Source organism: Parapusillimonas granuli (assembly GCF_013416525.1).
Classification (GTDB): domain Bacteria; phylum Pseudomonadota; class Gammaproteobacteria; order Burkholderiales; family Burkholderiaceae_B; genus Parapusillimonas; species Parapusillimonas granuli.
This window is the reverse complement of sequence record NZ_JACCEM010000004.1, coordinates 111,570-167,149: the sequence shown is the minus strand read 5'-3', so window position 1 is coordinate 167,149 and position 55,580 is coordinate 111,570. Positions and strand designations below refer to the sequence as shown.

The following is a 55,580-nucleotide window of genomic DNA, read 5'->3' as shown; positions in this document are numbered from 1 at the left end:
AAATCCAGCCTGCTCGGCATCATCGCAGGCGCCATCGCGCCGGACGAGGGAGAAGCCTGGATAGACGGGCATTCACTGATCCGGACACCAAAACAGGCCAAGGCCCGCATGGCTTATGTGCCCGACGATTGCCTGCTGTTTCCCATGCTGACGGGGCGGGGCTTGCTGGAGCAAGCCGCCTTGGAGAAGAACGCGGAGCTCGGCGATGCCGCGTTCGGCCTGGCAGATGAGCTCGGGCTGGAGCCGCATCTGGACAAGCGCTTCGAGCAAATGTCGACGGGCACGCGCCGCAAGTTCTTCCTGGCGGCCGCCGCCATTGGCGCCCCCGCCGTCGTCATCGCAGACGGCCCCAGCAATGGGCTGGACGCGTCCGCCCGCGCCGTGCTGGCCGAACGATTCAAGGCCTGGTCCCGGGACCGCGTCGTGCTGTTTGCCAGCCACGACGCGGAATTGCTGCGGGCCTGCGGAGCCAGAGCGATCAGGGTGGCGGCGCTGCGCTAGAGCCAGTGCCGCCTGCCTTTTGGCATTGACGGGCCTCCGGCGAGGCGTCAGTCGGCCTGAATATTCGCCGCTTTCACGATATCGGCGTATTTGGCCAGGTCGCTCGCGATCTGGCGGCGAAACTCATCCGGCGCATTGCCCGAGGCGGTGATGCCCAGGCCCGCCAGGCGCTCCTTGGTCTCGGGCGTATGCACGATGGCATGGATTTCGTGTTGCAGCTTGTTCACGATATCGTCCGGCGTACCCGCGGGCGCCAGGATGCCGATCCAGGAATTGGACACGAACCCCGGCACGCCCGATTCCGCCACGGTGGGTACATCGGGCAGCGAGGCCAGCCGCGCCTCGGTGCTGACCGCGATGGCCTTGATCTGCCCCCGCTGCACATACGGATAGGCGCCCGCCACCGCCGTGTACAGCATCGGCAGCGTGCCGCCCACCACGTCGGCCATCGCCTGGCCGCCGCCCTTGTACGGTATGTGCACGAAGCGGGCGCCGGTTTGCCGGCTCAGCAGTTCGCCGGCCAGATGCGGCGTGCTGCCCACGCCGGCGCTGCCATACGACACGCCATTGGGCTCCTTCTTGGAATAGGCGATCAGTTCCTGCAGCGTGTTGGCCGGTAGGGCCGGATTGGCCACGATGATCAGCGCGGCATCGCCGATCTTGCTGACCGGCGCCAAGTCTTTCAAGGTGTCGAACGGTATGTTGCGATGCACGTGCGGGTTGACGACCAGTGTGCCGTCGAAGCCCACCACCAGCGTGTAGCCGTCCGGCTCGGCCTGCGCCGCCATATGCGTGCCGATGTTGCCCGAGGCGCCCGGCTTGTTGTCCACGATCACCTGCTTGCCCAGGCGCTGTCCGAGCTTGTCGGCTACCAGGCGCGCGCCGGTGTCGGTGACGCCGCCGGGCGCGAACGGCACGATCAAGCGGATGGGCCGGGATGGATATTGCTGCGCCGTCTCGCGGGCATCGGCGGCCGGCCCCGCCAGGGCCAGCACGGCGCATAGAGGGGCCAGTGCGGTGCGCAGCAGGCCCGAGTATCGGAAGGGGTTGTGCATGGGGTGTCTCCTTGGTGTTGTTGTACGGAATCTGGCGTGTGGCGGATGCCGCCGCTCAGGAAGATGCCGGCACGGCATCGTGGCCGGCGTAGCGGCGGCGCAGCCAAGCCATGCTGCGTCCGCCCAGTTCGCGGCCCAGCTGGGCCTGGGCGAATGTCACGGCCTTCAACAGGCCGGACAGGGATATGCCGGTGTGCAGGCCGCTGCCCTCGGCCATCAGCACCAGGTCTTCGGTAGCGGCGTTGCCGGCCGCGCCGGGCGCGAACGGGCAGCCGCCGATGCCGCCCACGCTGGCGTCCAGGCGCCGTATGCCGGCCTGAATGGCGGCCCAGGCATTGGCCACGGCCATGCCGCGGGTGTCGTGGAAATGCGCGGCCAGCGTGGCCACCGGCAGCTCGCCCGCCAGGGCATCGAACCGCGTCTTGACCGTGCCCGGCGAAGCCGAGCCGATGGTGTCGGCGATCACGATTTCGTCGGCCCCGGCGCGCGCCATGCGGATGGCCAGGCGCAGCACGGTATTCAGCGGCGTAGGCCCCTCGAACGGGCAATCGAACGCCACGGCCACGTAAGCGCGCGTGCGTAGCTGCAGCGCGCGCGCCGCCTGCAGCGTGTCCTCGCAGACCGCCGTGGCGCGCGCCAGATCCATGTTGATGTTCTTTTGGTTCATGGTTTCGGTGGCGGACAGCACCACGGCCACTTCGCGCACGCCGGCCGCATGCGCCCGTTCCAGCCCCTTCTGATTGGGCACCAGGGCCGAGGTCCGCAGCTCGGGCAGCCGGCGGCCGACTGCGGCCATCAATTCGGCCGCATCGGCCATCTGCGGCACCGCCTTGGGCGACACGAAGCTGCAGGCTTCGATGCTGGGCACGCCGGCGGCATGCAGCAGCCGGATCAGCTCCAGCTTGGCCTCGGTGGGAACGAAAGTGGGCTGATTCTGCAGGCCGTCGCGCGGGGCCACGTCGGTGATGATCAGAGTGTCCATGGAATGCCCCGCTCAGACGATGGCGCCGGCGCTGCGCAGCGCCGCCAGCCGTTCGTCGTCGTAGCCGGGCAGGGCGCCCAGCACGCTGTCGGTGTGTTCCCCCAGTTCCGGCGGGCTGCTGTATTGGCACTGCTTGGCCGCCGACAGCTTGATCGGGTTGCCCGGCATCTGCACGCTGCCGCCCGACTTCAATGGCACTTCCACGACCATGTCGCGCGCGCGTACTTGCGTGTCGTTCAGGGCCTGCCGGAAATTATTGACCGGGCCGCATGGAATGCGCGCCGCCGACAGTTTTTCCAGCCACTCGGCGGTGGGGCGCTTACGCAGTTCGGCGCTCACGATGGCGTCGATCTCGGCCTTGGCGGCGTAGCGGCCGGGCTGCAGGTCGTATTCGGGCTTGCGCAGGACGGGCAGGTCGATGCAATCGAGGAACCGCTTCCAGAAGGCGTCGCCGATGCAAGCCACGATGATGTGGCCGTCGGCGGTGGGGTAGCTATTGTAGGGGACGTGCACGAAATGGCTGTTGCCGATGCCCTCGGGCACGATGCCCGACATCAGGTGCATGGTGGCCATGTAGTTCAGCAGCGAGATTTGCGTGTCCAGCATCGATACGTCCACATGCTGGCCCTGGCCGGTGCGTTCGCGTTCGGCCAGCGCGGCCAGAACGCCCATGGCGCCGAACAGCCCGCCGCCCAGATCGCCGATGGGAATGCCGCTGCGGGTCGGCCCGGTTTCCGGCGTGCCCGTGATCGACATGCCGCCCCCCATCGCCTGTACGACCTGGTCGAATGCGGGCCGTTGCATATCGGGTCCGGTGCTGCCGAAGCCCGTTACCGAGCAGGTGATGATGCGTGGATTCACGGCGGACAGCGCTGCGTGGTCGATGCCCAGCCGCTGGGTCACCCCTACGCTGAAATTGTCGAACACCACGTCGGCGCAGCGCACGAGATCCTTGAATACGGCCAGGCCGGCCGGGCTTTTCAGGTCGATGCAGACGCTGTGCTTGTTGCGGTTCAAGGTCAGGTAGTAGGCGCCCATGCCGTCCCGGGAATAGTGGGGGTCGTGCTCCAGGAGGCGGCGGGTTCCCTCGCCGCCGCCCGGTGGTTCGACTTTGATGGTGCGTGCGCCCAGGTCGGCCAGCAGCATGGTGCCGTAGGGCCCGGAAAGCATGTGGGTCAGGTCCAGTACGGTAATGTGTTCGAGCGCCAAATCGGGTCTCCTGCAATGAAGCGCGTTGCGTGTTGCGGATATACAAGCAAGCTTTGTGCCAATTTTTTTGGACGCGTACCTCGCTGAATTTTCATGGTTTTATTTTCAGCTGGCCTTTTTATATGTCTCATGAGACATTATCGAGACATTTAAATGAAACAATGAGACGCAATGAGCTATCCTGATCCAGGCGCCGAACTCCCGCGCCTGTGTTTTTTGAGCTATCGCCAGATCCGGGAGTTCGCCGTGCCCGTCATCGCCGAGTACACCGGCCGCGCGCAGATCGAAGTGGTCGACGGCACCTTCGGCGGCGCCCTGGCCATCGCGCGGGATCGAGTGGAACGCGGGCTGGCGGACGCTTTCGTCAGCGCCGGCTCCAATGCGAGCATCCTGCGCGCCGGGCTGCAGGCGCCCGTCGCCACCATCCAATTGACCGGCTTCGACATCCTGCAGGCCTTGATCCGGGCCCGCAGCATCGCCGACCGCGTCGGTGTCGTGATGTACGGCCAACCCATCCCCGAACTCGACGCGGTCAAGGATCTGCTGAGCATCGAGATCGTGCAGCACGCCTACCAGACGCCGGACGACGCGCGGCAGCGATTCGAGCAATTGCGCCGCGAGGGCTTCCGGGTCATTGTGGGGTCGAGCCTGGTGGTGGAATTCGCCGAGCAGGCGGGCCTGCAAGGCCTGCTGGCCTACTCGCTGGCCAGTGTGCGGAAGGGATTCGAAGACGCCCTGGAACTCGCCCGCGTCGCGCGCCTGGAGGCGGGCCGTTACGAGCAATTGAACGGCGTGCTGCATAGCCTGCAGGACGCCGTGCTGGCCGTCGACCGGAACCATCGCATCATTGCGGTCAACCCGCCCATGCAAAAGCTGCTGGAACGGGACGCGGGGGCGCTTGTCGGCCGGCCGCTGGATCTTCTTCCGCCGGAATTGTCGCTGCGCGCCACGCTGGATGCGGGCCACCAGGAAAGCGCCGGCCTTCTGCGCCTGGGCGGAAGCGACTGGATCGCCAACCGCACGGCCATCCGCGAGCGCGGCGCCATCGTGGGGGCCGCCCTGACGTTGTACGAGGCCGGCCGCATCCATGAGGCCGACACCAGCCTGCGGGTGCAGCAGCGGCGCCGGCAGAACACCGCCAGGCACAGGTTCGGCGAACTCATCGGCCAAAGCCCGGGCTTCATCAGGGCGATGCAGACGGCACGCCGCTATGCGCATACCGACATGACCGTGCTGATCTCGGGCGAGAGCGGCGTGGGCAAGGAATTGTTCGCTCAAGCCATACACAATGAAAGCCGGCGCGCCGATCGGCCGTTCGTGGCGGTGAACTGCGCTTCATTTCCCGAAACGCTGCTGGAAAGCGAACTGTTCGGCTACGAGGAAGGCGCTTTTACGGGCTCGCGGCGCGGCGGCAAGCGCGGACTGTTCGAAGCGGCCCATACCGGCACGCTGTTCCTCGACGAGATCGGCGACATGCCCTTGGCGCTGCAGAGCCATTTGCTGCGCGTGCTGCAGGAGCGCGAAGTGACCCGCCTGGGCGCCACGGCGGCGATCCCGGTGGACGTGCGCGTCATTGCCGCCACTCATCAGCCCCTGAGGGACATGGTGGCGCAGCGCCGCTTCCGCCAGGACCTTTATTACCGCATCAATACCCTGCAGCTGGAAATTCCGGCGCTGCGCGAGCGGCCGGAAGACATCCCGTCCCTGCTGCGGATGCGGGTGGCGCGCGCCATGGAACAGCTCGGATCGCGGCTGGACGCCGCCGACCTGCTGGCGCCCTGGCTGCCGCGCATGCAGTCCTACGCATGGCCTGGCAATGTACGTGAACTGGAGAACATCAGCGAACGCATCGCGGTGTTCCTGATGCAGTACGCGCGGCCCGAGGACGTGGACTACGGCGCGCTGCGGCACGATTGCCCGGAGCTGTTCGAGGGCGGTGCCGAACCGGGCCCGGGCGATGCCCGGACACCGCGCGAACGCGCACTGGAAGCCTTGCGGATCAGCGGCGGCAATCGCCGGGAAGCCGCGCGCCGACTGGGCGTCAGCCGCTCGACCTTGTGGCGCTGGGCCAACTCGCCGGAGCCGCCTTCATTTTGACTGCTGGCCACGGCAAGGTCTGCTCGTCGTTGAACCAGGCGCACATGGCGGCTCGGTCTTCGAGTCATACCGAAGCGGGCCTCAGCGATCGGAGCGGGTCCACTCCATATCCCGGAACCAGGTCCGCAAGTGCTCCACGAGCAAGCGTACTTTATAGGGGAGGTAGCGCTTGCTCTGGACGACGGCGTAGATATCCAGCCCCTCGCACCGATAGTCCGGCAGCACCACGCGCAGCACGCCTGCGCGTATGAAGTCCTCGACCATGTACGAGGGGTGCATGGAAATGCCGTGGTTGCGCCGCGCCAGGTGCAATAAAGATTCGCCCAGGTTCGAATTGAGCGATCCCGAGACGTGAACGGTATGCGGAACGCCCAGGCCGTCCGTGAGCCGCCAGCAGCCGGTGGGCGCCTTGAGGCTGTGTATCAGGCAGTTGTGCATTTTCAGGTCGTCGGGCGCCTCCGGCCAGCCGTGTTTGTCGAGATACGCTTGCGTGGCGACCATCACCTGCGGCACCACCGCAATCTTGTAGGCGACCTGATTGGTGTCTTTCAGGCGCGGCGCGATCCGTACCGACAAGTCCAGGTTTTCCGCGATCAGGTCGCTGCGGCCATCGTCGATCAGCAGGGAAATCTGGACGTCCGGATAGGTTTCGATGAACGCTTGAATGGCCGGCGCCAGATGGACGCCGCCGAAGGAAGGAGGCGAGCCCACGCGGATACGGCCGGTCGGGCGTTGCACCGGGCTGCATACCAGGTCCTTCAGGTCATTGACGGCGTTCGACAATGTGTCGGCATTGCGCAGCAGAATCTCGCCGCTTTCCGTCAGGCTGACGCGCTTGGTATTGCGATGCAAAAGCTGCGTCTCGAAGGTCTGTTCCAGCCAGCTGATCTTCTTGGTGACGGCGGAACGGCTGATACCTAGCCGTTCCGCCGCCTTGGAAAAACTCAACCCTTTGGCGACTTCTACAAAGACCTCGATGCACTCGATTGTGTTCATGGCGGAGCCGCTGACGTTTCCAAAATAGAAAAAATGAATTCTCCGCCCTATGGTATTACAGCGCGTGACGCGTTGCTAGAATGAATTTCCTTTAATACAGATCAACTTCATGGCGGCCTCTTTTGATTATTGCCTGTTCGGCGCGCACGTCAGGTTCGGCGCAGGATGCGCCTTCGATCTGCCTGGCGAAATACGCGCCCTGGGGTGCCGCCGGCCAGCGATCCTGATGCAGCAGCGCATGGCCGAGACCCGCGGCTGGTCCTTGTTGCGGGACCGCTTGAGGGAATTCGAAACCTTGGTGTTCAGCGCCATTCCCGCGCATGGCAGCGTGGAGCTGATCGAATCCATCGCGGCCCAGGCAAGCGCATTCGGGTGCGACAGCATTGTGGCCATTGGCGGCGGCAGCGTATCCGATTCCGCCAAGGCATTGGCCATGCTGCTCTCGGAAGGGGGCAGGCTTGCCGACCACGCGACCCGGTTCACGCCGCCGTCGACGCTGGAAATCCCGCTGCGCACCCGGCCGAAGCCGCCGATCATTGCACTGCCCGCTACGGCATCCGGCGCGGAGCTCACCCCGTCCTTCGGCATACGTGAAGACGGCCACAAGCTTTTGTTCTGGAACAGGAATCTTTCCAGCAGGACCGTACTCATCGATCCGGCATTGAGCCGTGATGTTCCGCTCGGCCTGCTGCGCGAGACGGGCATGAATGGATTGGCGCACTGCCTGGAGGGCCTGTATTCGCGCAATAGGTCGATAGTGGCCGACGGCATCGCCCTGCAGTCCCTGCGGCTGTTCGCCGAGGGGTTTGCCGACGGCTCGCTGGACGAGGACGGCCAGCGGGAGCGCATCGTGCTGGCCGGCCACTTGTCGGGCATGGTGCTGTCCATGGCGCGAAGCTGCCTGCATCATGCCATATGCCACGTGATCGGCGCGCGCCATGGCGTCAGGCATGGCGCCGCCAACACCGTCATCCTGCCGTTCGCGCTCCGATTCAATGAACAGGCGGCCGGCGCGCTGCTGGCGCCGGCGCTGGCGGTGCTGAACCAGGTTTCGGGCACCCGGCACGAGAGCGTGGCCGACTGGGTGAAGGCTGCGGCCCTGCGGCTCGGCCTGCCCGCATCGCTTTCCGAACTCGGAATCACCGAAGCCGACTTGCCTGCGATTGCCGAACAGACCATGGGTGAACGGGGCCTTGCCCTGAACCCGCGCGCTGTGAAGGGCTCGCAGGACGTCCTGTCCATTCTGAGGCAGGCGCTGTAACGATCCCAATGGAGAACCGCATGAGAATCGAACCGAATGGCGCGGGGCTGGGCGCCACCATCCACGATATCGACTTGTCGCAAGCACTGAGCGATCCGGACTACAAAGCCATCGAGCAGGCGCTGGGGCGCCACGGGGTGGTGAGCTTTCCGGGTCAACGGCTGACATCGGCGCAGCTGCGCGACTATTCCGCGCACTTTGGCAAGCTGGAGATCAATGTCGCCAACATCTTCCACGACGCCGACTTCCCCGAGGTCATGATTCTTTCCAACATAAAGGAAAACGGCCAGCCGATCGGGCTGAGCGATGCCGGTCAGGACTGGCACACCGACATGTCCTATAGCAAGACCATTGCCTTCAGCAACGTGCTCTATGGCATCAAGATTCCGTATCGCAATGGCGAACCGCTGGGCAACACCGAATTCTGCGACATGCATGCCGCCTACGACGACCTTCCGGAAGACCTGAAGCAAGAGCTGGACGGCATGACGATTACGCACGACTTCAACAAGTTCTGGGAAATGATGCGCCGCGAGAAAGGCAGCACGCGTCCGCCGCTGACCGAAAAGCAGCGCCAGCAGAAGCCTCCGGTGTCGCACCCTGTTTTTCTCGTCCACCCCATTACCGGGAAGAAGGTGCTGTATGCCAATCCCGGATATTCCATGCGCATCAACGAGTTGCCGGAAGAGCGCAGCGAGGCGGTGCTGAAATTCTTGTTCGAACACCAGGTGCAGGACAAATACCGCTACCGCCACCGCTGGAAGGAAGGCGACGTGCTGATGTGGGACAACATGGGCACGATACACAACGCGGTCGCGGATTACACGCCCGAAGAGCACCGGCTGATCAAACGCTGCCAGGTGATGGCGGACAAATATTTTCCCGAGCTGTATTGAAGAAGCAGCCGAAGAAGCAGTCGCGCGAAGCAGTAGCGTGTAACGGTCGCGCGAAACCGCCGCGCCATCCGGTGGTGCGTTCCGCCGGATGGCATAACAACTAGGAAGGAGACATTCCATGAAACTATTCAAAGCCCTCGCCATTGCCGCCGCAGCGGCAGCCTGTTTTTCAGCCGGAACGGTTCAGGCGGCGTCGGATTATCCGAACCATCCCATACGCATGGTGATCGGCTACTCCGCCGGCGGCCCGACCGATGTCATCGCCCGGGTCGTGGCCAAGCACATGAGCGACAACCTGGGCCAGTCGGTGGTCGTGGAAAACAAGCCCGGCGCCAGCGCCCACATTGCCGCCCATGACGTCATGAACGCGGAGCCCGACGGCTACAAGGTCCTGGTGACGTCGCTGACGCTGACCGTAAACCCGCTGCTCCATCCCGACCGCTACAAGTACGATGCGGTCAAGGCCTTCGAGCCCGTCAGCAACTTCGCCAACCTGCCGCTGGTCGTCGTGACCAACTACGATTCGCCCTACAAGGACCTGCAGGCCCTGATCGCCGACGCCAAAGCGAACCCGGGACAACTCACTTTCGGATCGTCGGGTTTTGGCGGTTCGGCGCACCTGGCGGCTGAAATGCTGTCCGCCAAGGCCGGCCTCAAAATGACCCACATTCCCTACAAGGGCAACGGGCCCGCCTTGCAGGAAATGATCGCTGGCCGCATTTCATTCATGTTCTACCCCAGCATCGGCATCGCCAATTACCTCGCCGACAAGAAGCTTCGTGTGCTGGCCGTCGGCACCAAGGAGCCGAGCCCCGACTTTCCGGGGGTGCCCACCCTGGAAAGCATGGGCTTGACCGGCTTCGAGGAAGGCGCGCCCTGGGTGGGCATGGTGGCGCCCGCCGGCACGCCCAAAGAGATCGTGGCGAAGCTGAATGCGTCCGTGAAGAAAGCGCTGTCCCTGCCGGAGGTGCGCCAGCAATTGAAAAGCCTGGGCGCGCAAGTCATAGGCGATTCGCCCGAGGAATTCCGCAAGTTCCTCATCGCCGACAAGGAGCGCTGGACGACCGTCATCACGCAAGGCAACATCAAGCCCGAATAACGCTGGAAGCGACGATACATGCGGCCAACCCTGGAAGAATGTTATTCGATCGAGCGCCTGCGCGCGGCGGCGCGTTCCCGGCTGCCGCGCGCCGTGTTCGACTTCTATGATGGCGGCGCTGAGGACGAAATCACGCTGAGCGCCAATTGCGAGGCCTTCCGCCGCGTGCGGCTGCTGCCGCGCGTGCTGAACGATGTGTCCCGTGTGGATCTCTCGACCGAGCTGTTTCAGCGCGGCATGGGCCTGCCGATCGCCATCGCGCCCACGGGCGCGGTGGGCTTCGGCCGGCGGGGGGGCGATATTGCGCTCGCCCGCGCCGCCGCCCTGCGCGGCATCCCCTATACCCTGTCGACATCGGCGACCGCGTCGATCGAAGAGATCGCCGACCAGGCCCCGGGACGGCTCTGGTTCCAGGCCTACATCCTGCAGGACAAGGACCGTTTGCACGATCTCATCGACCGGGCGCGGGCGGCCGGCTACGAGGGCCTGGTCATCACCGTGGACTTGCCGGTCGGCGGCAAGCGGGAACGAGACCTTGCGCACGGGCTCGGTTTTCCCATGAAACTGACTCGCCGGAATATCGGCCAGTTCGTGCGCAAACCCTTCTGGTCCCTGGATATGCTGCTGCGCAAGCCGCCCATCATGCCCAGCCTGCAAGGGCTCAAGGCCCTGCAGGCCGACCGGGCCGGAATGACCGGCGTCGCGGGCAAGAATTACGATCCCTCTTTCGATCTGGACGCCCTGCGCGCGCTGCGCGACCGCTGGCCCGGTAAGCTGATCGTCAAGGGGGTCGTGAATCCGCTCGATGTCGATCCCATACTCGCTGTCGGGGCCGATGCGCTGGTGGTGTCCAACCATGGCGGGCGCCAGCTCGACAGCGGCCTGGCCACCTTGGACGCCTTGCCGGGCATACTTCATGCGGTCGATGGGCGGGTGCCGGTGCTGCTCGATGGCGGCATCCGCCGCGGCGGCGATATATTCAAGGCGCTGGCCCTGGGGGCTTCCGCCGTTCTGACGGGCAGGGCGACCTTGTTCGGCGTGCTGGCCGGTGGATACGAAGGCGCGAATCGGGCCCTGGCGATATTGAGCGACGAACTGCAGCGCAGCATGCAGCTGTGCGGCGTCTCGACGGTGGCCGGCATAGACGCGTCGGTGCTGGTACAGGCACAAGGGCCGGTGCCGGCTGACCAGCGGATCGGGTAATGATCTACCCGCCCTCACGGCGGCATTTGAAGGAAACCAGAAATGAGATGGATACGCTACACCCTTAACGGCGAGACCGGCTACGGCATGCTCGACGACAATGACCGCGTCACCGCGGTGCGCGGCGACCCTTTCGGCGGGTACGACACCACCGCGACCCGGCTGGACCTGGCCGACGTGAAGCTGGAAGTGCCGGTCGTGCCGCCCACTTTCTATTGTGTGGGGCTCAACTACGTCAAGCATATCGGCACCGAGGGCTTGGCCATTCCCAAGAAGCCGGATGTCGGCTACCGTGCCAACAATGCCTTGATCGCGCATGGGGAAGACGTGATCATGCCCGCCGATGCGAATCGCGTGCACTACGAAGGGGAGCTCGTCGTGGTGATCGGCAAAAAGGCCAAGCATGTCGATATCGGCGAAGCCGCCCAGTGCATTCTCGGCTATACCATCGGCAACGACGTCAGCGAGCGCAATTGGCAGGCATCGGACCGCACGTTCTGGCGTTCAAAGAACACGGACACCTTCAAACCCATGGGGCCCTGGATCGCCGCCGGCATCGACCTGCCGGCCATGGAGACGGCCGTGAGCGTGAACGGCCGGGAAACGACACGCTTCCGGACGGGCGAAATGCTGTTTGGCATTGAGGAGTTCATCAGCGCCATGAGCCGCTATATCACGCTTTACCCGGGCGACATCCTTTGGATGGGAACCGATGGCAGCTCGCCCGACCTGCGTCACGGCGACCGCGTCGACGTGACGCTGACCGGCCTGGGCACATTGAGCAACCGCTTCGTCAAAGCCGGCGAACCGCGCGGCTGAAATCAGCGCTTCGCTTGCGGATTGACCGCCCGTTCGTACTGGACCGGCCAGTGCGACGACGCGCCTTCGAGCTCCGCTTGCGCTCGCAGGGGCCAGTAGGGGTCGACGAGCAGCTGCCGCGCAAGCAGCACCATGTCGGCCTGCCCTTGGGCCAGGATGTCCTCTGCCTGCCTCGCTTGCGTGATAAGCCCGACGGCGGCCGTCGGGATGCCCGCCTGCGCCCGTATGGCTGCCGCGAACGGCACTTGAAAGCCGGGCGTCTGCGGGCCTCGTGAATCCGGCACGATGGACCCGCTAGAGCAATCTATCAGGTCTACGCCCAGGGGGCGCAGGATTTTCGCCAATTGAATGGACTGGCCGAGATCCCAGCCCCCGTCGACCCAATCCGTGACCGACAGCCGTACGAAAAGCGGCAAGTGCTCCGGCCACTCCGAGCGCACCGCCCGGACGATTTCCACGGCGAATCGAATCCGGTTCTCGAAACCGCCCCCATAGTGATCCTCACGCTGGTTGGTCAAGGGCGACAGGAACTCATGCGCCAGGTATCCGTGTCCCATGTGCAGCTCAAGGACCTGAAAACCCGCGGCTTGCGCAAGCCGCGCCGAGGCGCGGAAAGAATCGATCACCCGCTCGATGTCGGACGGCGGCATTTCACGCGGCAAGGGATAAGCAGGCTGGAACCGCAGCGCGCTGGGCGCCATGGTTTCCCAGCCGCCATCCGCCACGGACACCTCGGCGCGGCCGACCCATGGAACCTGGGTGGAACCCTTACGCCCCGCATGCGCGAGCTGGATTCCGGCGACCGCTCCCTGGGCCTGCACGAAGTCGGCAATGGGACGCAGGGCTTCGGCCTGGCGTTGATTCCACAAACCCAGATCGGCGGGACTGATGCGGCCTTCCGGACTGACCGCGGCCGCCTCGAACAGAACCAGACCCGCTCCGCCTACGGCGCGGCTGCCCAAGTGCACCATATGCCAGGCGTTGGGCAAGCCATCCACGCTCGAGTATTGGCACATCGGGGCGACGCCGATGCGGTTGCGGAAGGTGACATGGCGGCAGTCGAACGGCGAAAAGAGATTCGAGGTCATGAGGCAAACAGGAAGGAACTTGCGCATGGACGGGAACGGCCGGTGGTACGGCCCGGAAAACCGTCGCTGAGAGTATAGGGTGCGCATCCCCGCGTTTCCAGGCCGCAGTATTTCCCGGCGAGAAATTCTTAATTCTCCGCGGCACCCTCGTCACCTTGATCTGGATCGAGAATAATGACGTCTCGTGAGTTTCTTGAAAAGCTCATGAAAGATGCGAAATACGGAAAAAGAGAGGGGTGGAGATGACAAACATGCTTGGCCGCCGAGGCCTCATCGTTGGCACACTTTTCGCTGCAAGCCTGTTGGCGCAGCCCGCTGCTCAGGCGCAATCCGCCGCCGACTCTTATCCGTCGAAACCGATAAGAATCATCGTTCCGTTCGCGGCCGGCGGGTCCGTGGACGCGATCGCCCGTGTCCTGGCGGAACGGATGCAGGCCCACTGGGGCCAGCCGGTATTGGTCGAATCCAGGCCGGGCGCGTCCACGCAGATCGGCACCGCGGTCCTGGCGTCGTCGCCTCCCGACGGCTATACGGTGATGATTGCGGTCAGCAACCACACGACCAATCCCATCCTTCGAAAGGAATTGCCGTATGACACCCTCAAGGACTTCCAGCCGATAGGGTTGATTGCGCGCACGCCCATCGTCGCTTATGCCAACCCCAAGTTTCCGCCCAACGATCTGAAGGAACTGAAGGAGTTTTCGAAGACCCATCCCGAGCCGATCAATTTCGGCTCCGCCGGCGCAGGCTCCATGACCCACTTGACCGCCGAGCTGTTCAAGCTGGATTCCAAGATCGACATGCAGCATATCGTCTATAAAGGCGGCACCCCCGCTCTGATGGACGTCATTGCCGGGCACATCCCCATGACTTTCGCCACCGTGGGGCAGGCCTTGCAGAACTACAGGGCCGGGCAGGTCAAGCCGCTGGGAATTTCTTCGGAGCGGCGCTATGCCTCCGTTCCCGACATACCCACTTTCAAAGAGCAGGGCTTCGATGTCGTCACGACAGAATGGTTCGGCATGTTGGCGCCGGCCGGAACGCCTCGCCCCATCGTCGATAAATTGAATGGCGAGATCCGCCGCATCATCGCGCTGCCGGGACTGGGCGACAGGCTCACCGCCATCGAGCTCGTCAGTTCCACGCCCGAAGAACTGGGCGATTTCATCAAATCCGAAATGGACAAGCTGTCGCCGGTAGTCCGGCAGATCGGCCTGGCCGGGAGCCAATAGCATGCACATCATCGACGAGCGAGGCGGTGTGGCGCCGGCGGTTGCGGACTCGGGCGAGGCCGTCGATCCGTACGAAGGGAAGCGCGTGAACGACGGCGGCCTTCCCCAGACCGAGGCGCAAAGCGCCGCACTGTCCGACGCCGCAAAGACCTGGCGGGAACGGCACTACGACGCCGAAGTGCAGGAAAAAGGAGAGCGGCGCGCCTTCCTTACCGACACCGGCATCGAGGTCCGCCCCCTCTATACGCCTCTGGATGTGCAAGAGGGCGGCCGCTCTTACCTCGAGGACATCGGCTTTCCCGGCCAGTATCCATTCACCCGCGGCGACCGGGCCGGCATGTTCCGGACGGAATCCTTCGTGGTGTCGGCCTACTCGGGGTTCGGCGAGGCGCAGGACTGCAACCAGCGCTTCCGGACGCTGGTCGACTGGGGGGCGGAGCAGCTGCTGGTGGCGCTGGATCTCCCGACCCAGTGCGGCTACGATTCGGACCACGAAATGTCCACCGGCGAGGTCGGCCAGGTGGGCGTGGCCATCGACACCATGGCGGATATGGAAGCCCTGTTCGACGGCCTCGACATCACGCGGATCAAGCGCATCGGCACGCTCGGCAATTCGATCGGCCCCATCGTGCTCGCCATGTTCGCGGTGCTCGGCGAACGCCGCGGCCTGGACTGGAGCCAATACACCGTCAATCTGCAAAACGATCCGCTCAAGGAATACATCGCGCGGGGAACGCAGATTCTTCCGGCGGAAGCCGCCGCGCGGCTGGCGACGGACTGTGTCGCGTGGTGCGCGGACCATGCCCCTCATTGGTCGCCGATGACGGTATGCGTCAATCACATCAATGCGGGCGGAGCGGGCTCCAGCAGGGCGGCCGCCATCGCCCTGTCGAACGCCATGCACTACATCGGCCTGCTGCTGGAAAAAGGCTACGGCATCGACCAGGTCGCGCCCTTGCTCCACATGTTTCCCGATGAGCGGCACGATTTCTTCGTATCGGTCGCCAACCTGCGGGCGCTGCGCCGCACTTGGGCGCGCTTGATGAAGGAACGCTACGGCGCCACCCGTCCGGACGCCATGGCGCTGCGCATGACCGTCTACGGCCACGGCCAGGAAACCTTGCAGGAGCCGCTCAACAACATCGTGCGCATCGGCTTCGGCACGCTTGCGTATGTATTGGGCGGCGCGTCGTATATCTATATCGCCTCCTACGATGAAGCGGTTTCCACGCCCACCGAGGAATCGGTCAAGGTGGCCCTGCGCACTCAGCAGATCCTCGCCCATGAACATGGCTTCACCGACACCATCGATCCGCTGGGCGGCTCTTATTTCGTGGAAACGCTCACCAATCAGGTCGAAGAACAGATACGGGGCGCGCTGCGGGAAATCGAAGACGCGGGCGGCGCCCAGGCGGTCATCAGCACCGGCCTGGGCAGGCGGTGGATGACCGAAGGAGCGGTCCGCCGCCAGCGGGCGCTGGATAGCGGCAGCCGTCCATGGATCACGGTCAACAAATGGCCGCAACGGCCCAATGTGCCGAATACCGCGTTCCGCATCGACGCCCGGACCGTGCAGAAACAGATGCAGCGCGTCGCCCGGGTCAAGGCCGCGCGGGACCCGGCGCGAGTCGAGGCGGCGCTCGCCGCAATCGACGAAGCTTGCCGGACCGGCGCGAACATGGTGCCTCCCACGATCGAAGCGGTCAAGGCGCTTGCCACGGTGGGTGAAATCTGCGAACGATGGAAGAGCCACTTCGGTGTGTTCCAGCCATCCACCGATTTTTAAGGATAGCCGCATGGCCGCATCGGAAAGAAAAGTCCGCGTATTGGTCGCCAAGGTAGGGCTGGACGGCCACGACGTCGGCGCTCGCGTCATCGCGCGCGGCCTGCTGGACGCCGGAATGGAAGTGATATACACCGGCTTGCGCCGCACGCCGGAGCAGGTGGTGCGGGCGGCGCTGGAAGAAGACGTCGACGTGATCGGCATCAGCATTCTTTCGGGCGCCCACTTGACCCTGCTGCCCAGGCTGAGGCAATTGCTGAGCGAGGCGGGCGCGCAGGACATCGGCCTGATCGCCGGGGGCGTCATCCCCCAAGAAGACATCGGCCCGTTGAAGGAAGCGGGCGTGAACGAGATCTTCCTGTCGGGAACGCCGGTGCCGGAGGTCGTTCATTACATCAAGGAGCGCTATGGTGACCGGACATGAATGATTCAGCTTCTTTGAGCGCAATCATCGGCAAGGCCGCCCGCCATTTTTCCGGACGGGAATGCCTTACGTATGGCCAGCGGCGCTGGACCTTCGCCGAATTCAATGCGCAGGCCTGCGCCATTGCAGCCGGCCTGGCCGCCCGCCTGGAGCGCGGCAGCCGCGTCTGCCTGTTCATGTCGAATCGGCCGGAATACGTGCTGCTGCAATTCGCGCTCGAACAGGCCGGCCTGGTGCGGGTGCCGCTGAACATGCGCTTCACGGCCAGGGAAGTGGGAACCGTCCTCGAAGATTGCGGCGCGTCCGCCGTCTTCTTCGACAGCGCGACGTCCGATCGCGCGGCGGCACTCGCCTCCGAAATGCCCGGGCTCTGGTGGTGCCAGGTCGACGGCTGCGACGCGACGGGCGGGCCCGCGTGGCCCGCCGTGGCCCGTACCGAGGGGCGGGTTGCCGATCTCTCCCGGCCCGACGACCTGTGCACGATCAACTACACGTCCGGCACCTCGGGAAAGCCCAAGGGAGTGATGCTGACGCGCCGCAACTGGTCGGCGGTATATCGCAACATGCTGATCGACCGGGATATGCGCCACGACGATGTGGTGGCGCATATCGGGCCCCTGACGCACGCGAGCGGCACGTATTTCGTTCCCTGGTATCTGCGCGGCGCGCGCAACGTGATCATCGAAGGCGGTTCGGTCGAAGGCCTGCTGGAAACGATCCAGCGCGAACGGGTCACGGTCTTCACCTGCGTGCCGACCGTGCTGACGCGCATCGTCAATCATCCGGACATCGACCGCTACGATCTGACGAGCTTGCGCGCCATCGGCTACGGCGCCGAGCCGATTTCCCACAACACGCTCAGCAAGGCGCTCGATCGTTTCGGGCCTATCCTCACCCAGAATTACGGCCTGACGGAAGCCATGATGACCGTCGCGACCCTGGGGCCGGCGGATCACTTCCTGCCGGACCAGGAAGGAAAGAGAGGAACGCAGCGCGTCGGCTGCATCGGCAAGCCCTACACCTTCGTCGAAGTGGTGCTGCGGAACGAGGATGGCGTACCGGTGCCGGTTGGCGAGGTCGGCGAGATCACCATCCGTTCGGAACACGTCATGCAGGGCTATTGGAACCGTCCCGACGAAACGGCCAGGGCGTTGCGCGACGGCTGGCTGTGGTCGGGGGATCTGGCTTACTGCGACGGCCAGGGTTTCATCACGATCTCCGGCCGCAGCAAGGACATGCTGATCAGCGGCGGCTTCAACATCTACCCCGCCGAGGTGGAGGCCGTGCTGACCAGCCACCCCCGCGTCCTCGAAGCCGCCGTCCTCGGCATTCCCGATCCGGACTGGGGGGAAGCGGCGGTCGCCTTCATCGCCCCGGTCGCCAACGAGACGCTCACCGCCGGGCAGTTGGCCGACTACTGCAAATCCTTGCTGGGCTTCAAAACGCCCCGCCATTTCCACTTTGTCGACGCCATTCCGAAGAACGCGAATGGCAAGATCGACAGGCCCAAGCTGAAAGCGGAAGCCTTGAACCTGGGGAAGACCGCGCATGTCTGACGCCGATGTCGTTGTCGTTTCAGTGGCAAGAACGCCGTTCGGCCGCTTCGAGGGGGCGCTGCGGGACCTGGACGGCCCCGCCCTCGGGGCGCTGGCCATCGATGCCGGCATCGCCCGGTCGGGAATCGCCGCGAGTGCCGTCGACGCTCTGTATGGCGGCGTCGGCATGATCGCATCCGCCATGCTGACCCCGGTGCGCCAGGCCGTGCTCAGCTCTTCGCTGCCGGAGACGACGCCGTCGGCGACCATCGACCGTGCGTGCTGCTCGGGCATGACGGCGATCGGCATGGGGTTCAGGGATATCCGGCTGGGCGAGGCGTCGGTGGTGGTGTGCGGCGGATTCGAATCCCTCAGCCGCACTCCGCTGCTGTGGCCGCGGCAGCGCGCTCGGCGCCTGGGGGACGTCTGCGTCGAAGACCCGCTGTTGATTCGCGGGCGGGTGGTGGAGCAGCCGATCGCCGTTTATACCGGTGAAGAATCGATCCGGCGCGGCGTGGGCCGCGCGGCGCAGGATGCGTGGGCGCTGGAAAGCCAGCAACGCTATGCGCGTGCGCAAGCCGATGGCTATTTCGACTTCGAGCGGTTCGCGGTCGAAGTGCCGGGTCCCAAGGGGACGTCCAGATGGGTGACGGCCGACGAGTCGCCGCGCCCGGACACCTCGCTCGAAGACTTGGCGAAGCTCAAGCCGGTTTATGGGGGCAAGACGGTAACGGCGGGCAATGCGCCGGGCCTGAACGACGGCGCGGCCTTCCTGGTTCTTTGCCGGCGCGATTTCGCCCGCGCCAACGGGCTGGAAGCGCTGGCGCGTATCGTCGATTATGCGCAGGTGAGCGGCGCGCCCACCTCCGGCACGTCCACGCCGGCCACCGCAATCGCCCGCCTGGCCGACCGCGCCGGCATGGACGCCTGCGGGTGGGACATCATCGAAATCAACGAAGCCTATGCCGCGACACCGCTCGTCAGCACGCTCGCATTGGCCGGCGGCGACGCCGCGGTGGCCGGGCGGCTGCGCTCGCGCACCAACATGCACGGCGGCGCGGTCGCGCTCGGCCATCCGCTGGGCGCCAGCGGCGCGCGGATCGTGATGACCCTCATCAATGGGCTGCGCCGCCGCGGAGGAGGCCGCGGCGTAGCCGCAATCTGCGGCGGCTTCGGCCAGGGCGACGCCATGTCGATCACGGTGGAATGAATCCATGCTGGACGTCAAATTCAATATACGGCAGGTGGCGCGCACGCTCAGCCTGGTCGAGAACAGGCGCCCGGAGTCGCACGCCATCCTGCGCGCAGCCTACAAGGCGGGAAGGCACGTACCGGTTATCGGCGTCACCGGTCCGCCGGGCGCCGGCAAGTCCACGCTGCTCGACCGCCTGGCGCTGCATTGGGCGGAGCAGGGCGAGCAAGTGGCGGTGATCGCCATCGACCCTTCCAGCCCCTACACCGGAGGCGCCGTGCTCGGCGACCGTTTTCGCATGGACCGGGCCTCCGCGCATCCGCGCGTGTTCGTGCGCAGCTTGTCATCGCGCGGGCACGTCGGCGGGCTGAGCCGGGCGGTGCAGGATGTCGTCGTCGTGATGGCGGCGCAAGGCTTTGAACGCATCCTCGTCGAAACCGTCGGCAGCGGGCAGGCCGACGTCGAAGTGGCGACACTGGCCGATTGCGTCATCGTCGTGTCGGTTCCCGGCCTGGGGGACCAGATCCAGGCCGGCAAGGCCGGCATCCTGGAAATCGGCGACGTCTATGCCGTCAATAAATCCGATCTGCCCGGGGCCGGCACCTTTGCCGCTTTCCTCGAAGCGAACCTCGATCTGATCTATCCGGGCCGGCCCGGCGTCAATCAGGGCGGTCAGCGGGCGGGGCAGGAGCGGGCGTATGCGAACGCGGTTCTGCACCGGCGCCATGGCAACGCCGGCACGGACGAATCATTCTGGCGGCCCCCGGTGGTCAGCGTCTGCGCGCTCCAGGGCGACAGCACCGAGGCGCTATGCCGCGTGGTGGAAGGCTTCCTCAGCTGGCAGCGCGCCACCGGCCGCGACGGCAGCCGGCGCGCCGAACGCTTCCAGGATCACATTCGCCGGCTGGCATCCGGACGCCTGCTCGCGCAGCCGCTGCCCGCAGGCGCGGGCCCCTCGCTGCCGCAATTGGCGGACGCGGTCGCGCAAGGGGAAATGACGCCGTGGGAAGCCGCCGAAATTTTCCTCGACGCCCTGTCCGAGGCCTGGCTGCGGCGCGAAGGCACGGTTGCGGATCCCGTGGCGCGCTCCGCGGAGGATTGAGGCGCGGCGCTTGCGAGCCGTATCCGTCCCGTTATCGCTTCGACAGCGCGGTCGAGCCCTCGCTGTAGCGAAGCGCATCGACCACCAGCGAGAACGCGGGCGATGGTTGCCGGCGGCTGGGGTGGTACAGGAAGTACCCGGAGAAAGGCTCGCACCAGTCCTGCAGTACGCGCACGAGGCGGCCTTCCTCGATGTGCGGCGCGAACACCTCCTCGGGCAGGGTGGCAATGCCCGGCCCCGCGAGCGCAGCATCCACCATGTTCGGTGTCGTGTTGAAGACGAGTTGCCCGCGGTCCTGACTCAACGAGCCGCCGCGGTTTTGCGATTCAATGCGCGCAAGACGCTCGCCAGCTTCTTTACTGCGACTTCCATCTCCCCCGGCGTATGGGCGGCAAAGCCCATCAGGAATCCGGCCTTGTGCTGCTGCGAAGCATGCAGGGACGTCAACCCCAGCAGGTCGATGCCCGCTCTTCCCGCGGCTGCTACGGCTTCGGATTCCGGAATCCCCTGGACGAGGAGGCAAGGCATCTGCATGCCGCCGGCAGGCACCCAGGGCTCCAGAAATTCCGAAAGGTGCTTGCGAACAAGCGTCGCCAGCGCGTCCCGCCGCTCGGCATAGACGGTACGCATGGTCCGCACATGAGCCCCGAAATGCCCTCCCTCGATGAAGCGCGCCAGCGTCAGTTGGGGAATAGAGGCGCTATGCCCGTCCAGCAGCGTGCGTGCCACCGTCATGGGCTGTACAAGCTGGGACGGCAGAACCATATAGCCGATGCGCAGGCCGGGAAACAATGACTTGGTGAATGTGCCGATATAGATCGTGCGTTCATGCGGGTCCAGCCCTTGCACGCAAGCCGTGGGTTTTCCAGCGTAGTGGAACTCGCTGTCGTAATCGTCTTCGATGATCCAGGCCTGTTCCCGCTGCGCCCACTCGATGGCGGCCAGGCGCCGATCCAGCGCAAGCGTTGTGCCGGTCGGAAACTGGTGCGAGGGGGTCAGGAACACGGCTCTGGCGGCCTGCCCTGTGCGCAGGCGTTCAACCTGCATGCCATCGGCATCCAAAGGCACAGGGACGCATGTGAGGCCTGCCGCATCGAACGCCTTGCGTGCGCCATGATAGACGGGGTCCTCGATGAAGATGCGCTCGCCGGCATCGAGCAGCACATTGGCGCACAAGGTCAATGCCTGTTGAGAGCTGGTGAGGACCAGCACGCGGTCGGGCGTGGCGCGTGCGCCGCGTTCGAGATTGACGTAATCGGCAATGGCCCGGCGTAGCTGCTCCATGCCTTGAGGCGGGCTGTGCAGCAGCGCCTGAGTTCCGTACTCCTTGAACACCTGTCGTTGCAGCCGCTCCCAGGTATGCAGCGGGAAGTTGCGGGTTTCAGGCACACCGGGCGCAAAGGCGCGGGGCGCGAGGAAGTCGCGCACGCCGCCTCCCGTCAGCATCGCATTGCCACGCCGGCTCAGACGGAGTTCCGGCTTTCGCGCGGCAGATCGCCGCACCAGACCGCGCCCGGGCAGGCGCCGCACTTGTCCAGACACAAAGCTGCCGCTTCCGACACGCCGTTCGATGAATCCCTCTGCGTGCAACTGGCTATAGGCCGCCTCCACTGTGTCGCGGGAAACGCCCAGCGACCGGGCCAAGGTGCGCGAAGGCGGCAAGGGGCGGCCCACATCGAGCGCCCCGTCGAGTATCAGTTGCCGCACCGCGCGCTGGATGCGCACGTGCAGGGACAAAGCGCCATGGGCGGGGTCTCCCATCCAGGCTTTGATGGTTTCAAATTGAGCGTGCTTGAACAATTGGCCGGTATGTCTTATGAAAATTGGTGGGGTCAATCAATCCAATAAAGACGTATAAATCAGATACCAAACCTGGTCAATCCTTTTTCCGGGAGCTGCATAAGAGTCATGTCATCCGCTCATTCTCCTTCGTCGGTTCGTTGGAAAGACATCACCCATCCGACAGCTACCCAAACTCGACACGACCAGCATGGCCGCTACCCGCAGGCCGCCACGGTCGAAGACTTCCGCCACAACATCGCAGCCGTGCAGGCCCGCATCGCTGCCGCCTGCCGGCGCGTCGGGCGCGATCCGGCCGGCGTTCGGCTGCTGCCCGTGAGCAAGACCAAGCCCGAATCCAGCCTGCGCCTGGCCTATGCCGCCGGCTGTCGCCTGCTCGGTGAAAACAAAGTGCAGGAAGCGTATCGCAAGTGGGAGGCCATGCAGGATCTGAACGACCTGAAATGGTCCGTCATCGGCCATCTTCAGACCAACAAGGCCAAGCTGGTGGCGCGCTTCGCCAGCGAGTTCCAGGCGCTGGACAGCCTGCGCGTGGCCGAGGCGCTGGATCGCCGCCTTCAGGCCGAGGGCCGGTCGCTGGACGTGTTCGTGCAGGTCAACACGTCCGGAGAAGCGAGCAAGTACGGCCTGGTGCCCGAGGATGTCCAGGGCTTCATGGCACAACTGCCCGCATACTCCGCGCTGCGCGTGCGCGGGTTGATGACGCTGGCGCTGTTCTCGGCCGAAGCCGAGCGGGTACGCCAATGTTTCATCCTGCTGCGGAACCTGCGCGACAAGCTGCGGCAAAACGCGCCCGCCGGCATCGGACTGGATGAGCTTTCCATGGGCATGTCGGGGGACTTCGAGATTGCGATCGAGGAAGGCGCCACCGTGGTGCGCGTCGGCCAGGCCATCTTCGGTGCCAGGCCCTTGCCGGACAGCCACTACTGGCCCGCCGCCATCGATATCGATCCAGAGGAACCATCATGAGCACCGTCATCGCCATCCGCCATGCGCGTTTCAAGGACGTCGACATGCCCGTAATCACACCGAACCCCGACACACCCACATCCCCGACGATAGGACCTCCACCATGTACGACTCATCCCTGAGACTGGCCGAGTTCGACCCCGACCTCGCCGCCGCCTTGCGGCAAGAAGCGCGCCGCCAAGAAGACCATGCCGAATTGATTGCCTCCGAGAACTACGCCAGCCCGCTGGTCATGGCCATTCAGAACTCCGTGTTCACCAACAAATATGCCGAAGGCTACCCCGGCAAGCGCTATTACAGCGGCTGCGAGAACGTGGACATGGCGGAAAGCCTGGCCATCGAGCGCCTCAAGGCGCTGTTCGACTGCGATTACGTCAACGTCCAGCCGCATGCCGGTGCCCAGGCCAACGCCGCCGTATTCCTTGCACTGGCCCAGCCCGGGGACACCGTAATGGGCATGAACCTGGCCCAGGGGGGCCACCTGACGCACGGCAATCCGTCCAACTTCTCCGGCCGGCACTACAAGATCGTACCCTATGGCCTCGATCCCCAGACGGGGCGGATCGACTACGACGAGATGGAGCGCATCGCATTGGAAACGCGGCCGAAAATGCTCATCGGCGGCTTCTCCGCCTATTCCCGCCACAAGGATTGGGCACGCATGCGTGCCATCGCCGACAAGGCGGGAGCGATCTTCTGGGTGGATATGGCACATGTCGCGGGCCTGGTCGCCGCCGGCGAATACCCCGACCCGCTGCCGCACGCCCATGTGGTCACCAGCACCACCCACAAGACCCTAAGGGGACCGCGCGGCGGCATCATCCTTTCCAAGGGCCAGGACGAGGACTTCTACAAGAAACTCGATTCCGCGGTTTTCCCCGGTGTCCAGGGCGGACCGCTGATGCACATCATTGCCGCCAAGGCCATCGCTTTCAAGGAAGCGCTGCAGCCCGATTTCAAGACTTATCAGCGCCAGGTCGTGGCCAATGCCCGCGCCATGGCGGCCGTGCTCTTGCGGCGCGGCTACCGGATCGTATCCGGCGGCACCGACAACCACCTGATGCTGATCGACTTGTCCGGCAAGCCTTATACGGGCAAGGATGCTGATGCCGCCCTCAGCGAGGCGTACATCACCGCGAACAAGAACTCGGTCCCCAACGACCCGCGCTCGCCCTTCGTGACCTCGGGGCTGCGCATCGGAACTCCGGCCGTCACGACGCGCGGCTTTGGCGTGGCCGAGTGCGAGCGGCTCGCCGGATGGCTGTGCGACGTTCTGGATGCACTGGAGGCCGGCCGGCTGGAACCGGCGACGGCGCGGGTCCGGGCACAGGTTGTGGAACTATGCCGCGGGCATCCCGTCTATCAATAGTCTTATCGATTGCGGCGCTCGTCCCTGCTTGAGCCGCGTCTTTTCCAGCGCGTGCCGCCGCCGGGCACGGTTTTACGCGGCACGGCGCAATTTCACCGCCGGGAAATCCACCGGCACCGCGAAAGCGATGTTGACGTAGTTCGTGAACAGGTTCAGCGCGACGTGGGCGAGTATCTCGACGATCTCCTCGTCGCTGAAGCCGGCATCGCGCACCGCCTGCACGTCTGCATCGTCGACCCGGCCGCGCGCCTCGACCAGTTTCAAGGCGAATCGCAGCGCCGCGGCGGTCTTGGGGTCGGAGGACTCGCCGACCTGCGCCGCCGACAGTTCCTCGGGCGTGGCGCCCGCGTTGCAGCCCAGCACGGTGTGCGCGGCCAGGCAGTATTCGCAGGCATTGCGGTCGGCCACGGCCACGGCGATCTGTTCGCCGAGCTTGGCGCCAATGACACCGCCACCCAGGGCACCGAACGAGCCCCACATGCTCTTGAGGGCTGCCGTGGAGTTGGCGACGGCCTTGAACATGGCGGGCGTCGCGCCGAAAGCGCCATGGATTTGCTTCAGCAACGCCTGACGTTCGCCGGCGGCATGGGTGGTTTCGATGAGGGGAACTCGGGACATGATGGAACTCCTTGAAGTCGATGGGTACTGCGCGCTGGGGCTGCGCACAGTAGGAATAGTAGGTAGAATCCATGGACTTATGGGGATAATAAATCCATGAAAGTTGTCCAAGAGTCCAAAATTCAGCAAGAAGCCTCAGCGCCGCCGATAGACCGGCTGTCCGCGGTGCTGGATCGCTTCCGGGTCCAGGCTTCGCTGTTCCACACAGGGCTGATGTGTGGCAACCACACCTTCGAGGCAATGCCCGGCCGTGCCTTCATGCACGTGCTGCGCCGGGGCGAGATGGAAGTGCGTCATTTGCCCGGCGAGGCGGAAGTGTCCAGCCTGCGTCTGGCCGAACCCACGGTGCTTCTGTATCCGAGACCGCTGCACCACGTCTTCGTGAATCCCCCGCGCGAAGGGTCTGACTTCACCTGCGCAACGCTCGACTTCGATGGCGGCGAAAGAAACCCGATCGTGCAATCCCTGCCTTCGGTCATTCGTGTACCGCTGGATGCGGTCGACGGCCTGCGTCCGGCCCTGGATCTGCTGTTCGCGGAGGCCGACCACGTGCGCTGCGGTTCCCGCCTGCTCGCCAGCCGGCTGTTCGAGGTGGTGCTGATTCAACTGCTGCGCTGGATCCTTGATCATCCCGCGAAGGCCGGTGTAGCCAGTGGTTTGATCATGGGCTTGTCCGACCCGAGGCTGGCCAAGTCCCTCGTTGCGCTCCACCAGGCGCCGCATGAGGAGTGGCCGCTGGAACGGATGGCGGCGATCGCCGGCATGTCGCGCAGCGCTTTCGCCGCCACCTTCAAGACTGCGACCGGCACGACACCGGCATCCTATCTGACCGATTGGCGGCTGACGCTGGCGACGTCGATGATGCGAACGAGGCGGCCCGTGAAGATGATCGCCGCGGAACTCGGTTTTGCCGGCACGGCCTCCCTGTCCAAGGCATTCCGGCAGCGCATGGGGGTATCGCCGCGCGAATGGCTGGCGGAATCGGGCGCATGACTGCGTCGTGAACTTCGATGGAGACTGGCTGGGTTCGCGGGCGCAATGACGCGATAGTAGACTTCCTCTTCAGCTTTGCCGAAGGTAATGGCCGGGATCATCCTGCAGCACCGCCGGCGAGCGACTCCAGGTAGGTGATGACCGCATCACCGCGGGCTTGGGCTCGGCCACCACATCGAGGCCCATGTCAGGGTTCGTCTCCATGCCCTCGACGATGACCAGCGCGTAGCGGAACAGTTGTCCCAGCCAGGTACGCACCTTTGGGCTTAATTTTGACCTTAGAAACGCTGGCTGTAGGTGGAATTCTGTGGCTTTCGCTGGAATGAAAAAAGGGGCTTTCGCCTCTCATCCGCCTGTGGCCCTTAAGCACCAGACCGAGTCGGTATGGGCTGATTGATGCTTATGGGCTACAAAATACTCCAGGGTAGCGATTTCTGCCGATTGGGACAGGGGGAGGTCAGCCTGACGATGCCGGTGCGCGCCGAATCGTGGCGCTGGCCACGGGATCTACACCCCTTCTTTCGGCAGAACCTGCCCGAAGGCTATCTCCTGAGCGTCATCCGTGAAGAATTCGGGCCTTTGCTGGATGGCACGGATCTTTCTTTATTGGCGATCGTCGGCGGAATGGGGATTGGACGTGTCACCGCCACGCCGGAGAGCGGTGGACCGGTCGGTGACATGGGGCCGTTGCAGATCGAGACCTTGCTCAAAGCCGAAAACCACAGCGCATTTTGCCAGCCTGGTGCGTCGATATGCTCGCGCGTCGATCTCCGGCATGGTGCCCAAGTTCATTGCGCCGGAAGAGGAGGCAAATGCGCTCACCCAGGCCCTGGGCAAATCAACGCTGCGTACCAGTCGGCACATCATCAAAGGTCCGGACGACAGCACGCCTTATCTCGGGTTCAATGAGTTCTACACCATGCGGGTCCTGGAGCGCTGGGTGGACTAGTTTGTGGACTAACTATTTCGCAGCGTCAACGTCGGTTGTCCGCCTGCATCCAGTGGCTTTCGCTGGCATCCATGTATCGCGCCAAGCCGCATCGGTCGTCATCGCTGAGGCAGATGTCTTGCATGAGGTTGACCGATGATTCATCTTTGACACAAGCATAGGCGATGATCTTTGCCTTCGAGACGTACTGGAAGAACAGCCGGAACCGCCTTCCAATCTTGGCCCCTCGCCAGTGGTGCGATGGGCCTATCTTGGTCGCGTTGCTCAGCTTAGCGGGTTAAGATTAGATTTTGTCGTAAAATTCTACTATAGGGTGAATTTCAGAGAAAAATCTATCAACTCCAGTGGCAACTGATTAGATTTTGACGTATATTTCTTGCATGGGCGAACATTCGCGACATCAGATAATCAAGCGCCTGCAGGCGGAGCTTCCTCGGGGAGCACCGTTCGATCTCGCCGTGCTTGAAACCTTCGGTGTGTCACCCAAACTGGCTGCCCGCTACGCCGAGAGCGGCTGGCTGGTGCGCCTCGGACACGGCGTCTATGCCTATCCCAACGACAACTTTGACGCCAGTGGTGCGCTGCGGCTCCTGCAAAAGCGGGTCGCCGGGCTGCACGTTGGCGGCAAAAGCGCCCTGGCGTTGCAAGGGGTTCGGCACAACCTGGCCACCAGGGAAACCTTGGTGCTCTGGGGGGAGACCCGCTTTGCGTTGCCTGCCTGGTTCACCACACGGTTTCCATCGCGCTACGTCAATGCAAGGCTGTTCGACTGGCCCGACGATGACCTCGCCAGCAAGACCCTGCACACACCACCCGAACAGCCTGCTGGACTGCGGGTGGCAGTGCCCGAACGCGCAGTGCTGGAGCTGCTCTACGACACCGGCACGCGGGAAAGCCTCGAAGAATCCCGCAACCTGTTCGATGGTCTGCGCTCACCGCGCAAGGATGTGCTCGGACGGTTGCTGGCCTGCTGCACCAGCGTCAAGGCTGCGCGCCTATTCCTGACCTGGGCGCGGGAAACCGGTGTCCTCGACGTGGATGAGTTGCTGGCGCAATACCCGGTACGTTCCGGCAGTGCCAGCCGCTGGATGAGTCGGCTGAACGATGGCACTCTTTTAAGCCTGAACCCTCATGGATAAACATTACGCCGACACTGTTCGCCTGCTGCTGAGCATCGCGCCCGACGTGTTCGACAACGATATCTTCGCCATGAAGGGCGGCACGGCCATCAATCTGTTCCTGCGTGATATGCCTCGCCTATCGGTGGATATAGATGTGGTGTACCGCCCCTGGCAGACTCCATGTGATCAGGCATTACAGGCAATCAACCAGGAACTGGCCGCCATCGCGCAGCGCGTCGAGCGCCTTGGCGTACAGACACGGTTGATTCGCAGCAAAGACCTTGGCGACACCAAGCTGATCGCCGAGAACGAGGCCAGCCAGGTCAAGGTCGAGGTCAATATTGTGTTCCGTGGCACGGTGCAGCCCATCGAGCGCAGGCCGTTGAATGCCCGCACTGGCGATCTGTTCGGGGTTGAATTTGCGGTGCCGGTGCTCGCCCCGGACGAGCTCTATGCAGGCAAGCTGGTTGCCGCCCTGGATCGCCAGCATCCGCGGGACCTGTTCGACGTCTGGCAGTTGTTCCAGACCGGAGGTCTGACCGATGCCATGGTCGAGTGCTTCGTGGTCTATCTGGCAGGGCATAACCGGCCCACCCATGAGGTGCTGTTCGGCAACGACAAGGACATAGCGGCCGAATATGAGCGTGCGTTCGTTGGCATGACTGAAGTGGCAGCATAAGCCGGCGCCAGGCCTGATCATGCATACCGACCGCGGTAGCCAGTACGCAAGCCTGGCTCACCGCACACTGGTACGCGATTACGGTATGGTCGCCTCCATGAGCCGACGGGCCAATGCTTGGGATAACGGTGATGGAAAGCTTTTTTAAAACCTTGAAAGTGGAACGGATTTACCAAGTTCGCTATGCATCCCGTGCCCACGCCAGGCTCGATATCGTCAACTGGATTGAGGGCTTCTATAACCGAACACGCTTGCATTCAGCCATCGGCTATCGTACGCCGGTACACCTGGCACAGAGGCTCAAAGCAGCGTGAGTCGCTGTACGTGAAACCGAGGCAAGTTCACAGTGATAAATTTTCGAGGATTCGTTCAAAACCCGATTTATGTCGTTGAATCAGAAAGAAAACTTTTGGCTTGGCAGTTTCTCCGGCGATCTGATGCTGCTATTCCTGTTGTGTTAGCCAAGGCTCATTTTGGATCGTTCTTTAATAAGAAGCATTTGGTGTCGGCGGATACACCAATTAAGCTCATCAAAAAAAGAATTCAGCAAGACATGGAGCGTCGCGGCCTGATTTAGCACTATCTAAAACTTGGTGGAGAGCTGTGCTTTCTACCAAGTATCCAACTCGCATTTTTCCTTGTTGGCGAGAGATTAATTCGGCCAGCAGCTTTCTGGTCATTTGACGGGGCTACCAGACGCAAAAAGGCCCAAACCGAAGTTTGGGCCTTTTTAGAATCTGGAGCGGGAAACGAGTCTCGAACTCGCGACCTCAACCTTGGCAAGGTTGCGCTCTACCAACTGAGCTATTCCCGCATGAGTACTGCTTGGTGTCTTCTTGCAAGACGTTGTTCTTGCTGAAAGAAGCTTCGCATTTTAAACCATTTTTTCGTTGCTTGCAAATCGCTGGGGAGGTCCTGAAACATCACGCCGCGTTTGCTTTGCTGGAAAAACCGCTTGTTGAGCGAAGATCGGCATAATAACCAAAAACCAAAGCGGGTGTCAAATCACGGAATCGGCAAAGGCCGGCAAACAGCCCGCAAAGAGCGAACGGCCCGCGACGAATCCATCGGCGGCTCAAGGCGGCCATGTGGGGCTGCGCGGGCGCCGCGCCGCGCTGATACCGCGTTATGCTTACATCTTTTGCCGAGCTTGGCCGGCGTGCATAGGGTGGGGCGTTTCTTGCAGCTGATTTTCGACCAGGATCTTTCTGCGTTCAACACTTTGGGGCTGAGTTCCCGCGCGCGCCGCTATGTCCGGTATACAGACCGTGGCCGGCTGGATGAGGTCTCCGAGCTCGCTCGCGAGCATGGGCCGGTGTTCGTGCTGGGGGGCGGGAGCAATGTCGTTCTTGCTCCGCAGGTGGCGGGGCTGGTGGTGAAAGTCGCGACGTCGGGTGTCCGGCTGCTCGATCAGGGCGACGACCATGTGCTGGTCGAGGCCGAGGGCGGCGAGGTCTGGCACGATTTCGTGGCGCGCTGTGTGGCGGCGGGGTGGGATGGCTTGGAGAATCTGGCCCTGATTCCCGGCACGGTGGGCGCGGCGCCGGTGCAGAACATTGGCGCGTACGGGGTGGAGCTGGACCAGCGTTTCCATAGCCTGCTGGCCTGGGATATTGCCCGGCGCCGCATGGTGGAGATGGGGCCGCGGGACTGCGGGTTTGCTTATCGGCATAGTGTGTTCAAGGAAGCCGGGCCGGGCCGCTGGCTGATCGTGGCCGTGCGTTTTATTCTGCCGCGGCCCTGGGCGCCGGTCCTGGATTATCCGGATCTGCGGCGCCATGCGGAGCTCGTGCGGGGCGCCGGGCTGACGGCGCGGCGGGTGTTCGACGCGGTGTGCGAGATCCGGCGCAGCAAGCTGCCGGATCCGGCTGTGCTGGGCAATGCGGGCAGCTTTTTCAAGAATCCGATCGTGACGGCGCAGGCGCTGGAAACGCTGAGGCTCGGCCATCCGGACATCGTCGCCTACCGGCAGCCGGACGGTGTTTCGTACAAGCTGGCGGCGGGCTGGCTGATCGATAGGGCGGGATGGAAGGGGCGCCGGATGGGGCCGGTCGGTGTGCATGATCGGCAGGCGCTGGTGCTGGTCAACCATGGCGGAGCATCGGCGGACGATGTGTTGTCGCTCGCGGCGGCGATCCGGTCCGATGTGCTGGAGCGTTTCGGGGTGGCGTTGGAGCAGGAGCCCGTGAACGTGGCTTGAGCCGCATGCGGCGCGGCCCAAGACCCCAGGCCGGCCGATGACGGCGGCGCATGGGAACGGCCGCCGGCAAGGAATATCAATGGCAACGGCCGCCGTCTAATGGCAACGACTGCGGGCCGAACATGAAACGTTCAGGCGGCCAGGACGTCCTGCATGTCGAACAGGCCGAATTCCTTGCGTGACAGGTAGCGTGCGGCGCGCAGGCTGCCCTGCGCGTAGGTGGCGCGGCTGCTGGAGCGGTGGGTGATTTCTATGCGTTCGCCCGTACCGCAGAAATATACGGTGTGATCGCCGACGATGTCGCCGCCGCGCAGCACGGAGAACCCGATCTTGCCGGTTTCGCGGGCGCCTGTTTCGCCATGGCGGGCCCAGTCGGCGATATCGTCGAGCTTTTTGCCCCAGGCCGACGCCACGGCTTCGCCCATGGCGAGTGCGGTGCCGGAGGGGGCGTCGACCTTGTTGCGGTGGTGGGCTTCGAATACTTCGACGTCGTAGCCGCTGTTCAGCAGCCTTGCCGCCATGTCGAGCAGCTTGAGCGTGACGTTTACGCCCACGCTCATGTTGGGAGCGAAGACGATGGCGATTTTCTGGCTGGCCGCGTGGATGGCCTGTTTACCCTGGTCGCTGAAGCCGGTAGTGCCGATGACGCACTTGGTGCCGTGCTTCAGGCAGGCTTCCAGGTGGGTCAGCGTGCCTTCGGGACGGGTGAAGTCGATGAGGCAGTCCGCCTGGGCGAGGGAATCGAGGTCGCTGGTGATCAGGACGCCGGTCTCACGCCCCAGGAAGGCGCCGGCGTCTTGGCCGATGGCGGGCGAGCCGGGGCGGTCGAGGGCCACGGACAGTTGCAGGTCGGCGCTTTGAAGCACGGCTTCGATCAGCATGCGGCCCATACGGCCGTCGGCTCCGGCAATTGCAATACGCATGGTGTTCCTTTTTTAGCGCAAGGGTTCGGCGGCATCGCGGCCGGGGACGGGAGCGCCGGGCGGCACCGGCCGGGGCTCGGTGTTGAGGATGGACGGCCTGCGCTGGGGTTCGCCTTCAGCGCCGGTGTCGGGCTTGCCGGTGGCTTCGGCGCCCTGCGCCTGGGCCGTGGTGTCGAGCGTGCCGTCTTTTTTCATGCCGGTGTCGGCTTTCTGGAAGGGCTGGCGGTCGGGCTGCTGGTCGCCGTCCCAGCGGACCAGGCTGTCGCCTTCGAACCAGACCGTGAACTTGCGTTCCTGCTCGCGCCCGTATCCCGGCTTGTTATAGTAGGGGTAGTCCCAGCGGTCGCTGCGGAAGATGTCTTGCAGCGTGGGCGTGCCCAGAATGAAGCGCACCTGTTCGCGGCTCATGCCCGGCTGCAGCTGCGCAACCTGTTCGGCGGTGATCCAGTTGCCCTGCTGGACGTCAGGCCGGTACGGGAAGCCCCAATTGGTCGTGCCGCAGGCGGCAAGAGCGGCCGCCAGCACGCCGGCGGCGGCGCCGATGCGCAGCGCGGAAATAATGGGTTTTGCAGTCGTCAGCACAAAGCGCCCCTGTGATTCAATTTGGATAAAACCGTTATCATAAAGGAGGACGGCCAATAATCAGAATAAAACGCATCATAGCGCCAGCCAGGGTCGGGCGTTGCGCAGGAATTCCCACTCGTGCCCGAACATCATCATCTTTACCGAAGACATTTTAGCCATGAACGATCAGAACGAACTCAAAAATATGGGCCTTAAGGCGACGTTTCCGCGCCTGAAGATTCTTGATATTTTTCGCCGAGCCGACGAACGTCATCAAAGCGCTGAAGATGTCTATCGCACCCTCATCGCCGAAGACGTCGACATCGGCCTGGCAACCGTGTACAGGGTGCTGACCCAGTTCGAGCAGGCGGGCATACTGGTACGCAGCCAGTTCGACGGCGGCAAGGCCGTGTTCGAGCTCAATGACGGCGATCACCACGACCACCTCATTTGCACCAATTGCGGCAAGGTGGTGGAGTTTTCGGATTCCGACATCGAAAAGCGCCAGCACAAAATCGCCAAGGACCACGGTTTCGCGCTGGAAAGCCACACCATGCTGCTGTACGGCATCTGCCCGAAGTGCTCCCCGAAAGCGGCGCCCAAGTAATAGTAATAGCGATATGCTGGCCGGCCCACCGGGCCGGCCGGCGTTCCAGGGGGTCAGACCCAATGCGAGCCTGACCCCCTGGGATCTGCTAACGTTGACGGACCCTAGCCGTTCAGCATTTCCCGCGCATGCTTGCGGGTGGTGTCGGTGATTTTCATGCCCCCCAGCATGCGGGCAAGCTCGTTGACCCGGCCGGGTTCGTCCAGCGCCTCGATGCTCGACAGCGTGCTGGCGGCCGAGCTGGACTTCTTCACTTCGAAATGATGCGTGCCGCGTGCCGCGACCTGGGGCAGGTGCGTGACGCACAGCACTTGGTGGCGTTCGCCCAGCTCGCGCAGCAAGCGGCCCACGACTTCCGCCACCGCGCCGCCCACGCCGGTATCGACCTCGTCGAAGATCAGGGTGGGCACGCGCGCCGCGCGGCTGGCAATGACCGACAGCGCCAGTGAAATACGCGCCAACTCGCCGCCCGACGCCACTTTGCCCAAGGGCTTGGGAGTGGTTCCCGCATGGCCGGCGACCAGGAATTCCACGTTTTCGTTGCCGTGGGGGCCGGGCGGGCAAGGGGTCAGGCTGACATCGAAGCGGCCGCCTTTCATGGCCAGCGTCTGCATGGCTTCGCTGACCTGGCCGGCCAGCAGCTTGCTGGTCTTGCGGCGGGCCTTGCCCAGGGCGTCGGCCGCGGCCCGGTATTCGCTTGCGAGTTTTTCGGCTTTTTCCGCGAGCGCTTGCGTATCCGCGGCGGCTTCGCTGGCGTCCAGGCGTTCGCGCAGGCCGGCAAGCAGTTCGCCCAGTTCGCCCGGTTCCACCTTGAACTTGCGAGCGGTTTCAAAGATGGCGGACATCCGGCGCTCGGCCTGTTCGAGCTGTTCGGGATTCAGTTCGAGGCGGTCCAGGTAGCTGTTCAGGTCGGACACGGCCTCGGAGACGGAAATGCGCGCGGATTCTATGGCGTCGTAGATGGTCTGGAGCTGGCCGTCGTGCCGCAGCAGCTGCTGGATGTGCTGGGCCGCGGCGTTGAGGGTGTGGCGCGCGGACCCCTGGTCGTCGTCCAGCGCGGCCAGGGCATGGCCTGCGCCTTCGAGCAGGGCCTGGGCATGGGCCAGGCGGTTGTGGTCCTGGCTGATGCTTTCCCATTCGCCTTCCTGCAGGCCCAGGCGTTCGAGTTCGGCCAGCTGCCATTCCAGGCGCTCGCGTTCTTCTTTGAGGGCGGCGGCGTTGCGCCGGGCCTGGTCCAGGGATTTTTCGGCGGCCTGCCATGCTTGCCATGCCTGCTGCACCTGCCGGGCCAGCGCCTGGTGGTTGCCCTGGGCGTCGAGCATGTCGCGCTGGCAGGCGGTTTTCAGCAGGCTCTGGTGCATGTGCTGCCCGTGGATGTCGACCAGCTGTTCGCCCAGCTCGCGCAATTGCGCCAGATTGGCCGGCAGGCCGTTGATGAAGGCGCGGCTGCGGCCCTGGCTGTCGATGACGCGCCGCAGGATGAGCGCGTCGTCGGTGTCGAGCTCGCGCTCGCGCAGCCAGGCGCGCACGCCGTCGGGAGCCTCGAAGACGGCGGTGATGTCGCTGCGGCTGCTGCCTTCGCGCAGCACGGAGGCGTCGCCGCGCGCGCCCAGGGCGAGGGAAAGGGCGTCGATCAGTATGGATTTGCCCGCGCCGGTTTCACCCGAAAAGACCGTGAAACCGCTTTCGAAGTGGATTTCCGCCTGGTCGACGATGACGAAGTCGCGTAGGTGCAAAGTACGCAGCATGATTCACTCGGCCTCGTCGGAAGGTTGGGGCATTTGGTTCCAGTACAGCTTGCGGCGCAGGGTGGCGAAGAAGCTGTAGCCGGTGGGATGTATGAAGCGGACCGTGTGCTGGGCGCGCCGGACCTCGACGAGGTCGCCGGGCTGGCAGTCGGACCAGGTTTGCATGTCGAAGTGCACGCTGGCGCCGGATTCGACGCGGCCCAGGGCGGTGATGGTGAGGCTCAGAGTGCCGCAGTCGGGCAGGACGATGGGCCGGTTGGACAGCGTTTGCGGCGCGACCGGCACGAGCAGCATGGCGTTCAGCTTGGAATGCACGATGGGGCCGTTGGCGGAAAGCGAATACGCGGTGGACCCCGTGGGGGTGGCGACGATCAGGCCGTCGGCGCGCTGGCTGTACATGAAGGCGCCGTCGAATTCGACGCGCACGTCTATCATGCCGCCGCGCCCGGCGCGGTTCAGCACGACGTCGTTCAGCGCTATGCCGGAAAACATGGTCTGGCCGGCGCGCACGACCCGGCCTTCCAGCATGACGCGGTCTTCGGCTTCGTAGTTTCCGCGTATGACGCTTGCGAGCGCATCGTTCGCGCTGTGCAGCGGGATGTCGGTGATGAAGCCCAGCCGGCCGTGATTGATGCCGATGAGCGCCACGTCGCTGTGCGCCAGTTGCCGGGCGGCGCCCAGCATGGTGCCGTCGCCGCCCATGATGACCGCCAGGTCGGCCTGCCGGCCGATGTCGGTGTACGAGGCGACGGTGTGTTCGGTCAGGCCCGTGTTCTGGGCCGTGTCGGCTTCGATCAGCACCCTGCAGCCGGCCGCCTCTAGGGCTTTCGCCAGCTTGCGCAGCGGGGCGTCCAGGCCGGTGTCCTGGTATCTGCCTATGATTGCCACGGTTCTGAAGTGCATGAAGCGAATACCTTGTGAATTGACGAAACAGCGTTTGGTGAAATAATAGAGACTGGATGATTATATGGGCACCACGGCCTGCCGGCTGTAGGTGCAACAACCAGTATCGAGCCGATATTGCTCCAATAGCCTAGAATAAAGTCATGGACGACCGAGCCAATGCGCTGTTGAAAGCGCTCATAGAACGATACATCGCCGACGGCCAGCCGGTAGGGTCGCGCACCCTCTCGAAAATGTTCGATCTTTCGCCGGCCACCATACGCAACGTCATGGCCGATCTGGAAGATATGGGCATGATCCACAGTCCCCATACGTCCGCCGGGCGCGTGCCCACGCCCAAGGGCTACCGCATGTTCGTCGACCGGCTGCTGGCCGTGCAGCGCTTCGAGGTCCTGCCGCCCACGCAGATCCGCCAGATGCTGCCGGCGGCCGAGCCCACCCGCGCCGTGTCCGCCGCGGCCTCGCTGCTGTCCAACCTGTCGCAGTTCGCCGGCGTGGTGCTTGCGCCCAAGCGCGCCCAGGTGTTCCGCCAGATCGAATTCATCCGCCTTTCCGAAAAGCGGGTGCTGCTCATCATCGTCACGCCCGACGGCGACGTCCAGAACCGCATACTCTTCGTCAAGCGCGACTACACCGAACAGGAGCTCCACGAGGCCAGCAATTTCTTCAACCAGCATTTCGCGGGCATGTCCTTCGAAGAGGTCCGCGTGGCGCTGGCCGAAGAACTCTCCTCCTTGCAGGCCGACATCTCCCGCCTCATGCAGGCGGCGGTGGAGGCCGGCAGCGCAACGGCCGACATCGACGAGTCCGTGGTCATATCCGGCGAAAGCAAGCTGCTCGACGTCTTCGAGATCTCCTCCGACATGGAACGCCTGCGCCGCCTGTTCGCATTGTTTGAAAAGAAGACCGATTTGCTCCAGCTCCTGGACGTCTCCAGCCGCGCCCAGGGGGTCCAGATCTACATCGGGGGCGATTCCAACCTGGTCCCCATGGAAGACGTCTCCGTCGTGACCGCTCCCTATGGCGTCGACGGCAAGGTGGTGGGCACCCTGGGCGTCATCGGGCCGTCGCGCATGGCTTACGAGCGCGTGATCCCGATCGTGGACATCACGGCGCGGCTGCTGTCCAACGCCCTGAGCCACAATCAATCATAAGCATGAAATTCGCTTCGTTGTATCTGCCTGAACCGCCCGATCCCCATGCTTTCAGCGCCGATCCGCCGCCCCGGCAAGCCGGGCCGGTCGGGGTGCTGCTGGTCAACCTGGGCACGCCGGACACCCCGACTCCCCGCGACATCCGCCGCTATCTGGCGGAATTCCTGTCCGACCGGCGCGTCATCGAGATCCCGCCCTGGATCTGGCAGGCCGTCCTGCGGCTGTTCATTCTGCCGAAGCGGCCGCGGGCGCTGGCGCCGCGGTACCGCGACATCTGGCTGGAAGACGGCTCGCCGCTGCTGGTCTGGAGCCAAGCGCAGGCCGAAGCCGTCCAGCGCGAGCTGTCCGGCCAGGGGCAGGCGGTGCGCGTGAGGCTGGGCATGCGCTATGGCAACCCTTCGATCGCGCAGGCGCTCGACGAGCTCCGCGCGGACGGCTGCGAACGCATCCTGACCGTGCCGATGTACCCGCAGTATGCCGCCAGCACGACGGCCACCGCCGTCGACCACGTTGCGCGGCATGCGGCGCGCCTGCGCAACCAGCCGGAATTGCGCTTCCTGAAGCGTTTCCACGACGACCCCGGCTATATAGATGCGCTCGCGCAGCGGCTGCAGGCCCATTGGGCCGCCGCGGGCCGGCCGGAACGGCTGCTGCTCAGCTTCCATGGCCTGCCGCGGTTTTCCGTCGAGCAGGGCGACCCCTACCATCGGGACTGCATGGAGACCGCCTCCCTGCTCAAGCGGCGGCTGGGCGCCGACGGCGGGCTGGTCCACGTGGGTTTCCAGAGCCGCTTCGGCGCCGCCAAGTGGCTGGAACCCTATACCGAGCCGACGCTGCGCGCCTGGGCGCGCCAGGGCGTCAGGCGGGTGGACGTCATGTGCCCGGGCTTCCTGGCCGACTGCCTGGAAACCCTGGAGGAAATCAGCGTCGAATGCCGCGACGCGTTTCTGGAAGAGGGCGGCGAACAGCTGCGCTATGTGCCCTGCCTGAACGACGATGCGGAGTGGTCGGCGGCCTTTGCCCGATTGATCCGCAAGCACTTGGCCGGGTGGTCGTGAGCGCCCTGCGCGCCGGCGCAACGGCCGGTTCGTGCGCAGCGCCGCGGCCGGGACGGTTTCCAGGCGTCGGCAATTTTTCAAAGTGGTCTTGAAATGGGGGCTTCCACCCCCATTTTTCATGAATTGCATAATTCGTATGTGGAGATTTTTTATGTCGGCAAGCAAAGAGAACCCGGATTCCCAAGCCAAAGAGCCCGCGGTCGATACGTCGGAACAGCTCGAGGTCAATGCGGATGACGCTTCCTCCGAGGCCGCCGAGGCCCAGGAGCAGCTGGAAGCGGAAAAGGACTGGGCCACTTTGTTGTCGGAATCCGAGGCCAAGATCGCCCAGTATCATGAAGAGCTGCTGCGCGCCCGCGCCGAGGCCGAGAACATCCGGCGCCGCGCCCAGGAAGACGTCGCCAAGGCGCGCAAATTCGGCACCGAATCTTTCGCCGAAAGCCTGATACCGGTGCGCGACAGCCTGGAGGCCGCCCTGGCGCTCAGCGACCAGACCGCCGAAGCCTGGCGCGAAGGGGTGGAGGCCACGCTCCGGCAACTGAACGCGGCCTTCGAGCGCAACCTGCTCAGGGAAGTGGCCCCCGCGGCGGGCGAAAAATTCGACCCGCACCACCACCAGGCCATTTCCGCCGTGCCGTCCGACCACCCGGAGGGCACGGTGGCGCAGTTGCTGCAAAAGGGCTATACCATCGCGGATCGCGTGCTTCGCCCGGCGCTGGTCATGGTGTCTTCCGGGCAGCCCGGCTAGGCATTCCGCCCGGGGGGAATGCGGTTCCGCCACAAAACGGCCTTGGAAAGGCTTGAAATCGCGGTTCCCATCCCCACTTGAATTCCATCGGAAAGTTTTTACAAATTCAAAATTTTTAGCAGGGTAGATAAACATGGGCAAGATCATCGGCATTGACCTGGGCACGACCAACAGCTGTGTGGCTGTGTTGGACGGCAGCAGCGTCAAGATCATCGAAAATGCGGAAGGCACGCGCACCACGCCTTCCATCGTCGCCTACATGCCAGACGGCGAAATCCTGGTCGGCGCGCCTGCAAAGCGCCAGGCGGTGACCAACCCCAAGAACACGCTGTACGCCGTCAAGCGCCTCATCGGCCGCAAGTTCGACGAAAAAGCGGTGCAGAAGGACATCAACCTGATGCCCTACAGCATCATCAAGGCAGACAACGGCGACGCCTGGGTCGAGGCCCAGGGCAAGAAGCTGGCGCCCCCGCAGGTGTCGGCCGACGTGCTGCGCAAAATGAAGAAGACGGCCGAAGACTACCTGGGTGAAGAAGTCACCGAGGCGGTCATCACGGTGCCCGCCTATTTCAACGACAGCCAGCGCCAGGCCACGAAGGACGCCGGCCGCATCGCCGGGCTCGACGTCAAGCGCATCATCAACGAGCCGACCGCGGCCGCGCTGGCCTTCGGCATGGACAAGACCGAAAAGGGCGACCGCAAGATCGCGGTGTATGACCTTGGCGGCGGCACGTTCGACGTCTCCATCATCGAAATCGCCGACGTCGACGGCGAGAAGCAGTTCGAGGTCCTGTCGACCAACGGCGACACCTTCCTCGGCGGCGAGGATTTCGACCAGCGCATCATCGACTACATCATCAGCGAGTTCCAGAAGGAAACCGGCGTCGACCTGTCGAAGGACGTGCTCGCGCTGCAGCGCCTGAAGGAATCCGCCGAAAAGGCCAAGATCGAACTGTCTTCGACGCAGCAGACCGAAATCAACCTGCCGTACATCACGGCGGATGCTTCCGGTCCCAAGCACCTGAACCTGAAGATCACCCGCGCCAAGCTGGAAGCCCTGGTCGAAAGCCTGATCGAACGCACGATCGAGCCCTGCCGCATCGCCATCAAGGACGCCGGCGTCAAGGTTTCTGAGATCGACGACGTGATCTTGGTCGGCGGCATGACCCGCATGCCCAAGGTCCAGGAGAAGGTCAAGGAATTCTTCGGCAAGGAACCCCGCAAGGACGTCAACCCCGACGAGGCCGTTGCCGCCGGGGCCGCCATCCAGGGTTCCGTGCTGTCCGGCGACCGCAAGGACGTCCTGCTGCTCGACGTGACGCCCCTGTCGCTGGGCATCGAAACCCTGGGCGGCGTGATGACCAAGATGATCCAGAAGAACACCACGATACCCACGCGGTATTCGCAAGTGTTCTCCACGGCCGACGACAACCAGCCGGCGGTGACCATCAAGGTGTTCCAGGGCGAGCGCGAAATCGCGGCCGGCAACAAGGCGCTGGGCGAGTTCAACCTGGAAGGCATTCCGCCCGCGGCGCGCGGCACGCCCCAGATCGAAGTCACCTTCGACATCGACGCCAATGGCATCTTGCATGTGTCGGCCAAGGACAAGGGTACCGGCAAGGAAAACAAGATCACCATCAAGGCCAGCTCCGGGCTGACCGAGGACGAGATCGAGCGCATGGTGAAGGATGCCGAGGCCAACGCCGAGGAAGACCACCGCCTTGCCGAGCTCGCGCTCACCCGCAACCAGGCCGACGCCCTGCTGCATTCCACCCGCAAGTCGCTGGCGGAATACGGCGACAAGCTGGATGCTTCGGACAAGGAAGCCATCGAGACCGCTTTGAAGAACCTCGAGGAAACCCTCAAGGACGGCGACAAGGCGGCCATCGAAGCCAAGGTGGAAGCGCTGTCCACGGCTTCGCAAAAGCTGGGCGAGAAGATGTACGCCGACATGCAGGCCCAGGCCGGGCAGCAAGGCGGGGCCGATGCGGCCAAGCCGGCTGACGACGATGTGGTCGATGCCGACTTCAAAGAAGTCAAGCGCGATCAATAAGGTCTGACTCTAGCGCTTCAGCCCGGTTTCTGGTGATTTGCCGGAAATCGGGCATTCTTATTCAGAGACAAAGAACAGACGTCACAGACGCAAGCGATCCAAATGGCAAAACGCGACTATTATGAAATTCTGGGTGTGGCCAAGAACGCCTCCGACGATGAGCTGAAAAAAGCCTATCGGAAGCTGGCCATGAAGTACCACCCCGACCGCAACCCCGACAGCAAGGAAGCCGAGGAAAAGTTCAAAGAGGCCAAAGAGGCCTACGAGATGCTGTCCGACGAGCAGAAACGCGCCGCCTACGACAAGTACGGCCACGCGGGCGTCGACCCCAATGCCGGCATGGGCGGCGGGGGTATGGGCGGAGCCGGATTTGCCGATGCCTTTGGTGACATCTTCGGTGAAATCTTCGGGGGCGCCGCGCGTCGCGGCGGCGGCCCGCAGGTCTACCGGGGCGCCGACCTCAAATACACGCTCGACATCAGCCTGGAGCAGGCCGCCAACGGATTCGACACGGAAATCCGCGTGCCCAGCTGGGAGCGCTGCGACGTCTGCCACGGCTCTGGTTCCAAGCCCGGCACGCATCCCAAGACTTGCCATACTTGCGACGGCAGCGGCGCGGTGCGCATGCAGCAGGGTTTCTTCAGCGTCCAGCAGACTTGCCCGACCTGCCACGGCACGGGCAAGGAGATCACCGATCCATGCACGGCATGCGATGGCGTGGGCCGCGTTCGCAAGAACAAGACCTTGCAGGTGAAGATTCCGGCCGGCATCGACGACGGCATGCGCATCCGTTCGGCCGGCAACGGCGAGCCGGGCGTGAACGGCGGGCCTCCGGGAGACCTCTACGTCGAGATCCACCTGAAGCCGCACGGGATATTCCAGCGGGACGGCGACGATCTGCATTGCGAACTGACGATTCCCTTCACCACCGCGGCGCTGGGCGGCGAACTCGAAGTGCCGACTTTGACGGGGCGCGGGCAGATCACGATTCCGGAGGGCACGCAAAGCGGGAAGACCTTCCGGCTGCGAGGCAAGGGCATACGCGGCTTGCGGGCCAGCTATCCCGGCGACCTGTATTGCCATGTGTCGGTGGAGACGCCGGTGCGGCTCAGTGAAGAACAGAAGAAGATTCTCCGGCAGTTCGAAGTCTCTTTGCAGCAGGGGGGCGAAAAGCACTCCCCGAACAGCCAGTCCTGGACGGATCGGGTGAAGAAGTTCTTCTCGTAAGCGGCTTGGCGGGAAGGGGGCGGAACCGCCCCCCGCCGCCTACTGCTGCTTGGCCTGGTCCGCCGCAATCGCGACGCTGAGGCGAGCCGGATCCAGCCGCTTCCGCACCGCCTGGCTGACCGTCTGCGCCGTCAATCCCGACAACGCCTGGTCGATGTGCGCCGACCACTCGAAGCTGCGGTCCAGCTGCATGTAATTGATCCAGGTAGACGCCAGCGCCCCGTCCCGCGTGCGCGCAAGCTTGCGGAAATTCAGCAATGCGGTGATGCCTTCGCGGACTTCGTCTTCGGTAAACCCGTCCTTGACCACGCGTTCCAGCTCCGCCGCCATCGCCGCGCGCAGGCGCTGGGTGTTCTCGGGGGCGTGGATGGCGTAGAAGGACCAGCTTCCGGAAGGCTCGAAGGAAGACGCATCGAGCATGCTGCGCACGTCGTAGGATAGCCCGTCCTGGACCCGGATGCGCGTCCACAGGCGCGAGGTCTCGGAACTGCCCAGCAGATAATTGGCCAGATAAAGCGCCGCGTAGTCCTCGTCCGTATCCTGCAGCTTCAGCGGCAGCGCGGCGAGATAGAAAGCATTCGCCTTGTCCGGCGTATTGATGAGGAACTCCTGCGGCGGGACATCGTGATAAGGGTCCGGTACGCGCGTGTAGGCGGGCGCCTTGCGCCAGCCGTCGAGGCCGCCGCGCAGCGCCGTCTTCACCGCTTGCGCGTCGAACTGGCCGACCGCCGAGAACGCGACCGTGCCCGCCCCGTAAAACCGGCTGTGGAATTGTTCGAGCTGCCCCGGCGTCAGGGCGGCCACGGCGGCCAGCTCTTCTTCGAAGGTCGGGGTGTAGCGGACGTCGTCGCGCGGCCAGGGGTTGTCGTGGCGGGCCAGGGCGCGCGAAGCCAGCGAGCCGGGCTCGGCCATGGCGTTGCGGATGGCCGTGCCGACCTGCCGCTGGTATTCGGTCAGTTCCTTCGCCGGGAAGCTGGCTTCGCGCAGTATGTGCAGCGACAGCTTGATGACTTCGGGCAGGTTTTCGCCCGTGGTCGACATGCTCACCGCCACCACGCCCGCGCCGCCTCCGAAATCGACGTCGGCTTGCAGCGCGTTGTAGCGGTCTTCGATTTCCTGCCGCGTCATGCTGCGGGTGCCGTGGGCGAGCAGGGCGGCGGTGGCTTCCGAGATGGTGCGCATGCCTTTCAGCGAATCCACGTTGCCGAACTGCACGAGCAGCTTGGCTTCGACCCGGTCGCCGCGCGTCGGCTTGGACAGCAGCGCGAGCTTGACCGGGCCGTTCGCCAGTTCCAGCGGCGCGCGGTCGGTGGTGGCGTCGATGTTGGCGGGCGTGGGGTCGAAGGCCGTGGCCGCGGCGCCGGTGTCTTTGCCGCGGTAATCCTTCAGCGCGGCATCCAGGTCCACGGCGCCGGGCCGCGGCGCGCGCTGCGGGCTTTCACCCGGCACGTACATGCCGTTGGTGCGATTGCTGGGCAGGAGATAAGCCGCGGTCACGCGCTGGACGTCGTCCAGCTTCACGCTTTCCACGCGGTCCCGCTGCAGGAAGAAGAGCCGCCAGTCGCCGTCGCCCACGGATTCCGACAGGGCGCTCGCCAGGCCGGCCGGGTTGGCATAGGTGCGCGACCAGTTGGTGAGCCATCTGTTGCGTATGCGGTCCAGCTCGTCCTGCTTGAACGGCTGTTTGGCCACCGAATCCAGGGTCTCGTTCATGACGGCCAGCGCCTTGTCCTGGTCCATGCCTTCTTCGAGCTGGGCGCCGAAAAACACATAGCCCGGCTGGCGCTGCCCGGATGCAAACCCGAACACGCTGGAGCTCAGGCCATTGCCGACCAAGGCGTGGTAGAGCCTGCCGGACGGGGTGTCCGCCAGGATGGACGCGCCCATGTTCAGCGCGACGAAGTCGGGGTCGGCGGCGGCCGGCGCATGGAAGAGGGCGGCGATCAGCGGGCTGCCGCCCTGGCGCCGCAGCACCACCTTGCGCTCGCCGTCCTGCACGGGTTCTTCGGTGTATTCGGGAGGCAGGCTGCGTTCCGGGCGGGGAATCTTGCCGAACGCGTCGCTGGCGATGGCGAGGACCGTAGCCGGGTCGAACCGGCCCGAGACGATCAGCACGGCATTGTCGGGCTGGTAGTAGGTCCGGTAAAAAGCCTGGAGCTGGGCGATGTCCACGTTCTCGACGTCGGAACGCGCGCCTATCGTGGACTTGCCGTAGTTGTGCCACTGGAACGCGACGGCCTGCATGCGCTGCAGCAGCACCTGGAAGGGGTTGTTCTCGCCGCGCTCCATTTCGTTGCGGACCACCGTCATTTCGGAGTCCAGGTCTTCGCGGGCGATCAGCGAATTCACCATGGCGTCGGCCTGCCAGCGCAGATACCAGTCCAGGTTGTCGGGATCGGCCGCGAAGCTGGCGTAGTAGTTGGTGCGGTCGCTATTGGTGGACCCGTTGGCGGCCAGGCCGCGCTTGGAGAATTCGGCCAGCGCGTTGCGCAACGTGGGCGTGCCGCGGAACAGCAGGTGTTCCAGCAGGTGCGCCATGCCCGTCTGCCCGTAGTTTTCGTGGCGCGACCCCACCTTGTAGGTCATGTTCGCGGTGGTGGTCGGCTTGGAGTCGTCGGGCGCCAGCAGGATGCGCAGCCCATTGGGCAGCGTGTATTCGGTCACCCCTTCGACGGAGGCGATTTCGCTGACCCCGGCGGGGAGATCCACGGCCCTGGCCGAGAAAACCAGGGTGGTGCTGAGCAGCAGGGCGCCGGCATAAAACACGGTACGGGAAAGAAAGGCAAGCATGCGCGCGAATTCCTTTTATGTTGACCAGGAAGGCAAAGCTTGTTTTACCACAAGGCCCGCGCCGAAGCGGCGGCCGGGCCCTTATTTGGACAGCACCCGCATGGCTTGTTCGAGCCCGTCGACCGTCACGCCGAACATCCGGCCGCCCATCAGGTTCTGGATGATGGAGATGGACTGCCGGTACTGCCAGTAGGCCGCCGGTTCGGGGTTCAGCCACACCGCCTTGGGCCAGTTCTCGAGCAGGCGCTGTATCCATGCCGCGCCTGTTTCCTTGTTGTTGTGCTCGACCGAGCCGCCCGGCTGCAGGATTTCATAGGGGCTCATCGTAGCGTCGCCCACGATGATCAGGCGCCAGTCTTCGTTGTACTTGCGCAGGATGTCCCAGGTATCGAAGCGCTCAGTGTGGCGCCGCCGGTTGTCCTGCCAGAGCATTTCGTACGGGCAGTTGTGGAAGTAGAACACTTCCAGATGCCTGAATTCGCTGCGCGCCGCCGAAAACAGCTCCTCGACCCGGGCGATGTGGTCGTCCATGCTGCCGCCGACGTCCAGCAGCATCAGCACCTTGACGGTGTTGTGGCGTTCCGGGACCATTTGCAGGTCGAGGAAGCCGGCATTGCGGGCGGTGCTGCTGATGGTGCCGTCCAGGTCGAGCTCGAGCTCGGCGCCTTCCCGCGCGAAGCGGCGCAGCCGCCGCAAAGCCATCTTGAAATTGCGCGTGCCCAATTCCTGCTGGTCGTCGTAGTCGCGGTATTCGCGCTTTTCCCAGACCTTGACGGCGCTGCGGTTGCCCGCGGAAGGCCCGCCCAAGCGTATGCCTTCCGGGTGATAGCCGCCGTGCCCGAAGGGCGAGGAGCCGCCGGTGCCTATCCATTTGCCGCCGCCGGCGTGCCGGCCCTCCTGTTCTTCCAGGCGCTGCTTGAACATTTCCATCAGCTTGTCCCAGCCGTGTTTTTCAAGAGCCGCCTTTTCCTCCGGCGTGAGCTGCTTCTGGAACTGCTTGATCAGCCATTCCAGGGGGATGTCCTTGCCGGCGGGCAGCGCCGCCTCGGCCGCGCGGTAGAAGCTGCCGAACGCCTGGTCGTAGCGATCGAAGTAGGTCTCGTTCTTGACGAGCGTCATGCGGGCGAGGTGATAGAAGTCGTCGACCGTCGGAGGCATGACGCCGCTTTGCAGCGTCTCGAGCAGCGTCAGGTATTCTTGCACCGAGACCGGCAGCTTGTGCGCCCGCAGGTGGTAGAAGAAGTCAATCAGCATGGCGCGCCAACTGGTATTCGAGATGCTTGCGGATTTCCGGCCATTCGCCCCGGGCCATGCTGTACATGACGGTGTCGCGGACCGAGCCGTCGCGCCGCGGCGCATGGTGGCGGAGCACGCCGTCCTTCTTGGCGCCGAGCCGCTCGATGGCGCGCTGCGAGGCGAAATTGAAATTGTCGGTGCGCCAGCCCACCAGCTGCGCGCCCAGGTCTTCGAAGGCGTGCGCCAGCAACAGCAGCTTGCTGGCGGTGTTCACGTGGCTGCGCTGCCAGCTTTTCGCATACCAGGTATAGCCGATCTCGAGCCGGCCGATGGCGGGGACGATGTCGTGGTAGCGGGTGGTGCCGATGACCCGGCCGCTGCCGGCCTCGATGACGGCGAAGGGCAGCATGTGCCCGGCGTCCCTGCCCGCCAGGGCGGCGCTGATGTAGGCCGCCGCTTCGCCCGGCGCGGGAACGGAGGTGACGCGCAGGCGCCACAGCTCGCCGTCGGCGGCGGCCTGTTCCAGCGCGGCGGCGTGCGCCGGGTCCAGCGGCGCCAGCCGCACGCCGTGCCCTTCCAGAGTGGTGGGGCCTGGGTTCTTGAGAAAACCTGTTGTTGCGCTCATGTCTAGTCCTGGGTTGCCGGCAAACAGACGGCCGATGTGCGGGGGCGAATCAGCGCCGGCCGGCGCGCGTCATGGCGGCCAGGCGCTGGAGCAGAGTGAGGTCTTGTTCGTTCTTGAGCAGCGCGCCGGCCATGATGGGCAGGGCGGCCTCGGGATCGCCGATGTCCTCGGCCCGTATGCCTTCATTCAGCAGCAGGCGCAGCCAGTCCAGGAACTCGGAAGTCGAGGGCTTTTTCTTCAGCCCCGGGGCGTCGCGCAGGGTGAAGAAGGTGTCCAGCGCCGCGCGCAGGATGTCTTCTTTGATGTCCGGGTAATGCACCGCCACGATTTCCCGCATGGTCGCCAGGTCGGGGAAGTTGATGTAGTGGAAGAAGCAGCGGCGCAGGAAGGCGTCGGGCAGGTCTTTTTCGTTGTTGGATGTGATGATGATCAGCGGCCGGTGCCGGGCCTGTATGGTTTCGCGCGTTTCGTACACGTGGAATTCCATGCGGTCGAGTTCGCGCAGCAAGTCGTTGGGGAATTCGATGTCGGCCTTGTCGATTTCGTCAATCAGTACAACCACGGGTTCGGTGGATTCGAAGGCGCGCCACAGCACGCCCTTGACGATGTAGTTGCCGATGTCGCGGACTTTTTCGTCGCCCAGCTGCGAGTCGCGCAGGCGCGACACGGCATCGTATTCGTACAGGCCCTGGTGCGCCTTGGTGGTCGACTTGATGTGCCACTGCAGCAGGGGCCGGCCCAGGGCGGCGGCCACTTCTTCGGCCAGCATGGTCTTGCCGGTGCCGGGTTCGCCCTTGATCAGCAGCGGGCGCCGCAAGGCCAGCGCGGCGTTTACGGCGAGCTTCAGGTCGTCCGTGGCGACATAGCGTTCGGTGCCGGTGAAGCGTTCCGAGGATGAGGCGGGTGCTGCAGAAGTCATTGTGTCGTGTTCCGTAGTTTGTGAACCATATTGCAACGTCGTGAAGCCATACATGTATCACGCAAGCCAATTATCGTACAATCAAATTTTTTCGACGATCTGTTGACCCAGATCAAACATTTCACTCACCGCCAACAAGAGCTATTATGAAGTTGCGAACCTCTATGACGCGCACCTTGTCTGCGCTGGCCGTCACGGCTTCCTGTGTGCTTACGGGCCAAGCCCTAGCGGCTGATGCCGTACCTGTGGGCGACGCCAAGGCCGCTCTCTCTAAAACCTCTATGTGCATCGGTTGCCACGGCATCAAGGGCTACAAGTCCAGCTATCCCGAGGTCTACCACGTTCCCATGATCGCGGGTCAAAACGCAGAATACATCGTCGCAGCCCTCAAGGAATACGCCACCGGCGCGCGCAGCTTCCCCACCATGGAAGCCATCGCGCAAAGCCTGTCCGAGCAGGACATGGCCGATCTCGCGGCGTACTACGCCAATCTCAAGTAACAGGAGGCCTGTATGAAAAAATTGACACTCGCACTGGCAGGCTCCGCTCTCGTCGCACTCGCTTCCGGCGCATCCGCCGCGGATCTGGCCGCGGGCAAGGCGGCATTCGAAAAATTCACCTGTGCATCCTGCCACGGCGCGGACGCCAAGACGTCGGTCATGCCGACCTATCCCATACTCGCCGGCCAGCACCGCGATTACCTCGAACACGCCCTGCGCGCATACAAGCGCGGTGCGGCCAATCAGCCGGCGTCCGCCAACGTGCGCAAGAACGCCATCATGGGCGCCATGGTCGCGCAATTGACCCAGGCCGACATCGAGAATATCGCCGCCTGGCTGGCCGCCCAGCCCTCGCCGCTGTCGGTGCGCAAGTAAGGCCGGGCCCGTCCCGACCAATAAGGCGCCCCGCTGGGCGCCTTTCTTTTTGCCGTCCGGCAAAGGGGCCGCGCGCGGCGGCGTCAGCGGCGGCCGGCGTGGCGCCGGATCAGGTCTATGTATTTTTCGGTGTCCAGCGGGGCGCCCAGGCGTTGCGCTTCCCAGACCACTTCGCCCAGCGCTTCCATGATCACGTGGGCAGCCTCGTGGGGGTCGTGCGTGGCCAGCAGGCTCTGGAAGGCGGCCTTGATGCCCGGGGGCTGGTCGATGGACAGCTGTTCGTTGATGGCCAGGTGCATGGACAAGTGCAGGAAGGGATTGGTCCTGCCTTGTTCCACGCTGAAATCCGCGGTGGCGGCTTCGGGGCTTTCCAGGTCGGCATGGTATTCGGGGTGCAGTTCGATGAGGTCGACGGCCATGGTTTCCAGCGGCGTCAAGACGCCGGCCGACCTGTGCTTGCGCCACGCCTCGGTGAAGAATTGCCGGACCTGTTCCCGCGACGGGTTGAACATATGATTTCCGTTGTGATGCCGTTGTCGTGCGATGCCCTATTTTAACCGCCGCATGCAATCCCGCCGGGTTCACCTAACATAGAATAAATAGGATAAACTACTCTTATATAAGACCCTGTGCCGTGCACCGGGCGTCCGACCCTGTATACCGTTTTCTGCTCTTACCCGAGCTCAACTGGAGCATCCATGTCCTATCAGCACATCAAGGTCCCGGCCGCGGGCCAAAAAATCACCGTAAACGCCGATTTTTCGCTCAACGTCCCTGACGAACCCATCATCCCCTACATCGAAGGCGATGGCACAGGTGCCGATATCACTCCCGTCATGCTCAAGGTCGTCGACGCGGCGGTCGCCAAGGCTTACGGCGGCAAGCGCAAGATTCACTGGATGGAAGTCTATGCCGGTGAAAAGTCCACCAAGGTCTACGGCTCCGACGTCTGGCTGCCCGACGAAACCCTGGACGCCGTGCGCGACTACGTCGTTTCCATCAAGGGTCCGCTGACCACGCCGGTCGGCGGCGGCATCCGTTCGCTGAACGTGGCGCTGCGCCAGCAGCTCGACCTGTACGTCTGCCTGCGCCCCATCCAGTACTTCAAGGGCGTGCCGTCGCCCGTGCGCGAACCCGAAAAGACCAACATGGTCATTTTCCGCGAGAACTCCGAAGACATCTACGCGGGCATCGAATTCGAAGCCGAAAGCCCCAATGCCAAGAAGCTGATCGCCTTCCTGCAGAACGAGCTCGGCGTCAACAAGATCCGCTTCCCCGAAACCTCCGGCATCGGCGTGAAGCCGGTATCGCGCGAAGGCACCCAGCGCCTGGTCCGCAAGGCCATCCAGTACGCCATCGACAACGACCGCTCCTCGGTCACGCTGGTGCACAAGGGCAACATCATGAAGTTCACCGAAGGCGGCTTCCGCGACTGGGGCTACGAACTGGCCCAGAAGGAATTCGGCGCCCAGCTGATCGACGGCGGCCCATGGTGCAAGTTCAAGAATCCCAAGACCGGCCGCGAGATCACGGTCAAGGATTCGATCGCCGACGCCTTCCTGCAGCAGATCCTGCTGCGCCCGGCCGAATACGACGTCATCGCCACCCTGAACCTGAACGGCGACTATGTTTCCGACGCGCTGGCCGCGCAGGTCGGCGGCATCGGCATCGCCCCGGGCGCCAACCTGTCCGATTCGGTCGCCATGTTCGAGGCCACGCACGGCACGGCGCCCAAATACGCCGGCAAGGACTACGTGAATCCCGGCTCCGAAATCCTGTCCGCCGAAATGATGCTGCGCCACATGGGCTGGACCGAAGCCGCTGACCTCATCATCAGCAGCATGGAGAAATCCATCCTGTCCAAGAAGGTCACGTACGACTTCGCCCGCTTGCTCGAAGGCGCGACCCAGGTGTCGTGCTCGGGCTTCGGGCAGGTCATGATCGACAATATGTAAGCCTGTCTACCGTCGCATCAGGTAGTACACGAAACCCGCAGTCCGCAAGGCCTGCGGGTTTTTCACGCGGAACTGCTGCAACCCTTTTTATTGTGCCGCCAACCGTTGACGCTCCGCAGGAATGGGTGAGCGCGCTGGCAAAGGCGAATCGCGAGTGGGCAAATACCCAGAAAAGACGGACGAGGACATTGCCAACTATCTGACGGCCGTTCTGGAAGAAAACGATCCCGCCGAGCTTTCCCACGCCCTGGGCGTCATTGCCCGTGCGCGTGGCATGACCGAGGTAGCGCGTGCCAGCGGCCTGACGCGCGAGGCACTCTATAAAGCGCTGCGGCCTGGTTCGCATCCGCGCTTCGATACCATTGCCCGCGTATGTGCTGCGCTGGGCGTGCAACTGACTGCCCGGCCTGTGCAGTCATAGCCTTGTCTTGGTCGCGGCGCGGCAAACAGACCCGCGGTTTCGCTTTCGGGGTAGAATGAAAACGCTCCGGGGTGTCCACATTGTGTGGGCTGAGATGGCTTAGCCGAACCCGCGAACTTGATCCGGTTCATGCCGGCGGAAGAAGAGCTGTCTTGCCTGGGAAATCATCAGTACTCTCATACCCTGGGCCACGACCTTCGGAGCACTTTCATAGGACTCCGATATGAAGACCCCCCCTCAGAAGTTTCTTGCATCGGCGGCGCAAGTGGATTCGGCGTCTATCGCCCCATTGCCCAATTCCAGGAAGGTGTTTGTCGAGGGCTCGCGCCCGGACATCCGCGTGCCGATGCGCGAGATCCGCCAGTCCGACACGCCCACCAGCTTCGGCAGCGAGCCCAATCCTCCGATTTTCGTCTACGACTGTTCCGGCCCCTATACCGATCCGGCCGCGCGGATCGACATCCGCAGCGGGCTGCCGCCCTTGCGCAGGCAGTGGATAGAAGAGCGGGGCGACACGGAAGTCCTGCCGGGGCTGAGCAGCGCCTTCGGACGCCAGCGGGCCGCGGACGCCAAGCTCGACGAGCTGCGTTTCCCGGGCCTGCATCGGCGGCCGCGCAAGGCCCGGGCCGGCGCCAATGTGACGCAGCTGCACTATGCGCGGCGGGGCATCGTCACCCCTGAAATGGAGTTCGTCGCCATCCGCGAGAATCTGCAGCGCAGGCAATACATCGAATCCTTGCGGGCCGCCGGGCCCACGGGCGCCAAACTGGCCGCCATGATGGCGCGCCAGCACGCGGGGCAGGATTTCGGGGCCGACATCCCGGCCGAGGTCACGCCGGAGTTCGTGCGCAGCGAAGTGGCGCGCGGACGCGCGATCATTCCCTGCAACATCAACCATCCGGAATCCGAACCGATGATCATCGGGCGCAACTTCCTGGTGAAGGTGAATGCCAACATCGGCAATTCCGCCCTGGGCTCGTCGATCAGCGACGAGGTCGACAAAATGACATGGGCGATACGATGGGGCGGCGATACCGTGATGGATTTGTCGACCGGCAAGAACATCCATGAAACGCGCGAGTGGATCATCCGCAATTCGCCCGTTCCGATCGGCACGGTGCCCATCTACCAGGCGCTGGAAAAAGTCGACGGCAAGGCCGAGGCGCTGACGTGGGAAATCTTCCGCGACACGTTGATCGAGCAGGCAGAGCAGGGGGTGGACTACTTCACCATCCATGCCGGCGTGCTCTTGCGCTATGTGCCGCTGACGGCCAATCGCATGACGGGCATCGTCAGCCGGGGCGGATCCATCATGGCCAAGTGGTGCCTGGCGCACCATCAGGAGAGCTTTCTATACACGCACTTCGAGGACATCTGCGAGATCATGAAGGCCTACGACGTGGCTTTCAGCCTGGGCGACGGCCTGCGCCCGGGCAGCATCTACGACGCCAACGACGAGGCGCAGCTTTCGGAGCTCAAGACCCTGGGGGAGCTCACGCAGGTCGCCTGGAAGCACGGCGTGCAGGTCATGATCGAGGGCCCAGGCCACGTGCCCATGCAATTGATCAAGGAAAACATGGACTTGCAGCTGGAATACTGCGACGAAGCGCCTTTCTACACCCTGGGGCCGCTGACCACCGACATCGCGCCCGGCTACGATCACATCACCAGCGGCATCGGCGCGGCGCAAGTGGGCTGGTATGGCTGTGCGATGCTGTGCTATGTGACGCCCAAGGAACACCTGGGCCTGCCGGACAAGGACGACGTCAAGACCGGCATCATCACCTACAAGCTCGCCGCCCATGCCGCCGACCTGGCCAAGGGCAATCCCGGCGCGCAGATCCGCGACAATGCGCTGTCCAAGGCGCGGTTCGAGTTCCGCTGGGAGGACCAGTTCAACCTGGGGCTGGACCCCGACAAGGCGCGTGAATTCCACGATGAAACGCTGCCCAAGGATTCGGCCAAAGTGGCGCATTTCTGCTCGATGTGCGGCCCGCAGTTCTGCAGCATGAAGATCACCCACGACGTGCGCGCCTACGCGCGCGAACAGGGCTTCAGCGACGACCTGGCCATCGAGGAAGGCATGAAGTCCAAAGCCGCGCAATTCCTGGATGAAGGCACCCGCCTATATAAACAAGTCTGAGCGCAAGCGCATCCGAGCGCCGCAAAAAAACCGCAAGCCGCGATGGCTTGCGGTTTTTCAATGGCGCATCCGTTTCATGATGGTACAGTTAGCTTGGCGGCCCACCCATCGCGCGCGGAATACGCTCATGACCGATACGATGTCCACCATCCCTGCTTACGAGGCCGCGTCCGGCGACCGGGACGCGGCGGCCGCCATGGCGCGCGTGGCGCGCATCTCCGGCCAGGTCGTCGAACTGGAAATAGAAGGGCCGGCGCCGAAAGCGCGGGACCTCTTCGTGGGCCTGGAAGATCCCGGCCTGCGCATCGAGGTCGCCACCTTGCTCAGCCCGCGCACGGCCAAGGGGCTGGTGCTTTCGGCGAGGCAGCCCGTATCCCTGGGCGCCCGCTTGCGTGTCCTGGAAGGCGGCCTCGAGATGCCGGTCGGGCGCGCCACCCTGGGCCGCATGCTGAATCTTTTCGGCGAGGCGATAGACGGCGGCCCGCCGCTGGACGGCGCCCCCCGGCGCTCGACGCATCAGCCGCCGCCGGCGCTCAGCGAGCGGCGCAGCCATCCCGAGATCTTTGAAACAGGCATCAAGGCGATCGATCTCCTGTGTCCCATCGAGCGCGGCGGCAAGACCGGGCTGTTCGGCGGGGCTGGCGTCGGCAAGACCGTGCTGATCGCCGAAATGGTCTACAACATGTCGGGCGTCTACCAGGGGGTCAGCCTGTTCTGCGGCATCGGCGAACGGTCGCGCGAGGCCGAGGAATTCCACCGCGAAATGGGCGAGGCCGGCGTCCTGTCCAACACCGTCATGGTGTTCGGCCAGATGAACGAGCGGCCGGCCGTGCGCTTCCGCGTCGGGCATGCCGCCATGACGATCGCGGAGCATTTTCGCGACGAGCTCAACACGGACGTCCTGGTGCTGATCGACAACATCTACCGCTTCGTCCAGGCCGGCGCGGAAGTCTCCGCGCTGCTGGGCCAGATTCCCTCGCGCGTCGGCTACCAGCCCTCGCTCGCGACGGAAATCGCCGAGCTCGAAGAGCGCATATGCTCCACGGCGGCGGGCGCCATCACCTCCATCCAGGCCGTCTACGTGCCCGCCGACGACTTCACCGACCCCGCGGCCACGCACGTCTTCGGCCATCTGTCGGCGTCCATCGTGCTGTCGCGCAAGCGCGCGGCGCAGGGGCTGTATCCCGCCCTGGATCCGCTGGAATCCACGTCCAAGATGCTGACGCCCCGGGTGGCGGGCGAGCTGCACGTGCGGGTCGCCCGCGAGGTGCGCCGCACCCTGGCGGAGTATGAAGGCCTGAAAGACGTGATCGCCATGCTGGGGCTGGAACAGCTGTCCATCGACGACCAGCGGACCGTCGCCATCGCGCGCCGGCTCGAGCGCTTCCTGACCCAGCCCTTCCAGGCGACCGAACAATTCACGGGGCTGCCGGGGCGGCCCGTGAGCTTGCGGGAAACCATCGAAGGCTGCACGCAGATACTGTCGGGCGCTTTCAACGACCTGCCGGAACGGCAGCTGTACATGATAGGCTCGATCGACGAGGCCGGGAGGAATGCCGCATGAGCGCCGATCACGTCATGCGTTTGCGGGTCCTCACGCCGGCGCAGGCGGTCGTCGACGTATCCGCGCGCAAGCTCGTGGCCGAAGGCACTCATGGTTTCTTCGCCGTGCTGCCGCGGCATATCGATGCGGTGGTTGCGCTGCCCGCCAGCCTGCTCAGCTACGTCACCGCCGACGGAAGCGAGCATTTCATCGGCACGGACGAAGGCATCCTGGTCAAGCAGGGGGCCGAAGTCTGCATATCGGTGCTCGATGCGTTTGAAAGCGATGACCTGGATGCGCTGCGCGAGCGGCTGGCGCAGCACTTGTCCAACCTGGAGGACCACGAGCGAACGGCGCGGAGCGCCATCGCGCGCCTGGAAGCCGGGGCGATCCGCCATGTCATGGAGATCAGGTGATGCAGGACGAAGGCAGCGAACTCGAAGCGACGGTGGGGCGCAAGGCCGAACGGCGGTCGCGCTCGCGCCGCGAAGGGCGGCATACCGTCTGGTTCGGAATCGGCATGTTCGGCCTGGTGGGCTGGGCCGTCGCCGTTCCCGCCCTGGTGGGGGTGGCGCTCGGGCGCTGGGCCGATGCGCACTACACCGGGGGCCCCTCCTGGACGATCACCGGCCTGGTGCTGGGCGTCACCGTCGGGTGCCTGAACGCATGGTGGTGGGTGCAGCGGGCGGGCCTTCGGCGCGGCGCACAAAAGGAAGACCAAGATGAATGAAATGACCATCGATCTGGCCTTGGGCCTGGCCGCGGGCCTGGTGCTCGGCGGAATCCATTTGCGCTGGCTCTGGCAATCGACGCGCCGGCTGGCGCGCGGCGCCCGCCGCCCGCTGGCGCTGCTGTGGGGCGCGGCGTTGCGGCTCGGGCTCGTCGCCGCCGGCCTGCTGCTCGTCGTGCGCTGGGC

52 protein-coding genes, 1 tRNA gene, 4 pseudogenes and 1 riboswitch (2 of these 58 cut by a window edge) are annotated in these 55,580 nt (G+C 64.2%); of the genes and pseudogenes, 36 read left to right on the top strand and 21 right to left on the bottom strand.

The window, feature by feature from the left end; translation table 11 throughout:
- Positions 1-501, top strand: partial view of an ABC transporter ATP-binding protein gene (locus tag H0A72_RS08430; RefSeq protein WP_180154633.1) — the 3' portion only. Its footprint begins 114 nt before the window's first position; the window shows 501 of its 615 coding nt (coding positions 115-615); its start codon lies off the left edge, out of view; its stop codon occupies positions 499-501.
- A gap of 47 nt (positions 502-548) precedes the next feature.
- Here H0A72_RS08430 and H0A72_RS08425 read toward each other — a convergent pair whose 3' ends face one another.
- The 3 genes from H0A72_RS08425 to H0A72_RS08415 are packed head-to-tail and all read right to left on the bottom strand — an operon-like array spanning position 549 to position 3,747.
- The gene (locus H0A72_RS08425) at positions 549-1,556 is read right to left on the bottom strand and encodes a Bug family tripartite tricarboxylate transporter substrate binding protein (RefSeq protein WP_180154632.1); all 1,008 of its coding nucleotides are present in this window, start codon (positions 1,554-1,556) and stop codon (positions 549-551) included.
- Between the two features lie 55 nt (positions 1,557-1,611).
- A complete protein-coding gene (locus H0A72_RS08420; protein ID WP_180154631.1) occupies positions 1,612-2,538 on the bottom strand; it encodes a hydroxymethylglutaryl-CoA lyase in 927 nt (308 codons plus the stop codon).
- Between the two features lie 12 nt (positions 2,539-2,550).
- Positions 2,551-3,747 (bottom strand): CaiB/BaiF CoA transferase family protein, encoded by a 1,197-nt coding sequence (locus H0A72_RS08415; protein ID WP_180154630.1) that lies wholly within the window; start codon positions 3,745-3,747, stop codon positions 2,551-2,553.
- A 171-nt stretch (positions 3,748-3,918) separates the two neighbouring features.
- Between H0A72_RS08415 and prpR the strand changes: the two genes are divergently transcribed.
- Positions 3,919-5,844: a propionate catabolism operon regulatory protein PrpR gene (gene prpR / locus H0A72_RS08410; RefSeq protein WP_180154629.1), complete on the top strand. Its 1,926-nt coding sequence runs from the start codon at positions 3,919-3,921 to the stop codon at positions 5,842-5,844.
- 81 nt (positions 5,845-5,925) lie between these two features.
- Here the strand turns inward: prpR and H0A72_RS08405 are convergent, their stop codons facing one another.
- Entirely contained in the window at positions 5,926-6,840 is a 915-nt protein-coding gene (locus H0A72_RS08405; protein WP_180154628.1) for a LysR family transcriptional regulator, read from the bottom strand.
- A 109-nt stretch (positions 6,841-6,949) separates the two neighbouring features.
- Here H0A72_RS08405 and H0A72_RS08400 point away from each other — a divergent pair, with 109 nt between their 5' ends.
- The 5 genes from H0A72_RS08400 (at position 6,950) to H0A72_RS08380 (ending at position 12,118) form a co-directional block, all read left to right on the top strand.
- Complete coding sequence (locus tag H0A72_RS08400; RefSeq protein WP_180154627.1) at positions 6,950-8,101, top strand: iron-containing alcohol dehydrogenase family protein; 1,152 nt, start codon at positions 6,950-6,952, stop codon at positions 8,099-8,101.
- Between the two features lie 20 nt (positions 8,102-8,121).
- The gene (locus H0A72_RS08395; RefSeq protein ID WP_180154626.1) at positions 8,122-8,997 is read left to right on the top strand and encodes a TauD/TfdA dioxygenase family protein; all 876 of its coding nucleotides are present in this window, start codon (positions 8,122-8,124) and stop codon (positions 8,995-8,997) included.
- 118 nt (positions 8,998-9,115) lie between these two features.
- A complete protein-coding gene (locus tag H0A72_RS08390) occupies positions 9,116-10,096 on the top strand; it encodes a Bug family tripartite tricarboxylate transporter substrate binding protein (RefSeq protein ID WP_180154625.1) in 981 nt (326 codons plus the stop codon).
- 18 nt (positions 10,097-10,114) lie between these two features.
- Positions 10,115-11,299: an alpha-hydroxy acid oxidase gene (locus H0A72_RS08385; protein ID WP_180154624.1), complete on the top strand. Its 1,185-nt coding sequence runs from the start codon at positions 10,115-10,117 to the stop codon at positions 11,297-11,299.
- Between the two features lie 42 nt (positions 11,300-11,341).
- Complete coding sequence (locus H0A72_RS08380) at positions 11,342-12,118, top strand: fumarylacetoacetate hydrolase family protein (protein ID WP_180154623.1); 777 nt, start codon at positions 11,342-11,344, stop codon at positions 12,116-12,118.
- 2 nt (positions 12,119-12,120) lie between these two features.
- Here the strand turns inward: H0A72_RS08380 and H0A72_RS08375 are convergent, their stop codons facing one another.
- Positions 12,121-13,206 (bottom strand): NADH:flavin oxidoreductase/NADH oxidase, encoded by a 1,086-nt coding sequence (locus H0A72_RS08375; RefSeq protein WP_180154622.1) that lies wholly within the window; start codon positions 13,204-13,206, stop codon positions 12,121-12,123.
- Positions 13,207-13,457: 251 nt separating this feature from the next.
- On the opposite strand from H0A72_RS08375, the gene H0A72_RS08370 reads away from it, so the two are divergent.
- From H0A72_RS08370 to meaB, 6 genes are read left to right on the top strand one after another with little or no spacing between them, the layout of a single operon-like run.
- Positions 13,458-14,438: a tripartite tricarboxylate transporter substrate binding protein gene (locus H0A72_RS08370; protein WP_180154621.1), complete on the top strand. Its 981-nt coding sequence runs from the start codon at positions 13,458-13,460 to the stop codon at positions 14,436-14,438.
- Between the two features lies 1 nt (position 14,439).
- Positions 14,440-16,224: a methylmalonyl-CoA mutase family protein gene (locus H0A72_RS08365; protein ID WP_180154620.1), complete on the top strand. Its 1,785-nt coding sequence runs from the start codon at positions 14,440-14,442 to the stop codon at positions 16,222-16,224.
- Positions 16,225-16,234: 10 nt separating this feature from the next.
- Positions 16,235-16,645 carry a cobalamin B12-binding domain-containing protein gene (locus tag H0A72_RS08360; protein ID WP_180154619.1) on the top strand — a complete coding sequence of 137 codons (411 nt, stop codon included), beginning with the start codon at positions 16,235-16,237 and terminating at the stop codon, positions 16,643-16,645.
- Entirely contained in the window at positions 16,642-18,201 is a 1,560-nt protein-coding gene (locus H0A72_RS08355) for a class I adenylate-forming enzyme family protein (protein WP_180154618.1), read from the top strand. Before H0A72_RS08360 ends, H0A72_RS08355 begins: the two co-directional genes overlap by 4 nt.
- Positions 18,194-19,390: a thiolase family protein gene (locus H0A72_RS08350; RefSeq protein WP_180154617.1), complete on the top strand. Its 1,197-nt coding sequence runs from the start codon at positions 18,194-18,196 to the stop codon at positions 19,388-19,390. Before H0A72_RS08355 ends, H0A72_RS08350 begins: the two co-directional genes overlap by 8 nt.
- A 4-nt stretch (positions 19,391-19,394) precedes the next feature.
- The gene (gene meaB, locus H0A72_RS08345; protein WP_180154616.1) at positions 19,395-20,474 is read left to right on the top strand and encodes a methylmalonyl Co-A mutase-associated GTPase MeaB; all 1,080 of its coding nucleotides are present in this window, start codon (positions 19,395-19,397) and stop codon (positions 20,472-20,474) included.
- Positions 20,475-20,505: 31 nt separating this feature from the next.
- Here the strand turns inward: meaB and H0A72_RS08340 are convergent.
- Positions 20,506-20,763 (bottom strand): annotated as a pseudogene (locus H0A72_RS08340) (LysR substrate-binding domain-containing protein); the annotation flags it as partial.
- Between the two features lie 11 nt (positions 20,764-20,774).
- A complete protein-coding gene (pdxR, locus tag H0A72_RS08335) occupies positions 20,775-22,274 on the bottom strand; it encodes a MocR-like pyridoxine biosynthesis transcription factor PdxR (protein ID WP_180154615.1) in 1,500 nt (499 codons plus the stop codon).
- Positions 22,275-22,382: 108 nt separating this feature from the next.
- Here pdxR and H0A72_RS08330 point away from each other — a divergent pair, with 108 nt between their 5' ends.
- Complete coding sequence (locus tag H0A72_RS08330; protein ID WP_180154614.1) at positions 22,383-23,243, top strand: YggS family pyridoxal phosphate-dependent enzyme; 861 nt, start codon at positions 22,383-22,385, stop codon at positions 23,241-23,243.
- 103 nt (positions 23,244-23,346) lie between these two features.
- On the top strand, positions 23,347-24,612 hold the full coding sequence (gene glyA, locus H0A72_RS08325) for a serine hydroxymethyltransferase (protein WP_180154613.1): 1,266 nt from the start codon (positions 23,347-23,349) through the stop codon (positions 24,610-24,612).
- Positions 24,613-24,684: 72 nt separating this feature from the next.
- On the opposite strand, the gene H0A72_RS08320 is transcribed toward glyA, so the two are convergent.
- A complete protein-coding gene (locus H0A72_RS08320) occupies positions 24,685-25,230 on the bottom strand; it encodes a carboxymuconolactone decarboxylase family protein (protein ID WP_180154612.1) in 546 nt (181 codons plus the stop codon).
- 147 nt (positions 25,231-25,377) lie between these two features.
- Between H0A72_RS08320 and H0A72_RS08315 the strand changes: the two genes are divergently transcribed.
- Positions 25,378-26,223, top strand: coding sequence for a cupin domain-containing protein (locus H0A72_RS08315; protein WP_180154915.1), 846 nt, complete (start codon positions 25,378-25,380; stop codon positions 26,221-26,223).
- Positions 26,224-26,292: 69 nt separating this feature from the next.
- Here H0A72_RS08315 and H0A72_RS08310 read toward each other — a convergent pair whose 3' ends face one another.
- The gene (locus H0A72_RS08310; protein ID WP_180154611.1) at positions 26,293-26,481 is read right to left on the bottom strand and encodes a hypothetical protein; all 189 of its coding nucleotides are present in this window, start codon (positions 26,479-26,481) and stop codon (positions 26,293-26,295) included.
- Positions 26,482-26,679: 198 nt separating this feature from the next.
- On the opposite strand from H0A72_RS08310, the pseudogene H0A72_RS08305 reads away from it, so the two are divergent.
- Positions 26,680-27,160: pseudogene (locus H0A72_RS08305) on the top strand (HipA N-terminal domain-containing protein); the annotation flags it as partial.
- Positions 27,161-27,197: 37 nt separating this feature from the next.
- On the opposite strand, the gene H0A72_RS22515 reads toward H0A72_RS08305, so the two are convergent.
- Positions 27,198-27,422: a type II toxin-antitoxin system YhaV family toxin gene (locus H0A72_RS22515; protein WP_425502497.1), complete on the bottom strand. Its 225-nt coding sequence runs from the start codon at positions 27,420-27,422 to the stop codon at positions 27,198-27,200.
- Between the two features lie 130 nt (positions 27,423-27,552).
- Here H0A72_RS22515 and H0A72_RS08295 point away from each other — a divergent pair, with 130 nt between their 5' ends.
- From H0A72_RS08295 to H0A72_RS22135, 3 genes and pseudogenes are all read left to right on the top strand, one after another.
- Complete coding sequence (locus H0A72_RS08295) at positions 27,553-28,311, top strand: type IV toxin-antitoxin system AbiEi family antitoxin domain-containing protein (RefSeq protein ID WP_180154610.1); 759 nt, start codon at positions 27,553-27,555, stop codon at positions 28,309-28,311.
- Positions 28,304-28,963: pseudogene (locus H0A72_RS08290) on the top strand (nucleotidyl transferase AbiEii/AbiGii toxin family protein); the annotation flags it as partial. The gene H0A72_RS08295 and the pseudogene H0A72_RS08290, both read left to right, overlap by 8 nt.
- A pseudogene (locus H0A72_RS22135) lies at positions 28,962-29,286 on the top strand (integrase core domain-containing protein); the annotation flags it as partial. The pseudogenes H0A72_RS08290 and H0A72_RS22135, both read left to right, overlap by 2 nt.
- 424 nt (positions 29,287-29,710) lie before the next feature.
- Here H0A72_RS22135 and H0A72_RS08275 read toward each other — a convergent pair.
- Together H0A72_RS08275 and H0A72_RS08270 are read right to left on the bottom strand one after the other, a co-directional pair.
- Positions 29,711-29,786 (bottom strand) — tRNA-Gly (locus H0A72_RS08275).
- Positions 29,787-29,895: 109 nt separating this feature from the next.
- Entirely contained in the window at positions 29,896-30,060 is a 165-nt protein-coding gene (locus H0A72_RS08270) for a hypothetical protein (RefSeq protein WP_180154607.1), read from the bottom strand.
- Positions 30,061-30,152: 92 nt separating this feature from the next.
- Here H0A72_RS08270 and murB point away from each other — a divergent pair, with 92 nt between their 5' ends.
- The gene (gene murB, locus H0A72_RS08265) at positions 30,153-31,172 is read left to right on the top strand and encodes a UDP-N-acetylmuramate dehydrogenase (RefSeq protein WP_246436900.1); all 1,020 of its coding nucleotides are present in this window, start codon (positions 30,153-30,155) and stop codon (positions 31,170-31,172) included.
- Positions 31,173-31,303: 131 nt separating this feature from the next.
- On the opposite strand, the gene dapB is transcribed toward murB, so the two are convergent.
- Together dapB and H0A72_RS08255 are read right to left on the bottom strand one after the other, a co-directional pair.
- Positions 31,304-32,095 (bottom strand): 4-hydroxy-tetrahydrodipicolinate reductase, encoded by a 792-nt coding sequence (gene dapB, locus H0A72_RS08260; protein WP_180154606.1) that lies wholly within the window; start codon positions 32,093-32,095, stop codon positions 31,304-31,306.
- A 12-nt stretch (positions 32,096-32,107) separates the two neighbouring features.
- Positions 32,108-32,677: an outer membrane protein assembly factor BamE gene (locus H0A72_RS08255; protein WP_343060160.1), complete on the bottom strand. Its 570-nt coding sequence runs from the start codon at positions 32,675-32,677 to the stop codon at positions 32,108-32,110.
- Positions 32,678-32,837: 160 nt separating this feature from the next.
- Here H0A72_RS08255 and fur point away from each other — a divergent pair, with 160 nt between their 5' ends.
- The gene (fur, locus tag H0A72_RS08250) at positions 32,838-33,266 is read left to right on the top strand and encodes a ferric iron uptake transcriptional regulator (RefSeq protein WP_180154605.1); all 429 of its coding nucleotides are present in this window, start codon (positions 32,838-32,840) and stop codon (positions 33,264-33,266) included.
- Positions 33,267-33,370: 104 nt separating this feature from the next.
- On the opposite strand, the gene recN is transcribed toward fur, so the two are convergent.
- A complete protein-coding gene (recN, locus tag H0A72_RS08245) occupies positions 33,371-35,014 on the bottom strand; it encodes a DNA repair protein RecN (protein WP_180154604.1) in 1,644 nt (547 codons plus the stop codon).
- Positions 35,015-35,017: 3 nt separating this feature from the next.
- Positions 35,018-35,917, bottom strand: a complete 900-nt coding sequence (locus tag H0A72_RS08240; protein WP_180154603.1) for an NAD kinase — start codon at positions 35,915-35,917, stop codon at positions 35,018-35,020.
- 143 nt (positions 35,918-36,060) lie between these two features.
- Between H0A72_RS08240 and hrcA the strand changes: the two genes are divergently transcribed.
- From hrcA to dnaJ, 5 genes are all read left to right on the top strand, one after another.
- On the top strand, positions 36,061-37,071 hold the full coding sequence (gene hrcA, locus H0A72_RS08235; RefSeq protein WP_180154602.1) for a heat-inducible transcriptional repressor HrcA: 1,011 nt from the start codon (positions 36,061-36,063) through the stop codon (positions 37,069-37,071).
- 2 nt (positions 37,072-37,073) lie between these two features.
- A complete protein-coding gene (hemH, locus tag H0A72_RS08230; RefSeq protein ID WP_180154601.1) occupies positions 37,074-38,129 on the top strand; it encodes a ferrochelatase in 1,056 nt (351 codons plus the stop codon).
- 151 nt (positions 38,130-38,280) lie between these two features.
- Positions 38,281-38,877: a nucleotide exchange factor GrpE gene (gene grpE, locus H0A72_RS08225; RefSeq protein WP_180154600.1), complete on the top strand. Its 597-nt coding sequence runs from the start codon at positions 38,281-38,283 to the stop codon at positions 38,875-38,877.
- A gap of 133 nt (positions 38,878-39,010) precedes the next feature.
- Positions 39,011-40,930 (top strand): molecular chaperone DnaK, encoded by a 1,920-nt coding sequence (gene dnaK, locus H0A72_RS08220; protein ID WP_180154599.1) that lies wholly within the window; start codon positions 39,011-39,013, stop codon positions 40,928-40,930.
- Positions 40,931-41,032: 102 nt separating this feature from the next.
- Positions 41,033-42,157, top strand: coding sequence for a molecular chaperone DnaJ (gene dnaJ, locus H0A72_RS08215; RefSeq protein WP_180154598.1), 1,125 nt, complete (start codon positions 41,033-41,035; stop codon positions 42,155-42,157).
- Between the two features lie 39 nt (positions 42,158-42,196).
- Here the strand turns inward: dnaJ and H0A72_RS08210 are convergent, their stop codons facing one another.
- The 4 genes from H0A72_RS08210 to H0A72_RS08195 all read right to left on the bottom strand — a co-directional run bounded on the left by H0A72_RS08210 (position 42,197) and on the right by H0A72_RS08195 (position 47,727).
- Complete coding sequence (locus tag H0A72_RS08210) at positions 42,197-44,947, bottom strand: M16 family metallopeptidase (protein WP_180154597.1); 2,751 nt, start codon at positions 44,945-44,947, stop codon at positions 42,197-42,199.
- An 81-nt stretch (positions 44,948-45,028) separates the two neighbouring features.
- The gene (locus tag H0A72_RS08205) at positions 45,029-46,201 is read right to left on the bottom strand and encodes a vWA domain-containing protein (RefSeq protein ID WP_180154596.1); all 1,173 of its coding nucleotides are present in this window, start codon (positions 46,199-46,201) and stop codon (positions 45,029-45,031) included.
- On the bottom strand, positions 46,191-46,808 hold the full coding sequence (locus H0A72_RS08200; RefSeq protein WP_180154595.1) for a GNAT family N-acetyltransferase: 618 nt from the start codon (positions 46,806-46,808) through the stop codon (positions 46,191-46,193). Before H0A72_RS08200 ends, H0A72_RS08205 begins: the two co-directional genes overlap by 11 nt.
- Before the next feature lie 49 nt (positions 46,809-46,857).
- Positions 46,858-47,727: an AAA family ATPase gene (locus H0A72_RS08195; RefSeq protein ID WP_180154594.1), complete on the bottom strand. Its 870-nt coding sequence runs from the start codon at positions 47,725-47,727 to the stop codon at positions 46,858-46,860.
- 146 nt (positions 47,728-47,873) lie between these two features.
- Here H0A72_RS08195 and H0A72_RS08190 point away from each other — a divergent pair, with 146 nt between their 5' ends.
- Both H0A72_RS08190 and H0A72_RS08185 read left to right on the top strand, forming a co-directional pair.
- Complete coding sequence (locus H0A72_RS08190) at positions 47,874-48,227, top strand: c-type cytochrome (RefSeq protein WP_180154593.1); 354 nt, start codon at positions 47,874-47,876, stop codon at positions 48,225-48,227.
- A gap of 12 nt (positions 48,228-48,239) precedes the next feature.
- The gene (locus H0A72_RS08185) at positions 48,240-48,602 is read left to right on the top strand and encodes a c-type cytochrome (protein WP_180154592.1); all 363 of its coding nucleotides are present in this window, start codon (positions 48,240-48,242) and stop codon (positions 48,600-48,602) included.
- An 83-nt stretch (positions 48,603-48,685) separates the two neighbouring features.
- On the opposite strand, the gene H0A72_RS08180 is transcribed toward H0A72_RS08185, so the two are convergent.
- Positions 48,686-49,114 carry a DUF1841 family protein gene (locus tag H0A72_RS08180; protein ID WP_180154591.1) on the bottom strand — a complete coding sequence of 143 codons (429 nt, stop codon included), beginning with the start codon at positions 49,112-49,114 and terminating at the stop codon, positions 48,686-48,688.
- 186 nt (positions 49,115-49,300) lie between these two features.
- Between H0A72_RS08180 and icd the strand changes: the two genes are divergently transcribed.
- The 7 genes from icd to H0A72_RS08145 form a co-directional block, all read left to right on the top strand.
- Complete coding sequence (icd, locus tag H0A72_RS08175) at positions 49,301-50,557, top strand: NADP-dependent isocitrate dehydrogenase (RefSeq protein ID WP_180154590.1); 1,257 nt, start codon at positions 49,301-49,303, stop codon at positions 50,555-50,557.
- A gap of 121 nt (positions 50,558-50,678) precedes the next feature.
- Complete coding sequence (locus H0A72_RS08170; RefSeq protein WP_180154589.1) at positions 50,679-50,978, top strand: addiction module antidote protein; 300 nt, start codon at positions 50,679-50,681, stop codon at positions 50,976-50,978.
- A 57-nt stretch (positions 50,979-51,035) separates the two neighbouring features.
- Positions 51,036-51,139: riboswitch (TPP riboswitch) on the top strand.
- Positions 51,140-51,201: 62 nt separating this feature from the next.
- On the top strand, positions 51,202-53,121 hold the full coding sequence (gene thiC, locus H0A72_RS08165; protein ID WP_180154588.1) for a phosphomethylpyrimidine synthase ThiC: 1,920 nt from the start codon (positions 51,202-51,204) through the stop codon (positions 53,119-53,121).
- Positions 53,122-53,248: 127 nt separating this feature from the next.
- Positions 53,249-54,685 carry a F0F1 ATP synthase subunit beta gene (atpD, locus tag H0A72_RS08160; RefSeq protein WP_281389270.1) on the top strand — a complete coding sequence of 479 codons (1,437 nt, stop codon included), beginning with the start codon at positions 53,249-53,251 and terminating at the stop codon, positions 54,683-54,685.
- Positions 54,682-55,080 carry a F0F1 ATP synthase subunit epsilon gene (locus tag H0A72_RS08155; protein ID WP_180154587.1) on the top strand — a complete coding sequence of 133 codons (399 nt, stop codon included), beginning with the start codon at positions 54,682-54,684 and terminating at the stop codon, positions 55,078-55,080. Before atpD ends, H0A72_RS08155 begins: the two co-directional genes overlap by 4 nt.
- Positions 55,080-55,394 (top strand): AtpZ/AtpI family protein, encoded by a 315-nt coding sequence (locus H0A72_RS08150; RefSeq protein ID WP_180154910.1) that lies wholly within the window; start codon positions 55,080-55,082, stop codon positions 55,392-55,394. The genes H0A72_RS08155 and H0A72_RS08150 overlap by 1 nt, the downstream gene beginning before the upstream one ends.
- Positions 55,387-55,580, top strand: partial view of an N-ATPase subunit AtpR gene (locus tag H0A72_RS08145; RefSeq protein WP_180154586.1) — the 5' portion only. It continues 115 nt past the right edge of the window; 194 of the gene's 309 nt are visible here — the first part of the coding sequence; its start codon is at positions 55,387-55,389; its stop codon lies off the right edge, out of view. Before H0A72_RS08150 ends, H0A72_RS08145 begins: the two co-directional genes overlap by 8 nt.

Excerpts from the sequence above, each read along its gene's own strand:
- H0A72_RS08425 (WP_180154632.1), bottom strand. The coding sequence starts at position 1,556 with ATGCACAACCCCTTCCGATACTCGGGCCTGCTGCGCACCGCACTGGCC.
- H0A72_RS08420 (WP_180154631.1), bottom strand. The coding sequence starts at position 2,538 with ATGGACACTCTGATCATCACCGACGTGGCCCCGCGCGACGGCCTGCAG.
- prpR (WP_180154629.1), top strand. The coding sequence starts at position 3,919 with ATGAGCTATCCTGATCCAGGCGCCGAACTCCCGCGCCTGTGTTTTTTG.
- H0A72_RS08405 (WP_180154628.1), bottom strand. The coding sequence starts at position 6,840 with ATGAACACAATCGAGTGCATCGAGGTCTTTGTAGAAGTCGCCAAAGGG.
- H0A72_RS08400 (WP_180154627.1), top strand. The coding sequence starts at position 6,950 with ATGGCGGCCTCTTTTGATTATTGCCTGTTCGGCGCGCACGTCAGGTTC.
- H0A72_RS08395 (WP_180154626.1), top strand. The coding sequence starts at position 8,122 with ATGAGAATCGAACCGAATGGCGCGGGGCTGGGCGCCACCATCCACGAT.
- H0A72_RS08390 (WP_180154625.1), top strand. The coding sequence starts at position 9,116 with ATGAAACTATTCAAAGCCCTCGCCATTGCCGCCGCAGCGGCAGCCTGT.
- H0A72_RS08385 (WP_180154624.1), top strand. The coding sequence starts at position 10,115 with ATGCGGCCAACCCTGGAAGAATGTTATTCGATCGAGCGCCTGCGCGCG.
- H0A72_RS08380 (WP_180154623.1), top strand. The coding sequence starts at position 11,342 with ATGAGATGGATACGCTACACCCTTAACGGCGAGACCGGCTACGGCATG.
- H0A72_RS08375 (WP_180154622.1), bottom strand. The coding sequence starts at position 13,206 with ATGACCTCGAATCTCTTTTCGCCGTTCGACTGCCGCCATGTCACCTTC.
- H0A72_RS08370 (WP_180154621.1), top strand. The coding sequence starts at position 13,458 with ATGCTTGGCCGCCGAGGCCTCATCGTTGGCACACTTTTCGCTGCAAGC.
- H0A72_RS08365 (WP_180154620.1), top strand. The coding sequence starts at position 14,440 with ATGCACATCATCGACGAGCGAGGCGGTGTGGCGCCGGCGGTTGCGGAC.
- H0A72_RS08360 (WP_180154619.1), top strand. The coding sequence starts at position 16,235 with ATGGCCGCATCGGAAAGAAAAGTCCGCGTATTGGTCGCCAAGGTAGGG.
- H0A72_RS08355 (WP_180154618.1), top strand. The coding sequence starts at position 16,642 with ATGAATGATTCAGCTTCTTTGAGCGCAATCATCGGCAAGGCCGCCCGC.
- H0A72_RS08350 (WP_180154617.1), top strand. The coding sequence starts at position 18,194 with ATGTCTGACGCCGATGTCGTTGTCGTTTCAGTGGCAAGAACGCCGTTC.
- meaB (WP_180154616.1), top strand. The coding sequence starts at position 19,395 with ATGCTGGACGTCAAATTCAATATACGGCAGGTGGCGCGCACGCTCAGC.
- H0A72_RS08330 (WP_180154614.1), top strand. The coding sequence starts at position 22,383 with ATGTCATCCGCTCATTCTCCTTCGTCGGTTCGTTGGAAAGACATCACC.
- glyA (WP_180154613.1), top strand. The coding sequence starts at position 23,347 with ATGTACGACTCATCCCTGAGACTGGCCGAGTTCGACCCCGACCTCGCC.
- H0A72_RS08320 (WP_180154612.1), bottom strand. The coding sequence starts at position 25,230 with ATGTCCCGAGTTCCCCTCATCGAAACCACCCATGCCGCCGGCGAACGT.
- H0A72_RS08295 (WP_180154610.1), top strand. The coding sequence starts at position 27,553 with ATGGGCGAACATTCGCGACATCAGATAATCAAGCGCCTGCAGGCGGAG.
- H0A72_RS08270 (WP_180154607.1), bottom strand. The coding sequence starts at position 30,060 with ATGGCCGCCTTGAGCCGCCGATGGATTCGTCGCGGGCCGTTCGCTCTT.
- dapB (WP_180154606.1), bottom strand. The coding sequence starts at position 32,095 with ATGCGTATTGCAATTGCCGGAGCCGACGGCCGTATGGGCCGCATGCTG.
- fur (WP_180154605.1), top strand. The coding sequence starts at position 32,838 with ATGAACGATCAGAACGAACTCAAAAATATGGGCCTTAAGGCGACGTTT.
- recN (WP_180154604.1), bottom strand. The coding sequence starts at position 35,014 with ATGCTGCGTACTTTGCACCTACGCGACTTCGTCATCGTCGACCAGGCG.
- H0A72_RS08240 (WP_180154603.1), bottom strand. The coding sequence starts at position 35,917 with ATGCACTTCAGAACCGTGGCAATCATAGGCAGATACCAGGACACCGGC.
- hrcA (WP_180154602.1), top strand. The coding sequence starts at position 36,061 with ATGGACGACCGAGCCAATGCGCTGTTGAAAGCGCTCATAGAACGATAC.
- hemH (WP_180154601.1), top strand. The coding sequence starts at position 37,074 with ATGAAATTCGCTTCGTTGTATCTGCCTGAACCGCCCGATCCCCATGCT.
- grpE (WP_180154600.1), top strand. The coding sequence starts at position 38,281 with ATGTCGGCAAGCAAAGAGAACCCGGATTCCCAAGCCAAAGAGCCCGCG.
- dnaK (WP_180154599.1), top strand. The coding sequence starts at position 39,011 with ATGGGCAAGATCATCGGCATTGACCTGGGCACGACCAACAGCTGTGTG.
- dnaJ (WP_180154598.1), top strand. The coding sequence starts at position 41,033 with ATGGCAAAACGCGACTATTATGAAATTCTGGGTGTGGCCAAGAACGCC.
- H0A72_RS08210 (WP_180154597.1), bottom strand. The coding sequence starts at position 44,947 with ATGCTTGCCTTTCTTTCCCGTACCGTGTTTTATGCCGGCGCCCTGCTG.
- H0A72_RS08205 (WP_180154596.1), bottom strand. The coding sequence starts at position 46,201 with ATGCTGATTGACTTCTTCTACCACCTGCGGGCGCACAAGCTGCCGGTC.
- H0A72_RS08200 (WP_180154595.1), bottom strand. The coding sequence starts at position 46,808 with ATGAGCGCAACAACAGGTTTTCTCAAGAACCCAGGCCCCACCACTCTG.
- H0A72_RS08195 (WP_180154594.1), bottom strand. The coding sequence starts at position 47,727 with ATGACTTCTGCAGCACCCGCCTCATCCTCGGAACGCTTCACCGGCACC.
- H0A72_RS08190 (WP_180154593.1), top strand. The coding sequence starts at position 47,874 with ATGAAGTTGCGAACCTCTATGACGCGCACCTTGTCTGCGCTGGCCGTC.
- H0A72_RS08185 (WP_180154592.1), top strand. The coding sequence starts at position 48,240 with ATGAAAAAATTGACACTCGCACTGGCAGGCTCCGCTCTCGTCGCACTC.
- H0A72_RS08180 (WP_180154591.1), bottom strand. The coding sequence starts at position 49,114 with ATGTTCAACCCGTCGCGGGAACAGGTCCGGCAATTCTTCACCGAGGCG.
- icd (WP_180154590.1), top strand. The coding sequence starts at position 49,301 with ATGTCCTATCAGCACATCAAGGTCCCGGCCGCGGGCCAAAAAATCACC.
- H0A72_RS08170 (WP_180154589.1), top strand. The coding sequence starts at position 50,679 with ATGGGTGAGCGCGCTGGCAAAGGCGAATCGCGAGTGGGCAAATACCCA.
- thiC (WP_180154588.1), top strand. The coding sequence starts at position 51,202 with ATGAAGACCCCCCCTCAGAAGTTTCTTGCATCGGCGGCGCAAGTGGAT.
- atpD (WP_281389270.1), top strand. The coding sequence starts at position 53,249 with ATGACCGATACGATGTCCACCATCCCTGCTTACGAGGCCGCGTCCGGC.
- H0A72_RS08155 (WP_180154587.1), top strand. The coding sequence starts at position 54,682 with ATGAGCGCCGATCACGTCATGCGTTTGCGGGTCCTCACGCCGGCGCAG.
- H0A72_RS08150 (WP_180154910.1), top strand. The coding sequence starts at position 55,080 with ATGCAGGACGAAGGCAGCGAACTCGAAGCGACGGTGGGGCGCAAGGCC.